Origin of the sequence: Clostridium sardiniense, assembly GCF_019753795.1 — a bacterium.
Lineage (GTDB): Bacteria > Bacillota > Clostridia > Clostridiales > Clostridiaceae > Clostridium > Clostridium sardiniense.
The window spans coordinates 1-52592 of the sequence record NZ_JAIKTU010000019.1 but is presented as its reverse complement, the minus strand read 5'-3'; the positions used below and the strand labels follow the sequence as shown (position 1 = coordinate 52592).

Annotated in this window: 40 protein-coding genes; 20 read left to right on the top strand and 20 right to left on the bottom strand. The window is 29.2% G+C overall.

Features of this window, described 5'->3' with window-relative positions; genetic code table 11:
* Positions 1–272: 272 nt before the first annotated feature.
* From K5V21_RS17420 to K5V21_RS17430, 3 genes are all read left to right on the top strand, one after another.
* Positions 273–1643, top strand: a complete 1371-nt coding sequence (locus K5V21_RS17420; RefSeq protein WP_221862351.1) for a peptide MFS transporter — start codon at positions 273–275, stop codon at positions 1641–1643.
* A 168-nt stretch (positions 1644–1811) separates the two neighbouring features.
* Positions 1812–2339 carry an ECF transporter S component gene (locus tag K5V21_RS17425; protein WP_204594460.1) on the top strand — a complete coding sequence of 176 codons (528 nt, stop codon included), beginning with the start codon at positions 1812–1814 and terminating at the stop codon, positions 2337–2339.
* A 30-nt stretch (positions 2340–2369) separates the two neighbouring features.
* Positions 2370–3197: a pyridoxamine kinase gene (locus tag K5V21_RS17430; protein ID WP_221862352.1), complete on the top strand. Its 828-nt coding sequence runs from the start codon at positions 2370–2372 to the stop codon at positions 3195–3197.
* A 95-nt stretch (positions 3198–3292) separates the two neighbouring features.
* Here K5V21_RS17430 and K5V21_RS17435 read toward each other — a convergent pair whose 3' ends face one another.
* Genes K5V21_RS17435 through K5V21_RS17445 form a run of 3 tightly spaced genes read right to left on the bottom strand, consistent with a single transcriptional unit; the run spans position 3293 to position 5332 of the window.
* Positions 3293–3790, bottom strand: coding sequence for a hypothetical protein (locus K5V21_RS17435; RefSeq protein WP_221862353.1), 498 nt, complete (start codon positions 3788–3790; stop codon positions 3293–3295).
* A gap of 23 nt (positions 3791–3813) precedes the next feature.
* Positions 3814–4431, bottom strand: a complete 618-nt coding sequence (locus K5V21_RS17440; RefSeq protein WP_221862354.1) for a J domain-containing protein — start codon at positions 4429–4431, stop codon at positions 3814–3816.
* Between the two features lies 1 nt (position 4432).
* The gene (locus K5V21_RS17445; RefSeq protein WP_221862355.1) at positions 4433–5332 is read right to left on the bottom strand and encodes a DUF5685 family protein; all 900 of its coding nucleotides are present in this window, start codon (positions 5330–5332) and stop codon (positions 4433–4435) included.
* 366 nt (positions 5333–5698) lie between these two features.
* On the opposite strand from K5V21_RS17445, the gene K5V21_RS17450 reads away from it, so the two are divergent.
* From K5V21_RS17450 to tlp (K5V21_RS17505), 12 genes are all read left to right on the top strand, one after another.
* The gene (locus K5V21_RS17450) at positions 5699–7762 is read left to right on the top strand and encodes an efflux RND transporter permease subunit (RefSeq protein ID WP_221862356.1); all 2064 of its coding nucleotides are present in this window, start codon (positions 5699–5701) and stop codon (positions 7760–7762) included.
* Between the two features lie 29 nt (positions 7763–7791).
* Complete coding sequence (locus tag K5V21_RS17455) at positions 7792–10404, top strand: hypothetical protein (RefSeq protein ID WP_221862357.1); 2613 nt, start codon at positions 7792–7794, stop codon at positions 10402–10404.
* Positions 10405–10900: 496 nt separating this feature from the next.
* The gene (locus tag K5V21_RS17460; protein WP_221862358.1) at positions 10901–14650 is read left to right on the top strand and encodes a phosphoribosylformylglycinamidine synthase; all 3750 of its coding nucleotides are present in this window, start codon (positions 10901–10903) and stop codon (positions 14648–14650) included.
* 13 nt (positions 14651–14663) lie between these two features.
* Positions 14664–15143, top strand: a complete 480-nt coding sequence (gene purE, locus K5V21_RS17465; RefSeq protein ID WP_221862359.1) for a 5-(carboxyamino)imidazole ribonucleotide mutase — start codon at positions 14664–14666, stop codon at positions 15141–15143.
* Positions 15143–15853, top strand: coding sequence for a phosphoribosylaminoimidazolesuccinocarboxamide synthase (purC, locus tag K5V21_RS17470; protein WP_221862360.1), 711 nt, complete (start codon positions 15143–15145; stop codon positions 15851–15853). Before purE (K5V21_RS17465) ends, purC (K5V21_RS17470) begins: the two co-directional genes overlap by 1 nt.
* A 32-nt stretch (positions 15854–15885) precedes the next feature.
* The gene (purF, locus tag K5V21_RS17475; protein ID WP_221862361.1) at positions 15886–17325 is read left to right on the top strand and encodes an amidophosphoribosyltransferase; all 1440 of its coding nucleotides are present in this window, start codon (positions 15886–15888) and stop codon (positions 17323–17325) included.
* 10 nt (positions 17326–17335) lie between these two features.
* Positions 17336–18337 carry a phosphoribosylformylglycinamidine cyclo-ligase gene (purM, locus tag K5V21_RS17480; protein WP_221862362.1) on the top strand — a complete coding sequence of 334 codons (1002 nt, stop codon included), beginning with the start codon at positions 17336–17338 and terminating at the stop codon, positions 18335–18337.
* The gene (gene purN, locus K5V21_RS17485; protein WP_221862363.1) at positions 18325–18939 is read left to right on the top strand and encodes a phosphoribosylglycinamide formyltransferase; all 615 of its coding nucleotides are present in this window, start codon (positions 18325–18327) and stop codon (positions 18937–18939) included. Before purM (K5V21_RS17480) ends, purN (K5V21_RS17485) begins: the two co-directional genes overlap by 13 nt.
* Positions 18940–18952: 13 nt before the next feature.
* Entirely contained in the window at positions 18953–20455 is a 1503-nt protein-coding gene (gene purH / locus K5V21_RS17490; protein ID WP_221862364.1) for a bifunctional phosphoribosylaminoimidazolecarboxamide formyltransferase/IMP cyclohydrolase, read from the top strand.
* A 167-nt stretch (positions 20456–20622) separates the two neighbouring features.
* Positions 20623–21873: a phosphoribosylamine--glycine ligase gene (gene purD, locus K5V21_RS17495; RefSeq protein WP_221862365.1), complete on the top strand. Its 1251-nt coding sequence runs from the start codon at positions 20623–20625 to the stop codon at positions 21871–21873.
* Between the two features lie 198 nt (positions 21874–22071).
* A complete protein-coding gene (locus tag K5V21_RS17500; RefSeq protein WP_221862366.1) occupies positions 22072–23508 on the top strand; it encodes a glycosyltransferase family 39 protein in 1437 nt (478 codons plus the stop codon).
* 169 nt (positions 23509–23677) lie between these two features.
* Positions 23678–23905: a small acid-soluble spore protein Tlp gene (tlp, locus tag K5V21_RS17505; protein WP_221862367.1), complete on the top strand. Its 228-nt coding sequence runs from the start codon at positions 23678–23680 to the stop codon at positions 23903–23905.
* A gap of 97 nt (positions 23906–24002) precedes the next feature.
* Here the strand turns inward: tlp (K5V21_RS17505) and K5V21_RS17510 are convergent, their stop codons facing one another.
* Positions 24003–25142, bottom strand: a complete 1140-nt coding sequence (locus K5V21_RS17510; RefSeq protein ID WP_221862368.1) for an NAD/NADP octopine/nopaline dehydrogenase family protein — start codon at positions 25140–25142, stop codon at positions 24003–24005.
* Positions 25143–25622: 480 nt separating this feature from the next.
* Here K5V21_RS17510 and K5V21_RS17515 point away from each other — a divergent pair, with 480 nt between their 5' ends.
* On the top strand, positions 25623–26261 hold the full coding sequence (locus tag K5V21_RS17515; protein ID WP_221862369.1) for a hypothetical protein: 639 nt from the start codon (positions 25623–25625) through the stop codon (positions 26259–26261).
* 70 nt (positions 26262–26331) lie between these two features.
* On the opposite strand, the gene K5V21_RS17520 is transcribed toward K5V21_RS17515, so the two are convergent.
* Entirely contained in the window at positions 26332–26970 is a 639-nt protein-coding gene (locus K5V21_RS17520; RefSeq protein WP_221862369.1) for a hypothetical protein, read from the bottom strand.
* 480 nt (positions 26971–27450) lie between these two features.
* Between K5V21_RS17520 and K5V21_RS17525 the strand changes: the two genes are divergently transcribed.
* On the top strand, positions 27451–28590 hold the full coding sequence (locus tag K5V21_RS17525; protein ID WP_221862368.1) for an NAD/NADP octopine/nopaline dehydrogenase family protein: 1140 nt from the start codon (positions 27451–27453) through the stop codon (positions 28588–28590).
* 97 nt (positions 28591–28687) lie between these two features.
* Here K5V21_RS17525 and tlp (K5V21_RS17530) read toward each other — a convergent pair whose 3' ends face one another.
* The 12 genes from tlp (K5V21_RS17530) to K5V21_RS17585 all read right to left on the bottom strand — a co-directional run bounded on the left by tlp (K5V21_RS17530) (position 28688) and on the right by K5V21_RS17585 (position 46894).
* Positions 28688–28915, bottom strand: coding sequence for a small acid-soluble spore protein Tlp (tlp, locus tag K5V21_RS17530; RefSeq protein WP_221862367.1), 228 nt, complete (start codon positions 28913–28915; stop codon positions 28688–28690).
* Positions 28916–29084: 169 nt separating this feature from the next.
* Positions 29085–30521: a glycosyltransferase family 39 protein gene (locus tag K5V21_RS17535; protein WP_221862366.1), complete on the bottom strand. Its 1437-nt coding sequence runs from the start codon at positions 30519–30521 to the stop codon at positions 29085–29087.
* A 198-nt stretch (positions 30522–30719) separates the two neighbouring features.
* Entirely contained in the window at positions 30720–31970 is a 1251-nt protein-coding gene (purD, locus tag K5V21_RS17540; RefSeq protein ID WP_221862365.1) for a phosphoribosylamine--glycine ligase, read from the bottom strand.
* A gap of 167 nt (positions 31971–32137) precedes the next feature.
* Entirely contained in the window at positions 32138–33640 is a 1503-nt protein-coding gene (gene purH, locus K5V21_RS17545; protein ID WP_221862364.1) for a bifunctional phosphoribosylaminoimidazolecarboxamide formyltransferase/IMP cyclohydrolase, read from the bottom strand.
* Between the two features lie 13 nt (positions 33641–33653).
* Positions 33654–34268 carry a phosphoribosylglycinamide formyltransferase gene (gene purN / locus K5V21_RS17550; RefSeq protein ID WP_221862363.1) on the bottom strand — a complete coding sequence of 205 codons (615 nt, stop codon included), beginning with the start codon at positions 34266–34268 and terminating at the stop codon, positions 33654–33656.
* A complete protein-coding gene (gene purM, locus K5V21_RS17555) occupies positions 34256–35257 on the bottom strand; it encodes a phosphoribosylformylglycinamidine cyclo-ligase (RefSeq protein WP_221862362.1) in 1002 nt (333 codons plus the stop codon). The genes purN (K5V21_RS17550) and purM (K5V21_RS17555) overlap by 13 nt, the downstream gene beginning before the upstream one ends.
* 10 nt (positions 35258–35267) lie before the next feature.
* A complete protein-coding gene (gene purF, locus K5V21_RS17560; RefSeq protein WP_221862361.1) occupies positions 35268–36707 on the bottom strand; it encodes an amidophosphoribosyltransferase in 1440 nt (479 codons plus the stop codon).
* Positions 36708–36739: 32 nt separating this feature from the next.
* Complete coding sequence (gene purC / locus K5V21_RS17565; protein ID WP_221862360.1) at positions 36740–37450, bottom strand: phosphoribosylaminoimidazolesuccinocarboxamide synthase; 711 nt, start codon at positions 37448–37450, stop codon at positions 36740–36742.
* The gene (purE, locus tag K5V21_RS17570) at positions 37450–37929 is read right to left on the bottom strand and encodes a 5-(carboxyamino)imidazole ribonucleotide mutase (RefSeq protein WP_221862359.1); all 480 of its coding nucleotides are present in this window, start codon (positions 37927–37929) and stop codon (positions 37450–37452) included. The genes purC (K5V21_RS17565) and purE (K5V21_RS17570) overlap by 1 nt, the downstream gene beginning before the upstream one ends.
* Positions 37930–37942: 13 nt before the next feature.
* A complete protein-coding gene (locus K5V21_RS17575; RefSeq protein ID WP_221862358.1) occupies positions 37943–41692 on the bottom strand; it encodes a phosphoribosylformylglycinamidine synthase in 3750 nt (1249 codons plus the stop codon).
* Between the two features lie 496 nt (positions 41693–42188).
* Complete coding sequence (locus tag K5V21_RS17580) at positions 42189–44801, bottom strand: hypothetical protein (protein WP_221862357.1); 2613 nt, start codon at positions 44799–44801, stop codon at positions 42189–42191.
* Between the two features lie 29 nt (positions 44802–44830).
* Complete coding sequence (locus K5V21_RS17585; protein ID WP_221862356.1) at positions 44831–46894, bottom strand: efflux RND transporter permease subunit; 2064 nt, start codon at positions 46892–46894, stop codon at positions 44831–44833.
* Between the two features lie 366 nt (positions 46895–47260).
* On the opposite strand from K5V21_RS17585, the gene K5V21_RS17590 reads away from it, so the two are divergent.
* The 3 genes from K5V21_RS17590 to K5V21_RS17600 are packed head-to-tail and all read left to right on the top strand — an operon-like array spanning position 47261 to position 49300.
* Complete coding sequence (locus K5V21_RS17590; protein WP_221862355.1) at positions 47261–48160, top strand: DUF5685 family protein; 900 nt, start codon at positions 47261–47263, stop codon at positions 48158–48160.
* A 1-nt stretch (position 48161) separates the two neighbouring features.
* On the top strand, positions 48162–48779 hold the full coding sequence (locus tag K5V21_RS17595) for a J domain-containing protein (protein WP_221862354.1): 618 nt from the start codon (positions 48162–48164) through the stop codon (positions 48777–48779).
* 23 nt (positions 48780–48802) lie between these two features.
* Positions 48803–49300, top strand: a complete 498-nt coding sequence (locus K5V21_RS17600; RefSeq protein WP_221862353.1) for a hypothetical protein — start codon at positions 48803–48805, stop codon at positions 49298–49300.
* 95 nt (positions 49301–49395) lie between these two features.
* Here the strand turns inward: K5V21_RS17600 and K5V21_RS17605 are convergent, their stop codons facing one another.
* The 3 genes from K5V21_RS17605 to K5V21_RS17615 form a co-directional block, all read right to left on the bottom strand.
* On the bottom strand, positions 49396–50223 hold the full coding sequence (locus K5V21_RS17605; RefSeq protein ID WP_221862352.1) for a pyridoxamine kinase: 828 nt from the start codon (positions 50221–50223) through the stop codon (positions 49396–49398).
* Between the two features lie 30 nt (positions 50224–50253).
* A complete protein-coding gene (locus K5V21_RS17610; protein ID WP_204594460.1) occupies positions 50254–50781 on the bottom strand; it encodes an ECF transporter S component in 528 nt (175 codons plus the stop codon).
* Between the two features lie 168 nt (positions 50782–50949).
* Positions 50950–52320 (bottom strand): peptide MFS transporter, encoded by a 1371-nt coding sequence (locus K5V21_RS17615; RefSeq protein WP_221862351.1) that lies wholly within the window; start codon positions 52318–52320, stop codon positions 50950–50952.
* Positions 52321–52592: the final 272 nt, after the last annotated feature.

Here is a 52592-nt window from a genome sequence, read left to right as displayed (position 1 = left end):
TCATAAGGGAATACATTAAAAATATTTGCAAATTAATAAAAAATGAATAAAAAAGTAATAGTTTTTTGATAAATTGATAATTAAATAATGATTTTAATAAATAAATTTTATCAAAATATTAATTAGATTAAAAAAAATCTATAAATGACTTGAATTCACTTTCATAAAATGTTATAGTCTTTACATAAGCAAAAGATATTTTAAAGAATTTTTGCAGGATTTAAATTGCAAAATTCACTAAATGACATAACAAATGAAAAGGGGAATTTACTATGACAACATCAAATACATCTGTTAACAAGAGTAGATTAAAGCACCCACCAGGTCTATATCTATTATTTTTAACAGAAATGTGGGAGAGATTTAGTTACTACGGATTAAGATCACTTTTAATGCTTTATTTAACAGTAAGCTTTGTGCAAGGTGGTTTAGGATTTAGTGTAAGTTCAGGAGCGCTTATATACGCGGTATATACAGGTTTTACATATTTTACTCCAATAATTGGAGGATGGATTGCAGATAATTTCTTAGGTCAAAAGAAATCAATAATAATCGGTGCATCTATAATGGCAATAGGTAACTTTATGTTATTTATAGATAGCAGCAGAATAGGACTTTACATAGGACTAGCATTATTAATAATAGGTAATGGGTTCTTTAAACCAAATATATCAACAGTAGTTGGTCAACTTTATGATAAAGAGGATAAGCGTAAGGATTCAGCATTTACAATATTCTATATGGGTATAAATGTAGGATCATTAATAGCACCTTTAATATGTGGGTTATTAGCAGAAGACATCTTTGCAAAGACAGCAAATGGAGCAATTATAGAATATGGATTTAAATATGGTTTCTTAGCAGCTGCTATAGGAATGATACTTGGACAAATAATATTTATGATATTCTCACCTAAGTATTTAGCACATGTAGGTGAAGCACCAAAGGAAAGAACAAAAGAACAAAAGCAAGTTAGTCATGAACCTTTAACTAAGCAAGAAAAGAGAAGAGTAGCTTCTATATTCATATTAGCATTCTTTGTTATTTTCTTCTGGACAGGATTTGAACAAGCAGGAAGTTCATTAACAATGTTTACTCAAAAGTTAACTAATAGAGAGTTCTTTGGAATGACAATTCCAGTTGCATGGTTCCAATCAGTTAATCCAGTATTTGTACTTCTTCTTTCACCAATCTTAGCTAAACTATGGTTTAGATTAGCAAATAGAAAAAAAGGAGATTTACCAGTGCCAGTTAAAATGGCAATGGGTATGATTATCCTAGGTATTGGATTCTTATTTATGGTAGGAGCATGTATATCAATTGGAGGAGCAGAAAATCCAGTAGCTAAGGCTAGCATGTGGTGGGTAGTATTAACATACTTCTGTAACACAGTTGGAGAATTATGTTTATCACCAATAGGATTATCAATGGTATCAAAACTTGCACCTATTAAATATGCATCATTATTAATGGGTATGTGGCTTGCAGCATCAGGAATAGCTAATCTATTAGCAGGTGTTGTTGCATCAAGAATGGAAGCACTTGGACCTATGGAAATATTCGGTTCAATATCAGCTGTATGTATAGCATTAGGAGTAGTATTATTACTATGCAGTAAAAAAATTACGAAATTAATGGAATAGAATGAAATTTTGGCTATCTTCAATATTGAAGATAGCCTTTTTTGATTTTTATAATTTAAAAATAATCTTTCTTTATATTGTAAATAATATACCGATACATTTGACAAGTGTAGTAGCTAATAATACCATAATTAAAGAATATAATTTAGTGTTTTGGAGGGAAATGTAATGAAAAAAATGAGTACAAATATGCTTGTTATGATAGCGATGCTTTCAGCATTAGTTTTTTTAGGAACTTATATACACATCGAAATTCCAATAGGTGGAGGAGTTTCAATGATTCACTTAGGAACAACAGTAATATTTATAGTTGCAGTATTAATAGGAGAGAAGGCTGTTATTCCAGCTGCTATAGGAAGTGCTCTTATGGATGCCTTAACTCCAGCTTTTGTATTGTGGGTAATTCCAACCTTTATAATTAAAGGAGCAACAGGGTATGTAGCTGGGAAGGTTGCATTTATGAATGGAAAAGAAGGTAGAAGTACAATTCAAAATATAATAGGATTTATATTAGGTGGGTTAGTATCATTAGTTGGATATTTTATTGTAAATTGGGTAATCTTTAAAGGATGGGAAGGTGCTGTAACATCCCTTTTAACTTCAATTACAACAACTGTAATTGGTATAGTTATAGCAGTTCCTTTATCAATGGCTGTAAAAGCAGCAACAAGAGGATTTATTGAAAGAATTAACTAATATATAAGATAAGAAATGGAGAGAAAAATTTTGAAAAAGCCCATAAAAAGAGCTCTTATAATACATAGTTTATGTAGCGTAGGGAAAGCATCACTTACAAATATTATTCCTGTAATGAGTATTAGGGGTGTTGAGGCATGTCCTATACCATCCATTATATTATCAACTCATACAGGTGGATTTAATCCAATTGCTAGACTTGATAGTCAAAATTTTATAAAAGAAGCAACGGATTGTATAAGAGATAATGGAATAAACTTTGATTTAACCCTTATAGGATATTTAGGGGGAGTAGATAAGATACAAGAAACTATAGGCTATCTAAAGGAAAATAGAGAAGGAATAGTTGTATTAGATACTATATTTGGGGATAATGGCAAGCTTTATAATGGATTTACAGAAGAATATGTAGAGTATATGAGAGAACTTTTAAAGCTTAGTGATATAATTACACCGAATTTTACTGAAGCATTATACCTAACAGGAAGAGATGCTTCTGATATAGATAATTTTAATGAGGAAAATATAAAAGATGTAATTTATGACTTAAGAAAAATTGGAGCAAAAAATATAGTTATAACTTCTGTACCATGTAATAATATTGGAATAGGGGTAGCTGTTTGTGATGGTGAAAATATAAGAATTTTATGTCATGAAAAATTATCTAAATCATATCCGGGGACAGGAGATATCTTTACTGCAGTACTTTCAACTGAAATTTTAAAAGGAAATAATTTATTAGATGGAATTAATAAATCAGCAGAATTTGTTAAAGAATGCATAAAATATAGTATGGAATATGATTATCCTACAAAAGAAGGTGTACTTTTAGAAAAGCAATTATATAAATTATTATAAAAGACTATGTGTAAATCCTAATTTACACATAGTCTTTTTGTGATTCTAATAGTAATCTTTATAAGGGAAATAATATAATTAAAGCATCGCTATTATTATCTTTTATTAAATTTTGATATATAAAATGTTATTATTAGCGTTAATGCATAATCAAAAATGATAAATGCAACTTGTGCTACAATTAATAACATCCATAATGGAAGTGCAGGGATAGGTCCAACAAAAGAAATAAATATAAAGTATCCTATGAATAACATTATGTTAGAAAATACTAATTTTAATAGTATCTCTAAAGGAATATTCTTAAGCTTTTCAATATAGAATTTAACTAAACCAAAGATTCCAAAATATAAAATAAAAGGAATCATTATATCTAGAGGAATAATTAAAAATCCTATAATAGAAGATGCTATATATACAAATATACCTAATTTAATATTACTTCTCATAATTGCAATAGGCACATAACATGATGAAATTGTAAGTATAGCAAAGGTATTTATTGGTATAATCAAATTAATATATAAAGTAATAACAGTTAATGTAATTAATATTCCACCTAGGGTTATATCTTTAGTTTTTAAATTATTCATAAATCACAATCTCCCAATATTTATTAGCAGCAGCCGATTAAATCGCCACCAAAACATTCGCAAAGACTATCTAAACACCAAAGGTCTAAACAGCAGCTGCATGCATTGGCACCACCTGCACCAGAAGTTCTATATGGATTTCCATAATTATTTGCTCTTGAATTTATTTGGTTTAACGCCTGTCTATATTCAAAGTTGTTTGGATCCATGTTAACAGCTGTTTGAAGATGTTGAAGTCCTGAATCAAACCAACCTTTTTGAACATGACATATACCCATTAAAAAGTTCCATTCTGCATTTCTATTAGAAATAGAATTTAATTTAGTCTCAGCAGCGCCTATATTTCTAGTTTGAATAAGTCTTCTAATTTCTTGGAATGCATAAGCATCACTAGTATTTGAATTATTATAACTATTATTAGCTCCACTATTATATCCAGTATTGTTATTTGAATTGGTTTTTCCTTTTGTTAGCATATCATAAGCTTGATTTATTTCAGCAAGTTTTTCTTGAGCTAAATCCTTAAGTGGATTATCACCATATTGATCAGGATGATATTGCTTAACAAGCTTTCTATATGCACTTTTGATTTCTTCTTGAGATGCGCCTTCTTTTACGCCAAGTACTTCATATGGGTTCATTTTATAATTCACTGCCTTTCTTTTTACACTTACATTTATTCGTAGTATTTATGTATTTATCCATCATTCCAAGATTGATGATATTTTCTAAAATTTCTTTATTTCTATTAAGCGGAAGTTTATCAAGAATTTCTTTGCATGTAGATGCACAGCTAAATATACTGAATTCTAGCCTTTGTTTAATTCCTTCTAAGAATTCTTCATAAGGTAAGTTAGCCTTATTATATAAGAAATTAATAGGATTAAATTTAGTATCCTTCATATCTTCTTCTAAATCATCTAAAGCATCCATTAGATATATCCATTTTCCAAGAGAGTAACCAAAACGATAAAGTTCTGATCTAAGTTCTTTAGAATCATCTTTAAATTCATAAGGGAATTTCTCTAATATAACACCAACTATAATACTAAAAGGATCACATATCTCATCTATATACTTAAAGTCTTTAGTATTTTCAAGTCTTGTAAGCTCTTTTAGATTCTCTTCAATTACTGAATTTATCTCAACTATAGAAGATGGGAAACTCTTATGATAGGGTTTCATAAACATTAATGAGAATTTACTCTTTAATGAATTATCATCATTAACGTCATCTAATAACTTATAGTAAACAAGAGATACATTCATACTAGCTGCATAATTTATAGCTGTGTTATCTAATAATACAGGTTTCTTTTTTGCAGGGTGAGCCATACATCTTTTTAGCTCAATATTTAAACCTTCTTTAATTAGTCCATCTAAAAGCAATGCTAAAAATGTCATATCATAATTTAATGTCATTCTTGGAAGATTACCATATAGCTCTTTTATAGCAAAGCAAACCCCACAGTAATAGCTCTTAAATTGATTATATTCTCTGATTTTTAGTTCGGGTTTTAGAGGAGTTACGTAACCAAACAATAAAAAACACTCCTTTAAAAATTGTTATAAAGCTATTATACAATAAGTTTAATGTTTAAAACAGTATTTATGAATAGAAAGAAAATAGTATTAATAATTCTGTAGGTAATACATAAGAGGAAAATATATCTATATAAATGGTTAATGAAAGTATTAGGTAATAAAAATTTTTAATTATTAATTTCAGATATTAAGAATTATTTAGAATTCAAAGCTTAAAAATTATTATTGAAAAATATATACGGTTACATTTATTGAAAAGTGAATTTTAAACTATTTGTAAAGAATGTGGTAAAATATTTGATTTTAATACATATATTGGTATAATAATAAATGACCATTAGTCATATAAAGGGGTGATGATAAGTGAATAAGTTTGGTAAGTGGATCTCTAATCATACTAAAATAGTATTAATATTAACTGCCATATTAATAATTCCAGCTATTTTTGGAATTATAAATACAAGAATTAATTATGATATTTTAAGCTACTTACCACAGGATTTGGATTCTACTAAAGGGCAAAAGGTTCTAGATGATGTCTATTCAGATGCCGCAACATCAATGCTTATAATAGAGGGGATGAAAGATAAAGATGTTGTGGAACTTAAAGACAAAATTAAAAATATTAAAGGTGTAGAAAATGCTATTTGGGTAGACGATGCATTAGATATTTCTGCACCTAAGGATATGCTTCCAGATGCTGTGAAAAATCAATTGTTTAACGGAGATGCGACTATGGTAATTATTAAGTATAATAATTCATCTGCATCAGAAAGTACATTAAATGCAATTGGTGAAATAAAATCTATGACAAATAAACAATGTTTCTTAAGTGGAATGTCTGCAATACTTAAAGATACAAAGGATTTAGCAGACAAAGAAACTCCATTTTATGTGATATTAGCAGTAATTATTTCTTTAATAGTTTTATTAATTTCTATGGAGTCTACGTTTGTACCTATAATATTTTTAGTTTCTATAGGTATTGGAATATTGTTTAATCTTGGGACAAACATTATATTTGGCGAAATATCCTATATAACAAAAGCTTTGGCCGCTGTATTACAGCTAGGAGTTACTATGGATTACTCTATATTCTTAATGCATAGATATGAGGAGGAGCTTACAAGGTTTGAAGATAAAAAAGATGCTATGTCAGAAGCTATATCTACAACAATGCTATCTATTTCAGGTTCTTCTTTAACGACAATTGCAGGATTTTTAGCGCTATGTGCTATGGATTTAACACTTGGGAAAGACATTGGTATGGTTATGGCAAAGGGAGTTGTGCTAGGTGTTATTTGTTCTGTAACAGTGCTTCCGGCTCTAATACTAACATTTGATAAATTGATTCATAGATATAAACATAGGACTATAATTCCAAATTTTGATAAGTTATCAAAGACTGTAACTACTCATTATAAAGTTTTTATAGGTATATTTTTAGTTCTTTTAGTACCTGCTATATTTGGCTCTAGAAATGCTAAAGTCTATTATAACTTAGATGAAACATTACCTAAGGATATGCCATCTATAGTTGCAACAAACAAACTAAAAGATAAGTTTAATATGATGACAACACATTTTATTTTGGTAAATGATAATGTTAAGCCTTATAAGATAAAAGAAATGACAAATAAAATAGAGGATATAGAAGGAATTACATCTGTAATTTCTTATGATAAATTAATAGGTCCAGCTATTCCGGAAGAGTTCATACCAAAAGATATAAGAGAAATATTTAAAAAGGGTGGATATAATCTTATACTTGCAAATTCAGAGTATAAGGCTGCTAAAGACGAAGAAAATCAGCAAATTGATGAGATTATAAGTATAGTAAAAGGATATGATGAAAATGCATTAGTTGCAGGGGAAGGTCCTCTTACAAAAGACTTAATAACAACTTCTGATAGAGATTTTAAAATGGTATCAGTGTATTCAATAATAGCTATATTCTTAATAATCTTAATAGTATTTAGGTCAATATCAGTACCTATATTATTAGTTGCAGCAATAGAATTTGCAATATTTATAAATATGGGAATTCCTTATTATACAGGAAATGAGATACCTTTTGTAGCAAGTATAGTAATTGGTACTATTCAGCTTGGAGCTACTGTTGATTATGCAATATTAATGACATCTAGATTTAGAGAAGAGCTTAGAAAAGGGCATACAAAGCAAGAAGCAATACTAATTGCAGTGAAGGGATCAGCTAAATCTATAGTTACATCAGGACTTACATTCTTTGGAGCAACTGCTGCAGTAGCTATGGTTTCAGATATGGCTTTAATTAGAAGTCTTTGTTTCTTAATTTCTAGAGGAGCACTCATCAGTATGGCAGTAATACTTTTAATACTTCCATCATTTTTATTAGTCTCTGAAGGATTAATAAATAAAACGTCAATTAAATGGAGAGAAGGTTAAGGATAAGAGAGGTAAGGGGGAGAAATATTATGTATAAAGCAATGTCTAAAAAGGTAATAGCCTTAGTTATAATAGGATCAATGGGAGCAAGTACAGTTGCAGGAGCAGCAGAGATTAAAAAAGATGAAAGTGTCTATGTAAATCTAGATTCTAGTGGGAAGGTAGAAAAACAGACAGTAACTAATTGGATACACACAGATGAAGGAAATGTAGATATAGAAGATGAATCTAATCTTAAAAATATAGAAAATATAAAAGGTGATGAGAAGCCAGTTCAAGACGGAAATAAATTAAAGTGGAAAATAGATGATAGTGATCTTTATTATAAGGGGGATACGGACAAAAAGCTTCCTCTCGATGTGAATATAAATTACTACTTAAATGATGAGAAAATTAAAGAAAATGAACTTGCAGGCAAATCAGGTAAAATAAAAATAGAAATAGAGCTTAAAAATAATAGTTTTAAAGATGTAAATATTAAGGGTAAAAATAGAAAAATATATACGCCACTTACAACAGCTACTGTTGTTACACTTCCAGTTGATAAATTTAAAGATGTAACAATAAATGAAGGGACTATGATTTCAGAAGGTAATAATAACGTTATAGCATTTGCTGCATTCCCGGGATTAAGAGATAGTCTAGATATAGAAACAAAAGATTTAGATATAAATCTTGAAGATAGGCTTGTTATAGAAGGTTACACAGATAAGTTTGAACTTGGTCCTATAATGATAACTGCAACAACAGAAGTACCTGATTTAAGTAGTTTAGAAAAAGCAGATTCACTAGATGAAATAAAGAGTTCGCTAAATAAATTAAATGATGCTTCAGATGAGCTTCTTAAAGGAACAGGGGCTTTAAATGAAGGAATACTTACTGCAAAAAAGAAATTAGATGAAGGTAAGGGTGCATTAAATGATAATAGCTTAAAAGAAGCGTTAGGAATAATAAAATCAGATAAGCAAATAGAAAAGGCAAATAAATTAATTGATGATGCTTATTTTGCGAAAAATATAAATACAGATAATTTTAGGGAAGTATTAGCTTTGGTTACAGATGAGAATATAAATAAAATTAATACTTTAATAAAAGATGGAGAAGGCATATTAGAAAATAAGGAATTAATAGAGTCATCAGTCAACACATTTAAAGGTCTTTCAAATGATAACAACTTTAATAAATTATTACAAGATACATTGAAATTAAAAGAAGGTTATGAAAATATAAATCCTGAAACTTTAAAGAAGTTAAATGGAATGGTATCACTATTAAGTGGTCAAAATTTAATAAATGGGCAAAGTTTGATAAAGGGAGCCAAGGAGGCAAAAAATGCTGCGTCACCTATAGAGAATGTTTTATCAGGTGCAATTAGCTCATCACCAGGTGGGACGTTAGATCAAAAAACAAATAATTTCTTACTTGGTATAGATTCTAAGCTTAAGAAAACTCAGAATCTTTTAAGTAATGAAAATATAAATAATATGAATATAATGACTAAAGATATGAAAACTTACGGTTCAAGTTACTTGATATTAAAGGCTATGATTGCAGGTGATATGCAGCAAAATAAGATATCACTAGAGGAGGCAAAGGCTAAAGCAAATAAATATATTGATGCAGTATATGGTGAAAAAGGAGCGAGCCTAAAAGCTGTTATAAACAATCTTACAACAAATGATTTTACTCAAAATCAAATGAATTTAGATGCTAAAAAGATAGCTGGATATGGAGAACGTATGAAAGATATTATTGGCAATATTAAAGAACTTCAAGGATTAGAACCTATAATAAGTGCAACTGATAATGTATTATCAAATTCTAATTCTAGAGGAGTAATATCTAAGTTCTATTCAAATTATAGAAGTGATAGCAATCAAAAATTAATAAAAGGCCTCAAAGATGGAATATTAAATTTAAACTCTAATGATTTAAAAGCTATAGAAGGATTGAAGTCAAATTTAAATGATATAGCAGCAGATATAGAAGCAAATAAAAGCAATATAGACTCAATAAATAAAATGATGGATAGTATAAAAGGAAATCCAGAATTACTACAAAAGATTAATAAGTTTTCTAGTGCTTTAAAAAATTCACAAAGTACAATAGATGATATTCAAGAGGTTCTTTCAAAAGGAAATGGAAGTTTAAATGTTAAAGAAATTAAAGCATTAGGGGAAAAGTTAATTTTAATGCAACAAGACTTAAAAGATAGTGAAGATATTTTAAGAATAACTAAAGGTTCACTAGAAAAAAATAATGTTCAAAGAGCAAGAGAATTAATAAGTAGCTTACCTGAATTAGAAGAAGGGATAAATAAGCTTGCAGAAGGAAGTACTAAACTAAATAAAGGAATGGAAGAATTCAATAAAGAGGGAATAGAGAAATTAAATGATAATGGTAAAGAGGCTACAGAAAAAGTTGATGATTTAGTACAAGTTAAAGATGAAGTTGTAAAAATGTCAAAGGATTATGATACATTTACAGGCAAAGACAATAAGATGGATGGAACTGTAAAGTTTATTATGAAGACAAATGAAATAAAAGTTCAAGAGCCAGAAAATAATCAAGAAGAAAAGCAAGAGGAAAGTGGCGGATTTATTAATTGGATTAAGAATTTAATAAGCGATATATTTAATTAACTATAACAAATAAGATACGAATATAATAAAATATGTAAATTATAAGTTTTGGCATAAATATTTTGAAATTTGATTATAATAATAAAGACCTTTCAGAGAAAAGAAGGGTTACGTAGGTTTGAAGTTGCTGGTGTAAATCACCAGCTTTTTTTTTATTTAAAAGCAACTTTGGGAAGGTTTATTATTTTCAATAAATTCTATAGGGAAGGATTAGACTTATATTGTACTGAATATTTATAAGTTTATTGAGTTACTTATAGATAGAAAAATGGAAAAAGATAAAAAACCTACTTTTCAATAAAATGTTAAAAATAATCAATAATACGTAATAAATAGTTAGTGTTACAGAATATAATTCGTATATATACGAATGATAATAAAAAATAGAATAATAATGTTGACATGGAGTGGCGGTGGTGCTATTCTAAAATTACCAAAACAAATGTTAGAAAATAAGTAATAATATTCGTGTTTTAGAATTGGTGGAGGGGAAGAAATGGTTAATAATAGAACAATTTTCGTTGAGAAAAAAGAAGGATTTAATGTAGAAGGAAAGCTTTTATTAAATGACTTTAGAGAGAATTTAGGAATTGAGAATCTAGAAAGAGTAAGAGTTTTAAATAAATATATAATAGGGGAACTTGAAGAAAATTATTATAAGCAAGCATTACATACAATTTTTAGAGAACCACCAGTGGATAATGTACATGAAGACAAAATTAACATAGAAGATGATGAAATTGCTTTTGGAGTTGAATATTTACCAGGGCAATACGATCAAAGAGCAGATTCAGCTGAGGAATGTATAATGCTGTTGACAGCTGAAAATAGAGTAGAAGTAAAATCATCAAAGGTTATTATCTTAAAAGGTAACCTGTCTAAAGAAGTAGTAGATAAAATAAAAAACTACTATATCAATCCTGTAGATTCAAGAGAAGTAGATATATACTCAAATGAATTATCTAAAGAATTCAATGTACCAAAGGATGTAGAAATATTAAACGGATTTATAAATAAAGAAAAAGAAGAATTAGAAGAATTTCATAAGAGGCAAGGACTTGCAATGAGTCTAGAAGATTTAGAAATGATAAGAGATTACTTTAAAGAAGAAAATCGTGATCCAAGCATAACAGAAATAAAAGTAATAGATACTTACTGGTCAGATCACTGTAGACATACTACATTCGAAACATCTATAAAAGAAATCCAAATTGAAGAAAATAAATACACAAATCCAATAAAGAAAGCTTATGAAGCATATATAAAATCAAGAGATTTTGTATACGGAGAAGATACAACTAGAAAGATAAGCCTTATGGATATAGCAGTTATAACTATGAAAGAAATGAAGCTTAAAGGAATGCTTAATGATTTAGATCTTTCAGATGAAATAAATGCATGTTCAATAAAAGTTAATTTAGAAACTGATAAGGGAATAGAAGAATATCTTTTAATGTTCAAAAATGAAACTCATAACCATCCAACAGAAATTGAACCATTTGGAGGAGCAGCAACATGCTTAGGTGGTGCTATAAGAGATCCGCTTTCTGGAAGAACTTATGTATACCAAGCAATGAGAGTAACAGGAGCGTCTGATCCAACAGTAAAAATAGAGGAAACTTTAAAGGGAAAACTTCCTCAAAGAACAATAACACTTGGAGCTGCACATGGATATAGTTCATATGGAAATCAAATAGGACTAGCGACTGGACAAGTTGATGAAGTATATCATCCAAATTATGTAGCAAAGAGAATGGAAATTGGAGCAGTTATTGCAGCAGCACCAAAAGAAAATGTAGTAAGAGAAGAACCAAGTGAAGGTGACTTAGTAATTTTACTTGGTGGTAGAACTGGAAGAGATGGAGTTGGAGGAGCAACAGGTTCATCTAAAGAGCACACTGAAGATTCAATAGAGAATTGTGGAGCAGAAGTTCAAAAGGGTAATCCAGTAGTTGAAAGAAAGATACAAAGATTATTTAGAAACAAAGAAGTTTCTACAATGATAAAGCGATGTAATGATTTTGGAGCAGGTGGAGTATCTGTAGCAATTGGAGAGTTATGTAGAGGGCTTAGTATAGATTTAGATAAAGTTTTAAAGAAATATGATGGCTTAGATGGAACTGAACTTGCAGTATCAGAATCACAAGAAAGAATGGCTGTAGTTGTAACTAAGGAAAATGCAGAAAAGTTTATAAAGCTTTCAGAGGAAGAAAACTTAGAGGCTGTAGTAGTTGCAGAAGTTACATCTAATGAAAGATTACAAATGAAATGGAGAGATAAATTAATAGTTGATATAAAGAGAAGTTTCTTAGATACAAATGGAGCAACTCAAACTACAAATATTAAAGTTAAAGCTCCAACTGAATATCCATATGAAGTTAAAGAGTGTGATGTAAAAGAAAAATGGATAAATACCTTAAAGGAGTTAAATGTTTCAGGGAAACAAGGATTAATAGAAAGATTTGATTCAACTATAGGAAGTAATACAGTGCTTATGCCTCTTGGAGGAAAATATCAAAAGACCCCAGCAGAAGGAATGGCAGCTAAGATACCAGTATTAAATGGTGAAAGCAAGGATGCTTCACTTATGGCATATGGATTTAATCCATACCTTGGAACATGGAGTCCATTCCACATGGCATTTTACTCAGTTATAGAATCAGTTACTAAAATAGCTGCTATGGGTGGGGATTATAGAAAGATAAGATTAACTCTTCAAGAATATTTTGAAAAGCTTGGATGCGACGAAGAGAGATGGGGTAAGCCATTTAGTGCATTACTTGGAGCATATAAAGCTCAAATAGATCTTGGAATTCCTGCAATTGGAGGTAAAGATTCAATGTCAGGAAGCTTTGGAGATATAGATGTACCACCAAGTTTAGTATCATTTGCAGTGGTAGTAGAAAAAGCAAGTAAGATTATATCACCAGAATTTAAGAAAACAAATTCAACTTTAATACTTTTAGCACCAAGAAAGTTAGAAGATGGAACAATAGAAATGGAAGGGTTTAAGAGAAATTTAGAAAGACTATATGATCTTATCTCAGAAGAGAAAGTAATATCAGCTTATTCAATTAAATTTGGAGGCGTAGCAGAAGGTATTACAAAGATGACACTGGGAAATAGAATAGGAGCTTCAATAAATAACCTTTCAGAAGAAGAGCTATTTGGATTTAACTATGGAAGCTTAATTTTAGAAGTACCAGAGGATATAAATATAGAAAAAGAATTTGAAGGAACAAGGTATAAAGTTATAGGTAAAACTTTAGGAAGTTCACATGTTATATGTAATCAATATGACTTAGATTTTAATATAGAAGATTTAGAAAAGGCTTATGAAGAAAAGTTAGAGCCAGTATTTAAATCAAAGACAAAGGAAATTAATAAAAGGATAGAAGTAGATTTAAAAGAAGAGATAGGAGCTACATCATCAAAGATTAAAGTAGCAAAACCTAGAGTTGTAATTCCAGTATTCCCAGGAACAAACTGTGAGTATGATTGTGCAAGAGCATTTAGAAATGAGGGTGCTGAAGTTTCAGAAGTTCTTTTAAGAAACTTAAATAAAGAAGCTCTTTTAGAATCAATAGATAATTTAAAAAGAGAAATTGATAGGTCACAAATAATAATGCTTCCAGGTGGTTTCTCAGCAGGAGATGAGCCAGATGGATCAGCTAAATTCATAGCAACAATATTTAGAAATGAAAAAATAAAAGAAAGTGTTATGGATCTTTTAAACAATAGAGATGGATTAATTCTTGGAATATGCAATGGCTTCCAAGCACTTGTGAAATTAGGGTTACTTCCATATGGAGAAATTAGAGATATAGAAGAAGATATGGCAACACTAACTTACAATGATATAAATAGACACATGTCAAGTATGATAAATACAAAGGTTGTTTCAAAGAAGTCACCTTGGTTTAGTGAAGTAGAACTTGGAGAAATTCATACAGTTCCAATATCACATGGTGAAGGAAGATTCGTTGTGCCAGATAGTCTATTAAATGAACTTAAAGAAAATGGACAAATAGCTACACAATATGTTGACCTAAATGGTGAAGCAACAATGGATATGCCATATAATCCAAATGGTTCATTACTAGGAATCGAAGGAATTACAAGTAGAGATGGAAGAATACTTGGTAAGATGGCTCACAGCGAAAGAATTGGAGAAAATCTTTATAAAAATATAGTAGGAAACTTTGATCAGAAGATATTTAAATCAGGAGTAAATTATTTTAAATAAGGAGTGTTTTTAAATGAAAGTAGCAATATTTTTTGGAAGCAAATCTGATACAGATGTTATGAAGGGAGCCGCAAATGCTTTAAAAGAGTTCAACATTGAATATAAAGCATTTGTATTATCAGCACATAGAGTACCAGAAAAACTTATGGAAACTTTAAAGACTATAGAAGATGAAGGATGCGAAGTTATCATTGCAGGAGCGGGACTTGCAGCGCATCTTCCAGGAGTAATTGCAAGCCATACAACAATGCCGGTTATAGGTGTTCCAGTAAAAGCAGCAGTTGAAGGAATGGATGCATTACTTTCAATAGTTCAAATGCCAAAATCAATACCAGTTGCAACAGTTGGAATAAATAATAGTTATAATGCAGGAATGTTAGCAGTTCAAATGCTTTCATTAAAATATCCAGAGATTAAAAAAGATTTAATTAACTTTAGAAGTAGAATGAAAAAAAGATTTATAGAAGAAAATGCTGAAGGAGTGGAATTATAATGACTAATAAATTAGAAATGTTATATGAAGGAAAAGCAAAACAAATATTTAGAACTGATAAGGAAAATGAGGTTATAGTTCATTACAAAGATGATGCAACAGCATTTAATGGAGAAAAGAAAGCTTCAATAGATAATAAGGGAGTTTTAAATAATGCAATAACATCTAATATTTTTGAAATGTTAAATGAGGCTGGAATAAAGACTCACTTTATAAAGAAGTTAAATGATAGAGATCAATTATGCAAGAAGGTAGAGATAGTTCCTCTTGAAGTAATAGTTAGAAATGTAGCAGCAGGAAGTATGGCAAAGAGACTTGGACTTGAAGAAGGTTTTGAGCTTAAGACTACAGTATTTGAATTATCATATAAAGATGATGAACTAGGTGATCCACTTATAAATGATTATCATGCAGTAGGAATTGGAGCTACAACTTTTGAAGAGCTTAATAAAATTTATGAAATGACAGCTAAAATAAATGATTTATTAAAAGAGTTCTTTAAGAAGCAAAATATAAATCTAATAGATTTTAAAATAGAATTTGGAAGAGATGAGAATGGGGAAGTTTTATTAGCTGATGAAATATCACCAGATACTTGCAGATTTTGGGATGCTACAACTGGAGAAAAGCTAGATAAAGATAGATTTAGAAGAGATATGGGAAATGTAGAAGAAGCATATCAAGAGATATTAAAGAGAATTAAAGGGTAAAAAGTAATTTAAAAAAAGAGAGGTAGTGGCTTATGATTAATCCGCATAATTTTGATATTATGGATCCACAAAATGATAAGTTTAAAGATGAATGTGGTGTTTTTGGAGTTTATTCAAGTAGACCAATGGATGTTGCATCTGTAACATACTATGGACTATATGCACTTCAACATAGAGGACAAGAAAGTACTGGAATTGCAGTAGCTAATGGAGAAGAAATAAAAGCACATAAAGGACTTGGAATTATAACAGAAGCTTTTAATAAAGAAGATTTAGAAAGACTAAGAAATGCAAATGGAAATATTTCAATTGGTCATGTTAGATATTCTACTGCGGGATCTAAGACAATTGAGAATTCACAACCGCTTTTAAGTAGTACAAAACTTGGCCCTATAGCAACAGCTCATAATGGAAACTTAGTAAATGGGGATGTTATAAGAGAACTATTAGAAGATGGTGGACATGTATTCCATACATCAGTAGATTCAGAAGTTATAACTAGTCTTATAGCAAGAGGATCAAAAAGGGGTATTGAGAGAGCAGTAATTGATGCTATATCAGCAGTTAGAGGATCTTTCGCTATGGTAATTATGACAAAAGATAAACTTATTGGGGTAAGGGATCCAAATGGAATAAGACCATTATGTCTTGGTAGATATGAAGAAGGATATGTATTAGCATCTGAAAGCTGTGCACTAGATGCAGTTGGAGCAGAATTTGTAAGAGATGTTGCAGCAGGTGAAATAGTTGTTATAGATGAAAATGGTATTAAGAGCTATAGATATTCAGAAAATACATCATGTCAAACTTGTTCCTTTGAGTATATATACTTTGCAAGACCAGACTCTACTATAGATGGATTAGATGTTCATACTACAAGAGTTAAACAAGGAGAAGAACTATTTAAAGAGTATCCAATAGATGCAGATTTAGTAGTTGCAGTACCAGACTCTGGAATACCAGCAGCTATGGGATATGCTAAAGCTTCTGGAATACCTTATGATATTGGATTTGTTAAAAATAGATATATAGCAAGAACATTTATAACTCCTTCTCAAGAAATGAGAGAAAGAGCAGTTGCAGTTAAGCTTAATCCATTAAAGATTAATGTAAAGGGCAAAAGAGTAATATTAATAGATGATTCAATCGTTAGAGGAACAACTTCAAAACATTTAATTGACTCATTAAGAAGAGCTGGAGCTTTAGAAGTACACTTCTTGGTTGCATCACCTATAGTTAAGTATCCATGCTATTTTGGGATAGATACACCATATAGAAGTGAATTAATTGGTGCAAATAAGAGTGTAGAAGAAATAAGAGAAACAATAGGCTGTGATTCCTTAGGATATTTAAGTCTTGAAGGTGTATATGCAAGCTGTAGTGGAAGACGTAATTTCTGTGTTGGGTGCTTTAATGGAATATATCCAGTATCAGCACCAATGGAAGCATTAGATGATAATCTTGAAAGGTAGGATTTAAGATATGATAACTTACAAAGATAGTGGAGTAAATATTGAAGAAGGATATAGATCAGTTAAGCTTATACAAGAGTATGCAAAGAAAACTATGGGTGAATATGTTTTAAATGGACTTGGTTCCTTTGCAGGAATGGTAGAGCTTCCATCAGGATATGAAAAACCAGTTTTAGTTTCAGGTACAGATGGAGTTGGTACTAAAATTGATATTGCATGCAAAAAGAGAAAGTACGATACAGTTGGTATTGATTGTGTTGCAATGTGTGTAAATGATATTTTATGTCATGGTGCTAAGCCATTATTTTTCTTAGACTATATAGCATGTGGAAAGCTTGAAGCAGAAGTTTCATCAGATTTAGTAAAGGGTGTATCAGATGGATGTATTCAATCAGACTGTTCTCTAATTGGTGGAGAAACAGCTGAAATGCCAGGGTTTTATAAAGATGGAGATTACGATGTAGCAGGATTTGCAGTAGGAATAGTTGATAAAGATAAGATTATAAATGGGAAAAATATAAAACCAGGGGATAAGTTAATTGGAATTAAGTCATCAGGAATTCATTCAAATGGATATTCTTTAGTTAGAAAATTATTCAAAGATTTAGATGAAGAATTTTTAGGTAAACCATTATGGGAAACATTACTTGTACCTACAAAGATATATGTTAAACCAGTTTTAAAATTAATAGAAAAATATGAGATAAAGGGTATGTCTCATATAACTGGTGGAGGATTTATTGAGAATGTTCCAAGAATGTTTAGTAAAGATGGATTAACTGCTGTTATAAATAAAGATAGCTATCCATTACCAGAAATATTTGAAAAGATGATTGAACTTGGAGTAGATAAAGATCATATGTACAACACTTTCAACATGGGAATAGGGTTTATACTATGTGTAAATGAAAAAGATGTAGATAGTATACTTAGAGATTTATTAGAAATGGGAGAAGCTGCTTATGAAATAGGAAGTGTTATCTCAGGAGGTGAGGGCGTTTGTTTAAAATAGCAGTCCTTGCATCTGGAAGTGGAAGTAACTTGCAATCAATAATAGATAATATAGAAAATGGTTTTTTAGATTGCAAAATAGACATGATTGTAGGAAGCAAAGAAGGGATATATGCACTCGAGAGAGGGAAAAAGAATAATATAGATACTTTTGTTATATCAAGAAAAGAGTATGGACAAGGTACATCAGATAAGATATTAGAACTTGCAAGAGAAAGAGAAATTGATCTAATTGTCCTTGCTGGATATTTATCTATATTAGATGGGGAGCTTTTAAAGGAATATAAAGACAGAATTATAAATATTCATCCATCTTTAATTCCATCTTTTTGTGGTGATAAGATGTATGGACTTAATGTCCATAAAGCAGCAATTAATAAGGGAGTAAAGGTATCAGGATGTACTGTTCATTTTGTAAATGATGAGGTAGATGGGGGAGAGATAATCCTTCAAGAAGCAGTTCCAGTACATTTTGAAGATACTCCAGAAGAACTTCAAAAAAGAGTATTGGTAAAAGAACATAAACTACTTCCATTAGCTATTAAGTATATAAGCGAAGGAAAAATAGAGATTAAAAGTGGTAGAGTAAATATTTTAAAATAGGGAGGACCTTTTCATGAAAAAGAGAGCTTTAATTAGTGTATTTGATAAAGAGGGAGTATTAGAATTTGCAAAATTCTTAAATGATAGAGACGTTGAAATTATATCAACAGGGGGAACATATAGACATTTAAAAGAAAATGGTGTGCCTGTAATTGAAGTAAATGAAGTAACAAATTTTCCAGAGATATTAGATGGAAGAGTTAAGACTCTTCATCCAATTATCCATGCAGGTATACTTGCTATTAGAGATAACACTGAACATATGAATACATTAAATTCAAGAGAAATTAATACAATTGATTATGTTGTAGTTAATTTATATCCATTCTTCCAAAAGGTTCGTGAAGATTTAAGTTTTGATGAAAAGGTAGAATTCATTGATATTGGTGGACCAACAATGCTTAGAGCTGCAGCTAAGAACTTTAATGATGTTGTAGTTATATCAGATAAAAATGATTATAAAAATGTAATGAATGAAATCGAAGAGTCAGGAGAGGTATCAACTAAGTTTAGAAAGAAATTAGCTGGTAAAGTATTTAATTTAATGAGTGCTTACGATGCTGCAATTTCAAACTTCCTATTAGATGATGAAGAATATCCAGAATATCTTTCAGTTTCATACAGAAAGAAACAAGGATTAAGATATGGAGAAAACTCACATCAAAGTGCAGCTTTCTATGAATCAACTATGGTAGATGGGGCGATGAATACTTTTGATGTATTAAATGGTAAAGAATTATCATATAACAACTTTAAGGATATGGATATTGCATGGAAATGTGTAAATGAATTTGAAGAACCAGTTTGTTGTGCATTAAAGCATAATACACCATGTGGAGTTGCATCAGGCAAAGATGCTTATGAAGCATATATGAAAGCTTATGAGGTAGATCCGACTTCAATATTTGGTGGAATTGTTGCATTCAATAGAAAAGTTGATAAGAAAACAGCAGAGGAAATGGTTAAGATATTCTTAGAAGTAATTGCAGCACCAGATTATGATGAGGATGCACTAGAAGTATTAAAGACTAAGAAGAATTTAAGAGTTCTTAAATGTCATAATGCGCCTAAGGACGACAAATATATGGTTACAGTAGATGGTGGAATATTAGTTCAAGAAGAAGATAAAAAGCTAATTGATGAGATAAAAGTTGTAACAGAGAAAGTTCCAACAGAAAAGGAAATGCAAGATTTATTATTTGGAATGAAAGTAGTAAAGTACGTTAAATCAAATGCTATAGTAGTTGCAAATGATGGAGTAGCACTTGGAATTGGAGGAGGTCAAGTTAATAGAATATGGCCAACAGAAGATGCTTTAAAGAGAGGGACTGGAGCTACAATACTTGCATCAGATGCCTTCTTCCCATTTAGAGATGTTGTTGATAAGGCAGCAGAGGCTGGAATTAAAGCAATAATCCAACCAGGTGGATCAATGAGAGATCAAGAATCAATAGATGCTTGTAATGAACACGGAATTGCTATGGTATTTACAGGACTTAGACATTTTAAGCACTAGAATATTTATAGTATAAATAAAAGCATAAGGAATATATCTTGTAACTTAAAGGATACAGCCTTTAAAGTCACTCTTCGATATATTCCTTATTGCTTTAATATAGGAATTTTAGTTATTTATATATTAATATTTAAGTTTTAATAGTTTTAAAAGGAGTTTTGAGATAAATGGATATACTTTTAATTGGATCAGGTGGAAGAGAACATGCTTTAGCGTGGAAATTAGCTAAGAGTAAAAGAGTTAATAAAATATATGTAGCACCAGGAAATGGCGGAACAGCAAAGGAAAAAAAGTGCACTAATATAAATATAACTGATATTGAAGAATTAATAAAATTTGCAAAGGGGAATAATATAGACTTAACAATAGTAGGACCTGAAGAGCCACTTATAAAAGGAATAGTTAATAGATTTAAAGAAGAGGAACTTAGAATATTTGGACCAGCAAAAGATGGAGCAGAACTTGAAGGAAGTAAGAGCTTTTCTAAAGATTTCATGAAAAAATATGGCGTTAAAACTGCTGAGTATGAAGTTTTTTATGAAGAGAATAAAGTTAAGGAATATCTTAAAACTTGTAAATATCCAGTAGTTATAAAAGCAGATGGACTTGCAGCAGGTAAAGGTGTTGTAATATGTGAATCTTTAGAAGAAGGATTAGAAACTATAGATTTATTTATGGTATCTGATATATTTAAGGGAGCAGGTAAGAAAGTCGTAATTGAAGAATTCTTAAAGGGTGTTGAAGCGTCAATTTTATCTATTACAGATGGACATACTATAATACCATTTCTTTCAGCAAAGGATCATAAGCAAATATTTGATGATAACAAAGGGCCAAATACAGGGGGAATGGGAGTCGTGTGTCCAAACCCATATGTCACAGAAGAAGTTTTAGAGGATTTTAGAGTAAATATAATGGATAAGACTTTAATTGGAATTAGAGAAGAAGGATTTGATTTTAAAGGAATTATTTTCTTTGGAATTATGATTACAGAAGATGGAGCTAAATTACTTGAATATAATGTTAGAATGGGAGATCCTGAAACGCAATCAGTGTTATCACTTATGGAAACAGATCTTTTAGAATTAATAGAAGCTTCTATAGATGAAAGATTAAATGAAATGGAAGTTAAGTGGAAAGATGAAGTTTGCTTAAATGTTGTAATGGCTTCAAGAGGATATCCAGCAACTTCAGAAACAGGTTATGAAATAAATATTTTAGATGATGTTAAAGATGATGTATTTATAGCAGGTGCAAAGATTGATGAAGATAAACTTATAACTAGTGGTGGAAGAGTTTTATCTGTTATCGGAAGAGGAAAAACTATAGAAGAAGCTAGAGAAAATGTTTATAAGAATATTGAAAAAGTTAACTTTGAAGGTGCATATTTTAGAAAAGATATTGGAAAAGCTAAGTAAATTACAAAATATAAAAAATATATATAAATTACAAGGAGTCTTTAGTTTTTAGCTAAAGGCTCTTATTAGCTATTAAAGTAATATTAATATATAGTTTTTAATTTTATATTTATGATATAATCATTTAAGGTATTTGGGTATTAAGTATTATTAGGAAAATAATACTTAAAAATTTTATAAGGGATGAAGGGTTCAAAAATGTTTGTAAAGTTTATAAAAAGGTCTTCTTGGTTAGTTGTAACACTAATAACAAGTATAATATTATTTTTAATGACTTTTTTAAGTATAAGGGATTTAATAAAGTCACATATACTATCAAATATGTCAGCACATGTATCAGTGATAATATATATAGCTTCAGCATTAATTATAGGATATTTGCTATATAGGATTAAAGATAAAAAGTATTTTTTACTAGCACTATTTATAGTAGCTTTAATTATAAGAATGGTATGGATTTTAAATATTAATAGTGAGCCAGTATCAGATTTCACTGAAATGTATAAGGGTGCTCAGAATATGTTGAATGGACAGACGGAAATTATAAAAAATAGTGATTATTTTAATACTTGGGTATACCAATTAGGATTTACATTTTTTCAATTTAATATAATTAAGTTATTTGGTGATTCTATTATTGTTTTAAAAATTACAAGTGCCATAATATCAGCATGTATTCCACTTGTAATTTATTTAATTTGTAAATCACTAAGAGATTCTAAGACTGCTAGAATACCTGCTTTAATATATTGTTTTTATATTACAAGTATAACTATGACTTCAGTTTTAACTAATCAGCATCTATCAACACTGTTAATTTATTTTGGTTTCTACATATTAATAAGTAAAGAAAAGAAGATTTTAAGTCTAATACTTTCAGGAATAATAATATCAATAGGAAATATTATAAGGCCAGAAGGAATAATTGTTATTATTGCAATAGTATTATTTTTACTGTTTAAGGATTTTGAAAATATAAAAACACCTAAGATATTTATGATTAATAATATAGGAAGACCTTTAATAATAGTAATTGTCTATTTCTTAACTAGTACTATGGTGTCTATAGGATTTAAAGAACTTGGATATACTGATTATTCATTGTCTAATAGAGAGCCTTATTGGAAATTTGTAGTTGGATTAAATCCAAACCATGGCGGACTTTGGAATTCAGAAGATGGAGATTTAGTAAATAGGTATCCATTAGGAGAAGAGAGAGATAATTACGAGAAGGAACTTATATTAGATAGACTTAAAGATAAAGACAGTATGCTTAACTTATTTAAACAAAAGTTTAGTTATATGTGGGCAAAGAATGATTGGGGAAGCATTGCTTTTTCATTAAATTATGAAGGGGCATCAGAAGAACTTGGAAACTCACTTTTAAAAATAGAAAAGATACAGTTTGTTGGAATAATTGTTTTGGCATTTTTATCAGTACTATTAAGCATAATAAGGAAGGTTAAGTTTAGTTATTACCATCTTTTTATGATACTTTTGATTGGATATATACTCGCACATTTAATAGTTGAAGTTCAGACAAGATATAGATATTTTATAATACCAACTATGGTTATATTATCTATAGAGATATTTTCATATATAGATATGAGATTAAAAAAGAAGCATCATTAAGATGTTTCTTTTTTATATTTTAATATTCTTATATATACAAATTTTAATAAAAGATGGAATGTATAAGAACTTTATTTATACAGAAAATATAAAAGAAGTTTTGGTTGTCTACAAAACTATAAACTTTAATTTTATAATAGCTAAGTTTAAATAAAGGAGGAATTTAAATATGAAAAATAAGCCAGATGATAGAAGAGACAACGTAGATAAAATACAATGTAACATAAGTGATACTATAAGAAATATTCATCGTGCTGAAGAAATGATTGAAAAGACAGATGATGAAAATACAAAAAGAGAATTAAGTGAAAAAAATGATAGAAGAGAACAAGCGCTTAAAGGTTTAAGAAAAGAAATTAAAGACGAAGCAATTAATGCAGAAATTAACTACAAATAAATTAATGATCTAGATTACATAAGTATATAAATAATATGGTTAAAAAATACTACCTATTATAGAATTTTATAATAGGTAGTATATATGATAAGATAAATTATTTAAAGTTTTTATAGTATTTAACTAAATCAGATTTCGATATAATTCCTTTATTTTGAGGAATCATAAGCTCGTCTACATCTTTGCCAATAAGCTTAGAATCTATTAAATATTCTTTATCTAATAAATTTTGAGCCCAATAGATTACCTTATCTACAGTAGGTGTATCCACTACACAAATCTCAGCAAAAGCTTTTATTATACATAATCCAAATTGAATATCTTCTATAAAGTATCTGGAGCTTAAATCAGGTATATAATTTTCAGAAGAAGCATTTGCCATTGGAGTTCTAATTCCTTTAAATCCAGGTGCAGTTCTAATTTCATTAGTTAATTCTTCAGGAACTGATATTTTATATCTTAATTTTATCTTTTCAAAATCATCTCTATTAAAATCATTAAATTCATTTAATGAATCTACTATTGTTTCTAATTCATCATCAAGTTTTAATAAAGTATCAGAAGCTAAATTTCCCCATTCTTCATAAAAGTACGGATTTCTGTCGTAAGTTACGCCAGATTTATAATCTTTAAAAAGTTCATAAAGCCTTGATGGATGCATAGTAGGGTTTGAAGGAGACAATGTTATTGATAAATAGTTGTCTAATGGATAACAATTAATGTCTATTAAATTAGTCATTGTCTTGCAAACACTATCTGAATACTTATGTGGTATTACGCTAAGTTTCATAAATTTATTTTTTTGTTTTAAGTGAACACATTCACCGTAAGATTCTAATCTTGTTATAGAAGGCACTCTTTGACTTCCAAAGAATATACACCCCTTTTCTAACAGCTCGTCTATAAAGAATTCTTTTCCACCAAATCCAGGTATAGCCCCTATTACAGTTCCTTGACTCACGTATTTACTTACTTCCTTTAGTGTCTTTTCCATCATGAAAGATGGGTGAGTTATTAAAATGTAGTCAGAATTACAAACAACTTCTTCTAAACTAGAAGTAATACAGTGCAATTTTACATCATGAGATAAATTTTTTTCTTCCTCAATTAAAACTAAAGTTTCTTTAAATGATTCAGGCTTGGATGTATGTATCCAAACTTTACAGTTTTCTTTTGTTGATGCATATGCAGCAAGATAAGTACCTATATTACCTGCACCTATTATTCCAATATTCATATTCTAATCCCCCTAGTCTTAAATTATAAATTTTATTAAGTATATGAAATTTTAATTAATACAGTTTGTTAACACAATATAAACTAAAAGTTTAAAAAAAATTAACAATATGATTAGATATTATATCATATTTACTTATAAATATTAAACTTTAGTATTTTAATATAATATTTTGTTTTAAGGAAAGACTATTATGAAAGAGAAGAATGAAAAAAGAATAAATAAGTATATATAATTAGTAAATAGTTAATATGAAACAGAAAGTTTAGAAATTTTAGTTGTTTTTATCTAAGTTTAAGATATTAGAAATTTATTTTAGCAATTTATAATAGGTTTTGAATTTATTTTAGTAATTTAATTACTTAAGTAAGTTAATTAGAGAAAGTAATAAAATAGAAAAAGTTTAAAAATTAAATTTAATAGTATACTGATTTTAAATATTATAATAAATTTTAACGTTTAAAATAGGAGGAATATATTATGAAAAAAGCGATGTTAGTATTAGTAATAGGATTAATTGGGTCATCATTATTAGTTGGTTGTGGTGGAGATAAAAAAGAAACAGCAAACAATCAAAATAATAATAGCCAAACAGAACAGGCAAAAGAAAATAATACTCCAGAATATAAGGAAGTATATAAGAGTGGTTTTTATGAAGTAGGTAAGGATCTACCAGCTGGTGAATATTTAATAATGAGAGATAAATTAAATAAGCAAGCAGAAACCTCAGTTGCAGTAACAAAAGATAGCAAAAAAGAAGATGAGATATTTGATGAAAGTATGATGGGAAATATTTATGTAATTTTACAAAACGGACAATATCTTGAAGTAAAGAATGGAGATATTTATCCAGTGGATAAAGCACCATCAAATACTCCAGAAGATAAAGTTTATAAAGATGGTATGTATAAGGTAGGAAAAGATATAAAAGCTGGAACATATGATGTTAAAGCTATAAAGCATAACGGATCTGATGATGGATCTATAGAAATTACTAAAGATAGCAGTCATAGCGATAAGAGTGTAATATCAAAGAAAGAATTTAAGGATACTGAAAAGGTAACATTAAAAGATGGTGAATATATAATATTAGATGATGCAGAAATTACTGTTAAATAATTTATTAAAATTTAAAAGCAGTTATCTATTATACTAGTATAATAGATAACTGCTTTTAAATTTTAATAAATTATTTAACAGTAATTTCTGCATCATCTAATATTATATATTCACCATCTTTTAATGTTACCTTTTCAGTATCCTTAAATTCTTTCTTTGATATTACACTCTTATCGCTATGACTGCTATCTTTAGTAATTTCTATAGATCCATCATCAGATCCGTTATGCTTTATAGCTTTAACATCATATGTTCCAGCTTTTATATCTTTTCCTACCTTATACATACCATCTTTATAAACTTTATCTTCTGGAGTATTTGATGGTGCTTTATCCACTGGATAAATATCTCCATTCTTTACTTCAAGATATTGTCCGTTTTGTAAAATTACATAAATATTTCCCATCATACTTTCATCAAATATCTCATCTTCTTTTTTGCTATCTTTTGTTACTGCAACTGAGGTTTCTGCTTGCTTATTTAATTTATCTCTCATTATTAAATATTCACCAGCTGGTAGATCCTTACCTACTTCATAAAAACCACTCTTATATACTTCCTTATATTCTGGAGTATTATTTTCTTTTGCCTGTTCTGTTTGGCTATTATTATTTTGATTGTTTGCTGTTTCTTTTTTATCTCCACCACAACCAACTAATAATGATGACCCAATTAATCCTATTACTAATACTAACATCGCTTTTTTCATAATATATTCCTCCTATTTTAAACGTTAAAATTTATTATAATATTTAAAATCAGTATACTATTAAATTTAATTTTTAAACTTTTTCTATTTTATTACTTTCTCTAATTAACTTACTTAAGTAATTAAATTACTAAAATAAATTCAAAACCTATTATAAATTGCTAAAATAAATTTCTAATATCTTAAACTTAGATAAAAACAACTAAAATTTCTAAACTTTCTGTTTCATATTAACTATTTACTAATTATATATACTTATTTATTCTTTTTTCATTCTTCTCTTTCATAATAGTCTTTCCTTAAAACAAAATATTATATTAAAATACTAAAGTTTAATATTTATAAGTAAATATGATATAATATCTAATCATATTGTTAATTTTTTTTAAACTTTTAGTTTATATTGTGTTAACAAACTGTATTAATTAAAATTTCATATACTTAATAAAATTTATAATTTAAGACTAGGGGGATTAGAATATGAATATTGGAATAATAGGTGCAGGTAATATAGGTACTTATCTTGCTGCATATGCATCAACAAAAGAAAACTGTAAAGTTTGGATACATACATCCAAGCCTGAATCATTTAAAGAAACTTTAGTTTTAATTGAGGAAGAAAAAAATTTATCTCATGATGTAAAATTGCACTGTATTACTTCTAGTTTAGAAGAAGTTGTTTGTAATTCTGACTACATTTTAATAACTCACCCATCTTTCATGATGGAAAAGACACTAAAGGAAGTAAGTAAATACGTGAGTCAAGGAACTGTAATAGGGGCTATACCTGGATTTGGTGGAAAAGAATTCTTTATAGACGAGCTGTTAGAAAAGGGGTGTATATTCTTTGGAAGTCAAAGAGTGCCTTCTATAACAAGATTAGAATCTTACGGTGAATGTGTTCACTTAAAACAAAAAAATAAATTTATGAAACTTAGCGTAATACCACATAAGTATTCAGATAGTGTTTGCAAGACAATGACTAATTTAATAGACATTAATTGTTATCCATTAGACAACTATTTATCAATAACATTGTCTCCTTCAAACCCTACTATGCATCCATCAAGGCTTTATGAACTTTTTAAAGATTATAAATCTGGCGTAACTTACGACAGAAATCCGTACTTTTATGAAGAATGGGGAAATTTAGCTTCTGATACTTTATTAAAACTTGATGATGAATTAGAAACAATAGTAGATTCATTAAATGAATTTAATGATTTTAATAGAGATGATTTTGAAAAGATAAAATTAAGATATAAAATATCAGTTCCTGAAGAATTAACTAATGAAATTAGAACTGCACCTGGATTTAAAGGAATTAGAACTCCAATGGCAAATGCTTCTTCTGAAAATTATATACCTGATTTAAGCTCCAGATACTTTATAGAAGATATTCAATTTGGATTATGTATAATAAAAGCTTTTGCTGAGATTTGTGTAGTGGATACACCTACTGTAGATAAGGTAATCTATTGGGCTCAAAATTTATTAGATAAAGAATATTTAATAGATTCTAAGCTTATTGGCAAAGATGTAGACGAGCTTATGATTCCTCAAAATAAAGGAATTATATCGAAATCTGATTTAGTTAAATACTATAAAAACTTTAAATAATTTATCTTATCATATATACTACCTATTATAAAATTCTATAATAGGTAGTATTTTTTAACCATATTATTTATATACTTATGTAATCTAGATCATTAATTTATTTGTAGTTAATTTCTGCATTAATTGCTTCGTCTTTAATTTCTTTTCTTAAACCTTTAAGCGCTTGTTCTCTTCTATCATTTTTTTCACTTAATTCTCTTTTTGTATTTTCATCATCTGTCTTTTCAATCATTTCTTCAGCACGATGAATATTTCTTATAGTATCACTTATGTTACATTGTATTTTATCTACGTTGTCTCTTCTATCATCTGGCTTATTTTTCATATTTAAATTCCTCCTTTATTTAAACTTAGCTATTATAAAATTAAAGTTTATAGTTTTGTAGACAACCAAAACTTCTTTTATATTTTCTGTATAAATAAAGTTCTTATACATTCCATCTTTTATTAAAATTTGTATATATAAGAATATTAAAATATAAAAAAGAAACATCTTAATGATGCTTCTTTTTTAATCTCATATCTATATATGAAAATATCTCTATAGATAATATAACCATAGTTGGTATTATAAAATATCTATATCTTGTCTGAACTTCAACTATTAAATGTGCGAGTATATATCCAATCAAAAGTATCATAAAAAGATGGTAATAACTAAACTTAACCTTCCTTATTATGCTTAATAGTACTGATAAAAATGCCAAAACAATTATTCCAACAAACTGTATCTTTTCTATTTTTAAAAGTGAGTTTCCAAGTTCTTCTGATGCCCCTTCATAATTTAATGAAAAAGCAATGCTTCCCCAATCATTCTTTGCCCACATATAACTAAACTTTTGTTTAAATAAGTTAAGCATACTGTCTTTATCTTTAAGTCTATCTAATATAAGTTCCTTCTCGTAATTATCTCTCTCTTCTCCTAATGGATACCTATTTACTAAATCTCCATCTTCTGAATTCCAAAGTCCGCCATGGTTTGGATTTAATCCAACTACAAATTTCCAATAAGGCTCTCTATTAGACAATGAATAATCAGTATATCCAAGTTCTTTAAATCCTATAGACACCATAGTACTAGTTAAGAAATAGACAATTACTATTATTAAAGGTCTTCCTATATTATTAATCATAAATATCTTAGGTGTTTTTATATTTTCAAAATCCTTAAACAGTAAAAATAATACTATTGCAATAATAACAATTATTCCTTCTGGCCTTATAATATTTCCTATTGATATTATTATTCCTGAAAGTATTAGACTTAAAATCTTCTTTTCTTTACTTATTAATATGTAGAAACCAAAATAAATTAACAGTGTTGATAGATGCTGATTAGTTAAAACTGAAGTCATAGTTATACTTGTAATATAAAAACAATATATTAAAGCAGGTATTCTAGCAGTCTTAGAATCTCTTAGTGATTTACAAATTAAATAAATTACAAGTGGAATACATGCTGATATTATGGCACTTGTAATTTTTAAAACAATAATAGAATCACCAAATAACTTAATTATATTAAATTGAAAAAATGTAAATCCTAATTGGTATACCCAAGTATTAAAATAATCACTATTTTTTATAATTTCCGTCTGTCCATTCAACATATTCTGAGCACCCTTATACATTTCAGTGAAATCTGATACTGGCTCACTATTAATATTTAAAATCCATACCATTCTTATAATTAAAGCTACTATAAATAGTGCTAGTAAAAAATACTTTTTATCTTTAATCCTATATAGCAAATATCCTATAATTAATGCTGAAGCTATATATATTATCACTGATACATGTGCTGACATATTTGATAGTATATGTGACTTTATTAAATCCCTTATACTTAAAAAAGTCATTAAAAATAATATTATACTTGTTATTAGTGTTACAACTAACCAAGAAGACCTTTTTATAAACTTTACAAACATTTTTGAACCCTTCATCCCTTATAAAATTTTTAAGTATTATTTTCCTAATAATACTTAATACCCAAATACCTTAAATGATTATATCATAAATATAAAATTAAAAACTATATATTAATATTACTTTAATAGCTAATAAGAGCCTTTAGCTAAAAACTAAAGACTCCTTGTAATTTATATATATTTTTTATATTTTGTAATTTACTTAGCTTTTCCAATATCTTTTCTAAAATATGCACCTTCAAAGTTAACTTTTTCAATATTCTTATAAACATTTTCTCTAGCTTCTTCTATAGTTTTTCCTCTTCCGATAACAGATAAAACTCTTCCACCACTAGTTATAAGTTTATCTTCATCAATCTTTGCACCTGCTATAAATACATCATCTTTAACATCATCTAAAATATTTATTTCATAACCTGTTTCTGAAGTTGCTGGATATCCTCTTGAAGCCATTACAACATTTAAGCAAACTTCATCTTTCCACTTAACTTCCATTTCATTTAATCTTTCATCTATAGAAGCTTCTATTAATTCTAAAAGATCTGTTTCCATAAGTGATAACACTGATTGCGTTTCAGGATCTCCCATTCTAACATTATATTCAAGTAATTTAGCTCCATCTTCTGTAATCATAATTCCAAAGAAAATAATTCCTTTAAAATCAAATCCTTCTTCTCTAATTCCAATTAAAGTCTTATCCATTATATTTACTCTAAAATCCTCTAAAACTTCTTCTGTGACATATGGGTTTGGACACACGACTCCCATTCCCCCTGTATTTGGCCCTTTGTTATCATCAAATATTTGCTTATGATCCTTTGCTGAAAGAAATGGTATTATAGTATGTCCATCTGTAATAGATAAAATTGACGCTTCAACACCCTTTAAGAATTCTTCAATTACGACTTTCTTACCTGCTCCCTTAAATATATCAGATACCATAAATAAATCTATAGTTTCTAATCCTTCTTCTAAAGATTCACATATTACAACACCTTTACCTGCTGCAAGTCCATCTGCTTTTATAACTACTGGATATTTACAAGTTTTAAGATATTCCTTAACTTTATTCTCTTCATAAAAAACTTCATACTCAGCAGTTTTAACGCCATATTTTTTCATGAAATCTTTAGAAAAGCTCTTACTTCCTTCAAGTTCTGCTCCATCTTTTGCTGGTCCAAATATTCTAAGTTCCTCTTCTTTAAATCTATTAACTATTCCTTTTATAAGTGGCTCTTCAGGTCCTACTATTGTTAAGTCTATATTATTCCCCTTTGCAAATTTTATTAATTCTTCAATATCAGTTATATTTATATTAGTGCACTTTTTTTCCTTTGCTGTTCCGCCATTTCCTGGTGCTACATATATTTTATTAACTCTTTTACTCTTAGCTAATTTCCACGCTAAAGCATGTTCTCTTCCACCTGATCCAATTAAAAGTATATCCATTTATCTCAAAACTCCTTTTAAAACTATTAAAACTTAAATATTAATATATAAATAACTAAAATTCCTATATTAAAGCAATAAGGAATATATCGAAGAGTGACTTTAAAGGCTGTATCCTTTAAGTTACAAGATATATTCCTTATGCTTTTATTTATACTATAAATATTCTAGTGCTTAAAATGTCTAAGTCCTGTAAATACCATAGCAATTCCGTGTTCATTACAAGCATCTATTGATTCTTGATCTCTCATTGATCCACCTGGTTGGATTATTGCTTTAATTCCAGCCTCTGCTGCCTTATCAACAACATCTCTAAATGGGAAGAAGGCATCTGATGCAAGTATTGTAGCTCCAGTCCCTCTCTTTAAAGCATCTTCTGTTGGCCATATTCTATTAACTTGACCTCCTCCAATTCCAAGTGCTACTCCATCATTTGCAACTACTATAGCATTTGATTTAACGTACTTTACTACTTTCATTCCAAATAATAAATCTTGCATTTCCTTTTCTGTTGGAACTTTCTCTGTTACAACTTTTATCTCATCAATTAGCTTTTTATCTTCTTCTTGAACTAATATTCCACCATCTACTGTAACCATATATTTGTCGTCCTTAGGCGCATTATGACATTTAAGAACTCTTAAATTCTTCTTAGTCTTTAATACTTCTAGTGCATCCTCATCATAATCTGGTGCTGCAATTACTTCTAAGAATATCTTAACCATTTCCTCTGCTGTTTTCTTATCAACTTTTCTATTGAATGCAACAATTCCACCAAATATTGAAGTCGGATCTACCTCATAAGCTTTCATATATGCTTCATAAGCATCTTTGCCTGATGCAACTCCACATGGTGTATTATGCTTTAATGCACAACAAACTGGTTCTTCAAATTCATTTACACATTTCCATGCAATATCCATATCCTTAAAGTTGTTATATGATAATTCTTTACCATTTAATACATCAAAAGTATTCATCGCCCCATCTACCATAGTTGATTCATAGAAAGCTGCACTTTGATGTGAGTTTTCTCCATATCTTAATCCTTGTTTCTTTCTGTATGAAACTGAAAGATATTCTGGATATTCTTCATCATCTAATAGGAAGTTTGAAATTGCAGCATCGTAAGCACTCATTAAATTAAATACTTTACCAGCTAATTTCTTTCTAAACTTAGTTGATACCTCTCCTGACTCTTCGATTTCATTCATTACATTTTTATAATCATTTTTATCTGATATAACTACAACATCATTAAAGTTCTTAGCTGCAGCTCTAAGCATTGTTGGTCCACCAATATCAATGAATTCTACCTTTTCATCAAAACTTAAATCTTCACGAACCTTTTGGAAGAATGGATATAAATTAACTACAACATAATCAATTGTATTAATTTCTCTTGAATTTAATGTATTCATATGTTCAGTGTTATCTCTAATAGCAAGTATACCTGCATGGATAATTGGATGAAGAGTCTTAACTCTTCCATCTAATATCTCTGGAAAATTTGTTACTTCATTTACTTCAATTACAGGCACACCATTTTCTTTTAAATGTCTATATGTTCCCCCTGTTGATATAATTTCAACGTCTCTATCATTTAAGAATTTTGCAAATTCTAATACTCCCTCTTTATCAAATACACTAATTAAAGCTCTCTTTTTCATGAAAAGGTCCTCCCTATTTTAAAATATTTACTCTACCACTTTTAATCTCTATTTTTCCTTCGCTTATATACTTAATAGCTAATGGAAGTAGTTTATGTTCTTTTACCAATACTCTTTTTTGAAGTTCTTCTGGAGTATCTTCAAAATGTACTGGAACTGCTTCTTGAAGGATTATCTCTCCCCCATCTACCTCATCATTTACAAAATGAACAGTACATCCTGATACCTTTACTCCCTTATTAATTGCTGCTTTATGGACATTAAGTCCATACATCTTATCACCACAAAAAGATGGAATTAAAGATGGATGAATATTTATAATTCTGTCTTTATATTCCTTTAAAAGCTCCCCATCTAATATAGATAAATATCCAGCAAGGACAATTAGATCAATTTCTCTTTCTCTTGCAAGTTCTAATATCTTATCTGATGTACCTTGTCCATACTCTTTTCTTGATATAACAAAAGTATCTATATTATTCTTTTTCCCTCTCTCGAGTGCATATATCCCTTCTTTGCTTCCTACAATCATGTCTATTTTGCAATCTAAAAAACCATTTTCTATATTATCTATTATTGATTGCAAGTTACTTCCACTTCCAGATGCAAGGACTGCTATTTTAAACAAACGCCCTCACCTCCTGAGATAACACTTCCTATTTCATAAGCAGCTTCTCCCATTTCTAATAAATCTCTAAGTATACTATCTACATCTTTTTCATTTACACATAGTATAAACCCTATTCCCATGTTGAAAGTGTTGTACATATGATCTTTATCTACTCCAAGTTCAATCATCTTTTCAAATATTTCTGGTAATGGATAGCTATCTTTATTTATAACAGCAGTTAATCCATCTTTACTAAACATTCTTGGAACATTCTCAATAAATCCTCCACCAGTTATATGAGACATACCCTTTATCTCATATTTTTCTATTAATTTTAAAACTGGTTTAACATATATCTTTGTAGGTACAAGTAATGTTTCCCATAATGGTTTACCTAAAAATTCTTCATCTAAATCTTTGAATAATTTTCTAACTAAAGAATATCCATTTGAATGAATTCCTGATGACTTAATTCCAATTAACTTATCCCCTGGTTTTATATTTTTCCCATTTATAATCTTATCTTTATCAACTATTCCTACTGCAAATCCTGCTACATCGTAATCTCCATCTTTATAAAACCCTGGCATTTCAGCTGTTTCTCCACCAATTAGAGAACAGTCTGATTGAATACATCCATCTGATACACCCTTTACTAAATCTGATGAAACTTCTGCTTCAAGCTTTCCACATGCTATATAGTCTAAGAAAAATAATGGCTTAGCACCATGACATAAAATATCATTTACACACATTGCAACACAATCAATACCAACTGTATCGTACTTTCTCTTTTTGCATGCAATATCAATTTTAGTACCAACTCCATCTGTACCTGAAACTAAAACTGGTTTTTCATATCCTGATGGAAGCTCTACCATTCCTGCAAAGGAACCAAGTCCATTTAAAACATATTCACCCATAGTTTTCTTTGCATACTCTTGTATAAGCTTAACTGATCTATATCCTTCTTCAATATTTACTCCACTATCTTTGTAAGTTATCATATCTTAAATCCTACCTTTCAAGATTATCATCTAATGCTTCCATTGGTGCTGATACTGGATATATTCCATTAAAGCACCCAACACAGAAATTACGTCTTCCACTACAGCTTGCATATACACCTTCAAGACTTAAATATCCTAAGGAATCACAGCCTATTGTTTCTCTTATTTCTTCTACACTCTTATTTGCACCAATTAATTCACTTCTATATGGTGTATCTATCCCAAAATAGCATGGATACTTAACTATAGGTGATGCAACCAAGAAGTGTACTTCTAAAGCTCCAGCTCTTCTTAATGAGTCAATTAAATGTTTTGAAGTTGTTCCTCTAACGATTGAATCATCTATTAATATTACTCTTTTGCCCTTTACATTAATCTTTAATGGATTAAGCTTAACTGCAACTGCTCTTTCTCTCATTTCTTGAGAAGGAGTTATAAATGTTCTTGCTATATATCTATTTTTAACAAATCCAATATCATAAGGTATTCCAGAAGCTTTAGCATATCCCATAGCTGCTGGTATTCCAGAGTCTGGTACTGCAACTACTAAATCTGCATCTATTGGATACTCTTTAAATAGTTCTTCTCCTTGTTTAACTCTTGTAGTATGAACATCTAATCCATCTATAGTAGAGTCTGGTCTTGCAAAGTATATATACTCAAAGGAACAAGTTTGACATGATGTATTTTCTGAATATCTATAGCTCTTAATACCATTTTCATCTATAACAACTATTTCACCTGCTGCAACATCTCTTACAAATTCTGCTCCAACTGCATCTAGTGCACAGCTTTCAGATGCTAATACATATCCTTCTTCATATCTACCAAGACATAATGGTCTTATTCCATTTGGATCCCTTACCCCAATAAGTTTATCTTTTGTCATAATTACCATAGCGAAAGATCCTCTAACTGCTGATATAGCATCAATTACTGCTCTCTCAATACCCCTTTTTGATCCTCTTGCTATAAGACTAGTTATAACTTCTGAATCTACTGATGTATGGAATACATGTCCACCATCTTCTAATAGTTCTCTTATAACATCCCCATTTACTAAGTTTCCATTATGAGCTGTTGCTATAGGGCCAAGTTTTGTACTACTTAAAAGCGGTTGTGAATTCTCAATTGTCTTAGATCCCGCAGTAGAATATCTAACATGACCAATTGAAATATTTCCATTTGCATTTCTTAGTCTTTCTAAATCTTCTTTATTAAAAGCTTCTGTTATAATTCCAAGTCCTTTATGTGCTTTTATTTCTTCTCCATTAGCTACTGCAATTCCAGTACTTTCTTGTCCTCTATGTTGAAGTGCATATAGTCCATAGTATGTTACAGATGCAACATCCATTGGTCTACTTGAATAAACTCCAAAAACACCACATTCATCTTTAAACTTATCATTTTGTGGATCCATAATATCAAAATTATGCGGATTAATCATAAGCCACTACCTCTCTTTTTTTAAATTACTTTTTACCCTTTAATTCTCTTTAATATCTCTTGATATGCTTCTTCTACATTTCCCATATCTCTTCTAAATCTATCTTTATCTAGCTTTTCTCCAGTTGTAGCATCCCAAAATCTGCAAGTATCTGGTGATATTTCATCAGCTAATAAAACTTCCCCATTCTCATCTCTTCCAAATTCTATTTTAAAATCTATTAGATTTATATTTTGCTTCTTAAAGAACTCTTTTAATAAATCATTTATTTTAGCTGTCATTTCATAAATTTTATTAAGCTCTTCAAAAGTTGTAGCTCCAATTCCTACTGCATGATAATCATTTATAAGTGGATCACCTAGTTCATCATCTTTATATGATAATTCAAATACTGTAGTCTTAAGCTCAAAACCTTCTTCAAGTCCAAGTCTCTTTGCCATACTTCCTGCTGCTACATTTCTAACTATTACTTCAAGAGGAACTATCTCTACCTTCTTGCATAATTGATCTCTATCATTTAACTTCTTTATAAAGTGAGTCTTTATTCCAGCCTCATTTAACATTTCAAAAATATTAGATGTTATTGCATTATTTAAAACTCCCTTATTATCTATTGAAGCTTTCTTTTCTCCATTAAATGCTGTTGCATCATCTTTGTAATGAACTATAACCTCATTTTCCTTATCAGTTCTAAATATTTGTTTTGCTTTTCCTTCATATAACATTTCTAATTTATTAGTCATTATAATTCCACTCCTTCAGCATTTTCTTCTATAAATCTTTTTTTCATTCTACTTCTAAAGTTAATTAAATCTTTTTTAATCTCTGGATATTTTAATGAAAGCATTTGAACTGCTAACATTCCTGCATTATAACTATTATTTATTCCAACTGTTGCAACTGGTATTGATTTTGGCATTTGAACTATTGAAAGTAATGCATCCATTCCTTCAACTGCTGCTTTTACTGGAACACCTATAACCGGCATTGTTGTATGGCTTGCAATTACTCCTGGAAGATGCGCTGCAAGTCCCGCTCCTGCAATGATAACTTCGCATCCTTCATCTTCTATAGTCTTTAAAGTTTCCATAAGTTTTTCTGGTACTCTATGTGCTGATAATACAAATGCTTTATATTCAATGTTGAACTCTTTTAAAGCATTTGCGGCTCCCTTCATAACATCTGTATCAGATTTGCTTCCAAAAAATATTGCTACTTTCATTTAAAAACACTCCTTATTTAAAATAATTTACTCCTGATTTAAATATCTTCTGATCAAAGTTTCCTACTATATTTTTATAAAGATTTTCTCCAATTCTTTCGCTGTGAGCCATCTTACCAAGTATTCTTCCATCTCTACTTGTAATTCCTTCGATTCCTAGTAATGAACCATTTGGATTATATGGCATATCCATTGTTGCTTCACCATTTAGGTCAACATATTGTGTAGCTATTTGTCCATTTTCTTTAAGTTCATTTAATAGACTATCTGGCACAACGAATCTTCCTTCACCATGTGATATTGGAACTGTATGAATTTCTCCAAGTTCTACTTCACTAAACCAAGGTGACTTCTTTGAAACAACCTTTGTATTTATCATACTTGACATGTGTCTATTTATATCATTGTAAGTTAGTGTTGCCATATCTTCTTCTATATCTCTAATTTCTCCATATGGAAGTAACCCTAATTTCACAAGTGCTTGGAAGCCATTGCATATTCCAAGAATTAATCCATCTCTATTGTTTAAAAGATCCATAACACTTTCTTTTATTTTTTCATTTCTAAATATTGTTGCTATGAATTTAGCTGATCCATCTGGCTCATCTCCTGCTGAGAAACCACCTGGAAGCATTATTATTTGTGACCTATCAATTTCTCTTTTTAAATTATCTATTGATTCTAAAAGAGCTTCTTTATTTAAGTTTCTTAAAAGAACTTCTGAAACTTCAGCACCCTCATTTCTAAATGCTCTTGCACAATCATACTCACAGTTTGTTCCTGGGAATACTGGAATTACAACTCTAGGTTTTGCTACTTTAATCTTTGATGATGTAGCTCCTATCTCTTCTTTTAAATCTACTTCTATCCTTTTATTAATTTCCTTTGTCTTTGATTTAAATACTGGCTCTAACTTTTCTTCATAAGCCTTTTCTAAATCTTCTATATTAAAATCTAAGTCATATTGATTACATATAACATGTGAACTTCCTAAAGTTTTACCTATAACTTTATACCTTGTTCCTTCAAATTCTTTTTCTATATTTATATCCTCTGGTACTTCTAAAATTAAGCTTCCATAGTTAAATCCAAATAGCTCTTCTTCTGAAAGGTTATTTATTGAAGCTCCTATTCTATTTCCCAGTGTCATCTTTGTAATACCTTCTGCTACGCCTCCAAATTTAATTGAATAAGCTGATATTACTTTCTCTTCTGAGATAAGATCATATAGTCTTTCTAAATTTCTCTTAAACCCTTCCATTTCTATTGTTCCATCTTCTAACTTTCTTGGTGCTAAAAGTATTAAAGTTGAATTTGTTTTCTTAAATTCTGGTGATATAATCTTACTTGCTTTTTCTACTACCACTGCAAATGATACTAAACTTGGTGGTACATCTATATCTCCAAAGCTTCCTGACATTGAATCTTTACCTCCAATTGCAGGAATTCCAAGATCTATTTGAGCTTTATATGCTCCAAGTAATGCACTAAATGGCTTACCCCATCTCTCTTCGTCGCATCCAAGCTTTTCAAAATATTCTTGAAGAGTTAATCTTATCTTTCTATAATCCCCACCCATAGCAGCTATTTTAGTAACTGATTCTATAACTGAGTAAAATGCCATGTGGAATGGACTCCATGTTCCAAGGTATGGATTAAATCCATATGCCATAAGTGAAGCATCCTTGCTTTCACCATTTAATACTGGTATCTTAGCTGCCATTCCTTCTGCTGGGGTCTTTTGATATTTTCCTCCAAGAGGCATAAGCACTGTATTACTTCCTATAGTTGAATCAAATCTTTCTATTAATCCTTGTTTCCCTGAAACATTTAACTCCTTTAAGGTATTTATCCATTTTTCTTTTACATCACACTCTTTAACTTCATATGGATATTCAGTTGGAGCTTTAACTTTAATATTTGTAGTTTGAGTTGCTCCATTTGTATCTAAGAAACTTCTCTTTATATCAACTATTAATTTATCTCTCCATTTCATTTGTAATCTTTCATTAGATGTAACTTCTGCAACTACTACAGCCTCTAAGTTTTCTTCCTCTGAAAGCTTTATAAACTTTTCTGCATTTTCCTTAGTTACAACTACAGCCATTCTTTCTTGTGATTCTGATACTGCAAGTTCAGTTCCATCTAAGCCATCATATTTCTTTAAAACTTTATCTAAATCTATACTAAGCCCTCTACATAACTCTCCAATTGCTACAGATACTCCACCTGCTCCAAAATCATTACATCGCTTTATCATTGTAGAAACTTCTTTGTTTCTAAATAATCTTTGTATCTTTCTTTCAACTACTGGATTACCCTTTTGAACTTCTGCTCCACAATTCTCTATTGAATCTTCAGTGTGCTCTTTAGATGAACCTGTTGCTCCTCCAACTCCATCTCTTCCAGTTCTACCACCAAGTAAAATTACTAAGTCACCTTCACTTGGTTCTTCTCTTACTACATTTTCTTTTGGTGCTGCTGCAATAACTGCTCCAATTTCCATTCTCTTTGCTACATAATTTGGATGATATACTTCATCAACTTGTCCAGTCGCTAGTCCTATTTGATTTCCATATGAACTATATCCATGTGCAGCTCCAAGTGTTATTGTTCTTTGAGGAAGTTTTCCCTTTAAAGTTTCCTCTATTTTTACTGTTGGATCAGACGCTCCTGTTACTCTCATTGCTTGGTATACATAAGTTCTTCCAGAAAGCGGATCTCTTATAGCACCACCTAAGCATGTTGCTGCTCCTCCAAATGGTTCAATTTCTGTTGGATGGTTATGAGTTTCATTTTTGAACATTAAAAGATATTCTTCTATTCCCTTATCAGTTTCTAAATTAACTTTTATTGAACATGCATTTATTTCATCTGAAAGATCTAAATCATTAAGCATTCCTTTAAGCTTCATTTCTTTCATAGTTATAACTGCTATATCCATAAGGCTTATCTTTCTAGTTGTATCTTCTCCGTATACAAAATCTCTTGATTTTATATATGCTTCATAAGCTTTCTTTATTGGATTTGTGTATTTATTTTCTTCAATTTGGATTTCTTTTATAGATGTTTCGAATGTAGTATGTCTACAGTGATCTGACCAGTAAGTATCTATTACTTTTATTTCTGTTATGCTTGGATCACGATTTTCTTCTTTAAAGTAATCTCTTATCATTTCTAAATCTTCTAGACTCATTGCAAGTCCTTGCCTCTTATGAAATTCTTCTAATTCTTCTTTTTCTTTATTTATAAATCCGTTTAATATTTCTACATCCTTTGGTACATTGAATTCTTTAGATAATTCATTTGAGTATATATCTACTTCTCTTGAATCTACAGGATTGATATAGTAGTTTTTTATTTTATCTACTACTTCTTTAGACAGGTTACCTTTTAAGATAATAACCTTTGATGATTTTACTTCTACTCTATTTTCAGCTGTCAACAGCATTATACATTCCTCAGCTGAATCTGCTCTTTGATCGTATTGCCCTGGTAAATATTCAACTCCAAAAGCAATTTCATCATCTTCTATGTTAATTTTGTCTTCATGTACATTATCCACTGGTGGTTCTCTAAAAATTGTATGTAATGCTTGCTTATAATAATTTTCTTCAAGTTCCCCTATTATATATTTATTTAAAACTCTTACTCTTTCTAGATTCTCAATTCCTAAATTCTCTCTAAAGTCATTTAATAAAAGCTTTCCTTCTACATTAAATCCTTCTTTTTTCTCAACGAAAATTGTTCTATTATTAACCATTTCTTCCCCTCCACCAATTCTAAAACACGAATATTATTACTTATTTTCTAACATTTGTTTTGGTAATTTTAGAATAGCACCACCGCCACTCCATGTCAACATTATTATTCTATTTTTTATTATCATTCGTATATATACGAATTATATTCTGTAACACTAACTATTTATTACGTATTATTGATTATTTTTAACATTTTATTGAAAAGTAGGTTTTTTATCTTTTTCCATTTTTCTATCTATAAGTAACTCAATAAACTTATAAATATTCAGTACAATATAAGTCTAATCCTTCCCTATAGAATTTATTGAAAATAATAAACCTTCCCAAAGTTGCTTTTAAATAAAAAAAAAGCTGGTGATTTACACCAGCAACTTCAAACCTACGTAACCCTTCTTTTCTCTGAAAGGTCTTTATTATTATAATCAAATTTCAAAATATTTATGCCAAAACTTATAATTTACATATTTTATTATATTCGTATCTTATTTGTTATAGTTAATTAAATATATCGCTTATTAAATTCTTAATCCAATTAATAAATCCGCCACTTTCCTCTTGCTTTTCTTCTTGATTATTTTCTGGCTCTTGAACTTTTATTTCATTTGTCTTCATAATAAACTTTACAGTTCCATCCATCTTATTGTCTTTGCCTGTAAATGTATCATAATCCTTTGACATTTTTACAACTTCATCTTTAACTTGTACTAAATCATCAACTTTTTCTGTAGCCTCTTTACCATTATCATTTAATTTCTCTATTCCCTCTTTATTGAATTCTTCCATTCCTTTATTTAGTTTAGTACTTCCTTCTGCAAGCTTATTTATCCCTTCTTCTAATTCAGGTAAGCTACTTATTAATTCTCTTGCTCTTTGAACATTATTTTTTTCTAGTGAACCTTTAGTTATTCTTAAAATATCTTCACTATCTTTTAAGTCTTGTTGCATTAAAATTAACTTTTCCCCTAATGCTTTAATTTCTTTAACATTTAAACTTCCATTTCCTTTTGAAAGAACCTCTTGAATATCATCTATTGTACTTTGTGAATTTTTTAAAGCACTAGAAAACTTATTAATCTTTTGTAGTAATTCTGGATTTCCTTTTATACTATCCATCATTTTATTTATTGAGTCTATATTGCTTTTATTTGCTTCTATATCTGCTGCTATATCATTTAAATTTGACTTCAATCCTTCTATAGCTTTTAAATCATTAGAGTTTAAATTTAATATTCCATCTTTGAGGCCTTTTATTAATTTTTGATTGCTATCACTTCTATAATTTGAATAGAACTTAGATATTACTCCTCTAGAATTAGAATTTGATAATACATTATCAGTTGCACTTATTATAGGTTCTAATCCTTGAAGTTCTTTAATATTGCCAATAATATCTTTCATACGTTCTCCATATCCAGCTATCTTTTTAGCATCTAAATTCATTTGATTTTGAGTAAAATCATTTGTTGTAAGATTGTTTATAACAGCTTTTAGGCTCGCTCCTTTTTCACCATATACTGCATCAATATATTTATTTGCTTTAGCCTTTGCCTCCTCTAGTGATATCTTATTTTGCTGCATATCACCTGCAATCATAGCCTTTAATATCAAGTAACTTGAACCGTAAGTTTTCATATCTTTAGTCATTATATTCATATTATTTATATTTTCATTACTTAAAAGATTCTGAGTTTTCTTAAGCTTAGAATCTATACCAAGTAAGAAATTATTTGTTTTTTGATCTAACGTCCCACCTGGTGATGAGCTAATTGCACCTGATAAAACATTCTCTATAGGTGACGCAGCATTTTTTGCCTCCTTGGCTCCCTTTATCAAACTTTGCCCATTTATTAAATTTTGACCACTTAATAGTGATACCATTCCATTTAACTTCTTTAAAGTTTCAGGATTTATATTTTCATAACCTTCTTTTAATTTCAATGTATCTTGTAATAATTTATTAAAGTTGTTATCATTTGAAAGACCTTTAAATGTGTTGACTGATGACTCTATTAATTCCTTATTTTCTAATATGCCTTCTCCATCTTTTATTAAAGTATTAATTTTATTTATATTCTCATCTGTAACCAAAGCTAATACTTCCCTAAAATTATCTGTATTTATATTTTTCGCAAAATAAGCATCATCAATTAATTTATTTGCCTTTTCTATTTGCTTATCTGATTTTATTATTCCTAACGCTTCTTTTAAGCTATTATCATTTAATGCACCCTTACCTTCATCTAATTTCTTTTTTGCAGTAAGTATTCCTTCATTTAAAGCCCCTGTTCCTTTAAGAAGCTCATCTGAAGCATCATTTAATTTATTTAGCGAACTCTTTATTTCATCTAGTGAATCTGCTTTTTCTAAACTACTTAAATCAGGTACTTCTGTTGTTGCAGTTATCATTATAGGACCAAGTTCAAACTTATCTGTGTAACCTTCTATAACAAGCCTATCTTCAAGATTTATATCTAAATCTTTTGTTTCTATATCTAGACTATCTCTTAATCCCGGGAATGCAGCAAATGCTATAACGTTATTATTACCTTCTGAAATCATAGTCCCTTCATTTATTGTTACATCTTTAAATTTATCAACTGGAAGTGTAACAACAGTAGCTGTTGTAAGTGGCGTATATATTTTTCTATTTTTACCCTTAATATTTACATCTTTAAAACTATTATTTTTAAGCTCTATTTCTATTTTTATTTTACCTGATTTGCCTGCAAGTTCATTTTCTTTAATTTTCTCATCATTTAAGTAGTAATTTATATTCACATCGAGAGGAAGCTTTTTGTCCGTATCCCCCTTATAATAAAGATCACTATCATCTATTTTCCACTTTAATTTATTTCCGTCTTGAACTGGCTTCTCATCACCTTTTATATTTTCTATATTTTTAAGATTAGATTCATCTTCTATATCTACATTTCCTTCATCTGTGTGTATCCAATTAGTTACTGTCTGTTTTTCTACCTTCCCACTAGAATCTAGATTTACATAGACACTTTCATCTTTTTTAATCTCTGCTGCTCCTGCAACTGTACTTGCTCCCATTGATCCTATTATAACTAAGGCTATTACCTTTTTAGACATTGCTTTATACATAATATTTCTCCCCCTTACCTCTCTTATCCTTAACCTTCTCTCCATTTAATTGACGTTTTATTTATTAATCCTTCAGAGACTAATAAAAATGATGGAAGTATTAAAAGTATTACTGCCATACTGATGAGTGCTCCTCTAGAAATTAAGAAACAAAGACTTCTAATTAAAGCCATATCTGAAACCATAGCTACTGCAGCAGTTGCTCCAAAGAATGTAAGTCCTGATGTAACTATAGATTTAGCTGATCCCTTCACTGCAATTAGTATTGCTTCTTGCTTTGTATGCCCTTTTCTAAGCTCTTCTCTAAATCTAGATGTCATTAATATTGCATAATCAACAGTAGCTCCAAGCTGAATAGTACCAATTACTATACTTGCTACAAAAGGTATCTCATTTCCTGTATAATAAGGAATTCCCATATTTATAAATATTGCAAATTCTATTGCTGCAACTAATAATATAGGTACTGATATTGACCTAAATACTATTAAGATTATTAAGAATATAGCTATTATTGAATACACTGATACCATTTTAAAATCTCTATCAGAAGTTGTTATTAAGTCTTTTGTAAGAGGACCTTCCCCTGCAACTAATGCATTTTCATCATATCCTTTTACTATACTTATAATCTCATCAATTTGCTGATTTTCTTCGTCTTTAGCAGCCTTATACTCTGAATTTGCAAGTATAAGATTATATCCACCCTTTTTAAATATTTCTCTTATATCTTTTGGTATGAACTCTTCCGGAATAGCTGGACCTATTAATTTATCATAAGAAATTACAGATGTAATTCCTTCTATATCCTCTATTTTATTTGTCATTTCTTTTATCTTATAAGGCTTAACATTATCATTTACCAAAATAAAATGTGTTGTCATCATATTAAACTTATCTTTTAGTTTGTTTGTTGCAACTATAGATGGCATATCCTTAGGTAATGTTTCATCTAAGTTATAATAGACTTTAGCATTTCTAGAGCCAAATATAGCAGGTACTAAAAGAACTAAAAATATACCTATAAAAACTTTATAATGAGTAGTTACAGTCTTTGATAACTTATCAAAATTTGGAATTATAGTCCTATGTTTATATCTATGAATCAATTTATCAAATGTTAGTATTAGAGCCGGAAGCACTGTTACAGAACAAATAACACCTAGCACAACTCCCTTTGCCATAACCATACCAATGTCTTTCCCAAGTGTTAAATCCATAGCACATAGCGCTAAAAATCCTGCAATTGTCGTTAAAGAAGAACCTGAAATAGATAGCATTGTTGTAGATATAGCTTCTGACATAGCATCTTTTTTATCTTCAAACCTTGTAAGCTCCTCCTCATATCTATGCATTAAGAATATAGAGTAATCCATAGTAACTCCTAGCTGTAATACAGCGGCCAAAGCTTTTGTTATATAGGATATTTCGCCAAATATAATGTTTGTCCCAAGATTAAACAATATTCCAATACCTATAGAAACTAAAAATATTATAGGTACAAACGTAGACTCCATAGAAATTAATAAAACTATTAAAGAAATAATTACTGCTAATATCACATAAAATGGAGTTTCTTTGTCTGCTAAATCCTTTGTATCTTTAAGTATTGCAGACATTCCACTTAAGAAACATTGTTTATTTGTCATAGATTTTATTTCACCAATTGCATTTAATGTACTTTCTGATGCAGATGAATTATTATACTTAATAATTACCATAGTCGCATCTCCGTTAAACAATTGATTTTTCACAGCATCTGGAAGCATATCCTTAGGTGCAGAAATATCTAATGCATCGTCTACCCAAATAGCATTTTCTACACCTTTAATATTTTTAATTTTGTCTTTAAGTTCCACAACATCTTTATCTTTCATCCCCTCTATTATAAGCATTGATGTTGCGGCATCTGAATAGACATCATCTAGAACCTTTTGCCCTTTAGTAGAATCCAAATCCTGTGGTAAGTAGCTTAAAATATCATAATTAATTCTTGTATTTATAATTCCAAAAATAGCTGGAATTATTAATATGGCAGTTAATATTAATACTATTTTAGTATGATTAGAGATCCACTTACCAAACTTATTCACTTATCATCACCCCTTTATATGACTAATGGTCATTTATTATTATACCAATATATGTATTAAAATCAAATATTTTACCACATTCTTTACAAATAGTTTAAAATTCACTTTTCAATAAATGTAACCGTATATATTTTTCAATAATAATTTTTAAGCTTTGAATTCTAAATAATTCTTAATATCTGAAATTAATAATTAAAAATTTTTATTACCTAATACTTTCATTAACCATTTATATAGATATATTTTCCTCTTATGTATTACCTACAGAATTATTAATACTATTTTCTTTCTATTCATAAATACTGTTTTAAACATTAAACTTATTGTATAATAGCTTTATAACAATTTTTAAAGGAGTGTTTTTTATTGTTTGGTTACGTAACTCCTCTAAAACCCGAACTAAAAATCAGAGAATATAATCAATTTAAGAGCTATTACTGTGGGGTTTGCTTTGCTATAAAAGAGCTATATGGTAATCTTCCAAGAATGACATTAAATTATGATATGACATTTTTAGCATTGCTTTTAGATGGACTAATTAAAGAAGGTTTAAATATTGAGCTAAAAAGATGTATGGCTCACCCTGCAAAAAAGAAACCTGTATTATTAGATAACACAGCTATAAATTATGCAGCTAGTATGAATGTATCTCTTGTTTACTATAAGTTATTAGATGACGTTAATGATGATAATTCATTAAAGAGTAAATTCTCATTAATGTTTATGAAACCCTATCATAAGAGTTTCCCATCTTCTATAGTTGAGATAAATTCAGTAATTGAAGAGAATCTAAAAGAGCTTACAAGACTTGAAAATACTAAAGACTTTAAGTATATAGATGAGATATGTGATCCTTTTAGTATTATAGTTGGTGTTATATTAGAGAAATTCCCTTATGAATTTAAAGATGATTCTAAAGAACTTAGATCAGAACTTTATCGTTTTGGTTACTCTCTTGGAAAATGGATATATCTAATGGATGCTTTAGATGATTTAGAAGAAGATATGAAGGATACTAAATTTAATCCTATTAATTTCTTATATAATAAGGCTAACTTACCTTATGAAGAATTCTTAGAAGGAATTAAACAAAGGCTAGAATTCAGTATATTTAGCTGTGCATCTACATGCAAAGAAATTCTTGATAAACTTCCGCTTAATAGAAATAAAGAAATTTTAGAAAATATCATCAATCTTGGAATGATGGATAAATACATAAATACTACGAATAAATGTAAGTGTAAAAAGAAAGGCAGTGAATTATAAAATGAACCCATATGAAGTACTTGGCGTAAAAGAAGGCGCATCTCAAGAAGAAATCAAAAGTGCATATAGAAAGCTTGTTAAGCAATATCATCCTGATCAATATGGTGATAATCCACTTAAGGATTTAGCTCAAGAAAAACTTGCTGAAATAAATCAAGCTTATGATATGCTAACAAAAGGAAAAACCAATTCAAATAACAATACTGGATATAATAGTGGAGCTAATAATAGTTATAATAATTCAAATACTAGTGATGCTTATGCATTCCAAGAAATTAGAAGACTTATTCAAACTAGAAATATAGGCGCTGCTGAGACTAAATTAAATTCTATTTCTAATAGAAATGCAGAATGGAACTTTTTAATGGGTATATGTCATGTTCAAAAAGGTTGGTTTGATTCAGGACTTCAACATCTTCAAACAGCTGTTAACATGGATCCAAACAACTTTGAATATAGACAGGCGTTAAACCAAATAAATTCAAGAGCAAATAATTATGGAAATCCATATAGAACTTCTGGTGCAGGTGGTGCCAATGCATGCAGCTGCTGTTTAGACCTTTGGTGTTTAGATAGTCTTTGCGAATGTTTTGGTGGCGATTTAATCGGCTGCTGCTAATAAATATTGGGAGATTGTGATTTATGAATAATTTAAAAACTAAAGATATAACCCTAGGTGGAATATTAATTACATTAACTGTTATTACTTTATATATTAATTTGATTATACCAATAAATACCTTTGCTATACTTACAATTTCATCATGTTATGTGCCTATTGCAATTATGAGAAGTAATATTAAATTAGGTATATTTGTATATATAGCATCTTCTATTATAGGATTTTTAATTATTCCTCTAGATATAATGATTCCTTTTATTTTATATTTTGGAATCTTTGGTTTAGTTAAATTCTATATTGAAAAGCTTAAGAATATTCCTTTAGAGATACTATTAAAATTAGTATTTTCTAACATAATGTTATTCATAGGATACTTTATATTTATTTCTTTTGTTGGACCTATCCCTGCACTTCCATTATGGATGTTATTAATTGTAGCACAAGTTGCATTTATCATTTTTGATTATGCATTAACGCTAATAATAACATTTTATATATCAAAATTTAATAAAAGATAATAATAGCGATGCTTTAATTATATTATTTCCCTTATAAAGATTACTATTAGAATCACAAAAAGACTATGTGTAAATTAGGATTTACACATAGTCTTTTATAATAATTTATATAATTGCTTTTCTAAAAGTACACCTTCTTTTGTAGGATAATCATATTCCATACTATATTTTATGCATTCTTTAACAAATTCTGCTGATTTATTAATTCCATCTAATAAATTATTTCCTTTTAAAATTTCAGTTGAAAGTACTGCAGTAAAGATATCTCCTGTCCCCGGATATGATTTAGATAATTTTTCATGACATAAAATTCTTATATTTTCACCATCACAAACAGCTACCCCTATTCCAATATTATTACATGGTACAGAAGTTATAACTATATTTTTTGCTCCAATTTTTCTTAAGTCATAAATTACATCTTTTATATTTTCCTCATTAAAATTATCTATATCAGAAGCATCTCTTCCTGTTAGGTATAATGCTTCAGTAAAATTCGGTGTAATTATATCACTAAGCTTTAAAAGTTCTCTCATATACTCTACATATTCTTCTGTAAATCCATTATAAAGCTTGCCATTATCCCCAAATATAGTATCTAATACAACTATTCCTTCTCTATTTTCCTTTAGATAGCCTATAGTTTCTTGTATCTTATCTACTCCCCCTAAATATCCTATAAGGGTTAAATCAAAGTTTATTCCATTATCTCTTATACAATCCGTTGCTTCTTTTATAAAATTTTGACTATCAAGTCTAGCAATTGGATTAAATCCACCTGTATGAGTTGATAATATAATGGATGGTATAGGACATGCCTCAACACCCCTAATACTCATTACAGGAATAATATTTGTAAGTGATGCTTTCCCTACGCTACATAAACTATGTATTATAAGAGCTCTTTTTATGGGCTTTTTCAAAATTTTTCTCTCCATTTCTTATCTTATATATTAGTTAATTCTTTCAATAAATCCTCTTGTTGCTGCTTTTACAGCCATTGATAAAGGAACTGCTATAACTATACCAATTACAGTTGTTGTAATTGAAGTTAAAAGGGATGTTACAGCACCTTCCCATCCTTTAAAGATTACCCAATTTACAATAAAATATCCAACTAATGATACTAACCCACCTAATATAAATCCTATTATATTTTGAATTGTACTTCTACCTTCTTTTCCATTCATAAATGCAACCTTCCCAGCTACATACCCTGTTGCTCCTTTAATTATAAAGGTTGGAATTACCCACAATACAAAAGCTGGAGTTAAGGCATCCATAAGAGCACTTCCTATAGCAGCTGGAATAACAGCCTTCTCTCCTATTAATACTGCAACTATAAATATTACTGTTGTTCCTAAGTGAATCATTGAAACTCCTCCACCTATTGGAATTTCGATGTGTATATAAGTTCCTAAAAAAACTAATGCTGAAAGCATCGCTATCATAACAAGCATATTTGTACTCATTTTTTTCATTACATTTCCCTCCAAAACACTAAATTATATTCTTTAATTATGGTATTATTAGCTACTACACTTGTCAAATGTATCGGTATATTATTTACAATATAAAGAAAGATTATTTTTAAATTATAAAAATCAAAAAAGGCTATCTTCAATATTGAAGATAGCCAAAATTTCATTCTATTCCATTAATTTCGTAATTTTTTTACTGCATAGTAATAATACTACTCCTAATGCTATACATACAGCTGATATTGAACCGAATATTTCCATAGGTCCAAGTGCTTCCATTCTTGATGCAACAACACCTGCTAATAGATTAGCTATTCCTGATGCTGCAAGCCACATACCCATTAATAATGATGCATATTTAATAGGTGCAAGTTTTGATACCATTGATAATCCTATTGGTGATAAACATAATTCTCCAACTGTGTTACAGAAGTATGTTAATACTACCCACCACATGCTAGCCTTAGCTACTGGATTTTCTGCTCCTCCAATTGATATACATGCTCCTACCATAAATAAGAATCCAATACCTAGGATAATCATACCCATTGCCATTTTAACTGGCACTGGTAAATCTCCTTTTTTTCTATTTGCTAATCTAAACCATAGTTTAGCTAAGATTGGTGAAAGAAGAAGTACAAATACTGGATTAACTGATTGGAACCATGCAACTGGAATTGTCATTCCAAAGAACTCTCTATTAGTTAACTTTTGAGTAAACATTGTTAATGAACTTCCTGCTTGTTCAAATCCTGTCCAGAAGAAAATAACAAAGAATGCTAATATGAATATAGAAGCTACTCTTCTCTTTTCTTGCTTAGTTAAAGGTTCATGACTAACTTGCTTTTGTTCTTTTGTTCTTTCCTTTGGTGCTTCACCTACATGTGCTAAATACTTAGGTGAGAATATCATAAATATTATTTGTCCAAGTATCATTCCTATAGCAGCTGCTAAGAAACCATATTTAAATCCATATTCTATAATTGCTCCATTTGCTGTCTTTGCAAAGATGTCTTCTGCTAATAACCCACATATTAAAGGTGCTATTAATGATCCTACATTTATACCCATATAGAATATTGTAAATGCTGAATCCTTACGCTTATCCTCTTTATCATAAAGTTGACCAACTACTGTTGATATATTTGGTTTAAAGAACCCATTACCTATTATTAATAATGCTAGTCCTATGTAAAGTCCTATTCTGCTGCTATCTATAAATAACATAAAGTTACCTATTGCCATTATAGATGCACCGATTATTATTGATTTCTTTTGACCTAAGAAATTATCTGCAATCCATCCTCCAATTATTGGAGTAAAATATGTAAAACCTGTATATACCGCGTATATAAGCGCTCCTGAACTTACACTAAATCCTAAACCACCTTGCACAAAGCTTACTGTTAAATAAAGCATTAAAAGTGATCTTAATCCGTAGTAACTAAATCTCTCCCACATTTCTGTTAAAAATAATAGATATAGACCTGGTGGGTGCTTTAATCTACTCTTGTTAACAGATGTATTTGATGTTGTCATAGTAAATTCCCCTTTTCATTTGTTATGTCATTTAGTGAATTTTGCAATTTAAATCCTGCAAAAATTCTTTAAAATATCTTTTGCTTATGTAAAGACTATAACATTTTATGAAAGTGAATTCAAGTCATTTATAGATTTTTTTTAATCTAATTAATATTTTGATAAAATTTATTTATTAAAATCATTATTTAATTATCAATTTATCAAAAAACTATTACTTTTTTATTCATTTTTTATTAATTTGCAAATATTTTTAATGTATTCCCTTATGA

Bases quoted from the DNA above. Each gene is read 5' to 3' on its own strand.
- K5V21_RS17600 (WP_221862353.1), top strand. From the start codon at position 48,803: ATGAATAATTTAAAAACTAAAGATATAACCCTAGGTGGAATATTAATT.
- purE (WP_221862359.1), bottom strand. From the start codon at position 37,929: ATGAAAGTAGCAATATTTTTTGGAAGCAAATCTGATACAGATGTTATG.
- K5V21_RS17535 (WP_221862366.1), bottom strand. From the start codon at position 30,521: ATGTTTGTAAAGTTTATAAAAAGGTCTTCTTGGTTAGTTGTAACACTA.
- K5V21_RS17610 (WP_204594460.1), bottom strand. From the start codon at position 50,781: ATGAAAAAAATGAGTACAAATATGCTTGTTATGATAGCGATGCTTTCA.
- purM (WP_221862362.1), bottom strand. From the start codon at position 35,257: ATGATAACTTACAAAGATAGTGGAGTAAATATTGAAGAAGGATATAGA.
- purH (WP_221862364.1), top strand. From the start codon at position 18,953: ATGAAAAAGAGAGCTTTAATTAGTGTATTTGATAAAGAGGGAGTATTA.
- tlp (WP_221862367.1), bottom strand. From the start codon at position 28,915: ATGAAAAATAAGCCAGATGATAGAAGAGACAACGTAGATAAAATACAA.
- K5V21_RS17460 (WP_221862358.1), top strand. From the start codon at position 10,901: ATGGTTAATAATAGAACAATTTTCGTTGAGAAAAAAGAAGGATTTAAT.
- purD (WP_221862365.1), top strand. From the start codon at position 20,623: ATGGATATACTTTTAATTGGATCAGGTGGAAGAGAACATGCTTTAGCG.
- K5V21_RS17520 (WP_221862369.1), bottom strand. From the start codon at position 26,970: ATGAAAAAAGCGATGTTAGTATTAGTAATAGGATTAATTGGGTCATCA.
- K5V21_RS17595 (WP_221862354.1), top strand. From the start codon at position 48,162: ATGAACCCATATGAAGTACTTGGCGTAAAAGAAGGCGCATCTCAAGAA.
- K5V21_RS17440 (WP_221862354.1), bottom strand. From the start codon at position 4,431: ATGAACCCATATGAAGTACTTGGCGTAAAAGAAGGCGCATCTCAAGAA.
- K5V21_RS17510 (WP_221862368.1), bottom strand. From the start codon at position 25,142: ATGAATATTGGAATAATAGGTGCAGGTAATATAGGTACTTATCTTGCT.
- K5V21_RS17500 (WP_221862366.1), top strand. From the start codon at position 22,072: ATGTTTGTAAAGTTTATAAAAAGGTCTTCTTGGTTAGTTGTAACACTA.
- K5V21_RS17455 (WP_221862357.1), top strand. From the start codon at position 7,792: ATGTATAAAGCAATGTCTAAAAAGGTAATAGCCTTAGTTATAATAGGA.
- K5V21_RS17420 (WP_221862351.1), top strand. From the start codon at position 273: ATGACAACATCAAATACATCTGTTAACAAGAGTAGATTAAAGCACCCA.
- tlp (WP_221862367.1), top strand. From the start codon at position 23,678: ATGAAAAATAAGCCAGATGATAGAAGAGACAACGTAGATAAAATACAA.
- K5V21_RS17615 (WP_221862351.1), bottom strand. From the start codon at position 52,320: ATGACAACATCAAATACATCTGTTAACAAGAGTAGATTAAAGCACCCA.
- purF (WP_221862361.1), bottom strand. From the start codon at position 36,707: ATGATTAATCCGCATAATTTTGATATTATGGATCCACAAAATGATAAG.
- K5V21_RS17580 (WP_221862357.1), bottom strand. From the start codon at position 44,801: ATGTATAAAGCAATGTCTAAAAAGGTAATAGCCTTAGTTATAATAGGA.
- purE (WP_221862359.1), top strand. From the start codon at position 14,664: ATGAAAGTAGCAATATTTTTTGGAAGCAAATCTGATACAGATGTTATG.
- purF (WP_221862361.1), top strand. From the start codon at position 15,886: ATGATTAATCCGCATAATTTTGATATTATGGATCCACAAAATGATAAG.
- purD (WP_221862365.1), bottom strand. From the start codon at position 31,970: ATGGATATACTTTTAATTGGATCAGGTGGAAGAGAACATGCTTTAGCG.
- K5V21_RS17575 (WP_221862358.1), bottom strand. From the start codon at position 41,692: ATGGTTAATAATAGAACAATTTTCGTTGAGAAAAAAGAAGGATTTAAT.
- purH (WP_221862364.1), bottom strand. From the start codon at position 33,640: ATGAAAAAGAGAGCTTTAATTAGTGTATTTGATAAAGAGGGAGTATTA.
- purC (WP_221862360.1), bottom strand. From the start codon at position 37,450: ATGACTAATAAATTAGAAATGTTATATGAAGGAAAAGCAAAACAAATA.
- K5V21_RS17425 (WP_204594460.1), top strand. From the start codon at position 1,812: ATGAAAAAAATGAGTACAAATATGCTTGTTATGATAGCGATGCTTTCA.
- K5V21_RS17435 (WP_221862353.1), bottom strand. From the start codon at position 3,790: ATGAATAATTTAAAAACTAAAGATATAACCCTAGGTGGAATATTAATT.
- K5V21_RS17515 (WP_221862369.1), top strand. From the start codon at position 25,623: ATGAAAAAAGCGATGTTAGTATTAGTAATAGGATTAATTGGGTCATCA.
- purC (WP_221862360.1), top strand. From the start codon at position 15,143: ATGACTAATAAATTAGAAATGTTATATGAAGGAAAAGCAAAACAAATA.
- K5V21_RS17525 (WP_221862368.1), top strand. From the start codon at position 27,451: ATGAATATTGGAATAATAGGTGCAGGTAATATAGGTACTTATCTTGCT.
- purM (WP_221862362.1), top strand. From the start codon at position 17,336: ATGATAACTTACAAAGATAGTGGAGTAAATATTGAAGAAGGATATAGA.